39 protein-coding genes and 3 tRNA genes (1 of these 42 running past the window's edge) are annotated in these 44,533 nt (G+C 31.7%); 20 read left to right on the top strand and 22 right to left on the bottom strand.

Going from position 1 to position 44,533, the window contains the following annotated elements; genetic code table 11:
* The first annotated feature begins 180 nt into the window (after positions 1-180).
* From BM072_RS12885 to BM072_RS12875, 3 genes are all read left to right on the top strand, one after another.
* Entirely contained in the window at positions 181-462 is a 282-nt protein-coding gene (locus BM072_RS12885; RefSeq protein ID WP_092909160.1) for a GNAT family N-acetyltransferase, read from the top strand.
* A gap of 320 nt (positions 463-782) precedes the next feature.
* Positions 783-2,603, top strand: a complete 1,821-nt coding sequence (locus BM072_RS12880) for a tetratricopeptide repeat protein (RefSeq protein WP_092909156.1) — start codon at positions 783-785, stop codon at positions 2,601-2,603.
* A 47-nt stretch (positions 2,604-2,650) separates the two neighbouring features.
* Positions 2,651-4,429 carry a tetratricopeptide repeat protein gene (locus tag BM072_RS12875; RefSeq protein ID WP_092909153.1) on the top strand — a complete coding sequence of 593 codons (1,779 nt, stop codon included), beginning with the start codon at positions 2,651-2,653 and terminating at the stop codon, positions 4,427-4,429.
* Positions 4,430-4,467: 38 nt separating this feature from the next.
* Here BM072_RS12875 and BM072_RS12870 read toward each other — a convergent pair whose 3' ends face one another.
* Positions 4,468-5,409 carry an endonuclease/exonuclease/phosphatase family protein gene (locus BM072_RS12870; protein WP_092909150.1) on the bottom strand — a complete coding sequence of 314 codons (942 nt, stop codon included), beginning with the start codon at positions 5,407-5,409 and terminating at the stop codon, positions 4,468-4,470.
* A 62-nt stretch (positions 5,410-5,471) separates the two neighbouring features.
* Here BM072_RS12870 and BM072_RS12865 point away from each other — a divergent pair, with 62 nt between their 5' ends.
* Both BM072_RS12865 and purE read left to right on the top strand, forming a co-directional pair.
* On the top strand, positions 5,472-6,599 hold the full coding sequence (locus tag BM072_RS12865; RefSeq protein ID WP_092909149.1) for a 5-(carboxyamino)imidazole ribonucleotide synthase: 1,128 nt from the start codon (positions 5,472-5,474) through the stop codon (positions 6,597-6,599).
* A 7-nt stretch (positions 6,600-6,606) separates the two neighbouring features.
* On the top strand, positions 6,607-7,110 hold the full coding sequence (purE, locus tag BM072_RS12860) for a 5-(carboxyamino)imidazole ribonucleotide mutase (protein WP_092909146.1): 504 nt from the start codon (positions 6,607-6,609) through the stop codon (positions 7,108-7,110).
* Between the two features lie 89 nt (positions 7,111-7,199).
* Here purE and BM072_RS12855 read toward each other — a convergent pair whose 3' ends face one another.
* The 3 genes from BM072_RS12855 to bamG form a co-directional block, all read right to left on the bottom strand.
* Positions 7,200-9,362 (bottom strand): peptidylprolyl isomerase, encoded by a 2,163-nt coding sequence (locus BM072_RS12855; RefSeq protein WP_092909143.1) that lies wholly within the window; start codon positions 9,360-9,362, stop codon positions 7,200-7,202.
* 113 nt (positions 9,363-9,475) lie between these two features.
* The gene (gene lptC, locus BM072_RS12850) at positions 9,476-10,048 is read right to left on the bottom strand and encodes an LPS export ABC transporter periplasmic protein LptC (RefSeq protein WP_092909141.1); all 573 of its coding nucleotides are present in this window, start codon (positions 10,046-10,048) and stop codon (positions 9,476-9,478) included.
* Positions 10,049-10,080: 32 nt separating this feature from the next.
* Entirely contained in the window at positions 10,081-11,355 is a 1,275-nt protein-coding gene (gene bamG / locus BM072_RS12845) for a BamG family beta-barrel-assembly machinery protein (protein WP_245752179.1), read from the bottom strand.
* A 247-nt stretch (positions 11,356-11,602) separates the two neighbouring features.
* Here bamG and BM072_RS12840 point away from each other — a divergent pair.
* A tRNA-Phe gene (locus BM072_RS12840) sits at positions 11,603-11,675 on the top strand.
* A gap of 135 nt (positions 11,676-11,810) precedes the next feature.
* On the opposite strand, the gene BM072_RS12835 is transcribed toward BM072_RS12840, so the two are convergent.
* Positions 11,811-14,075, bottom strand: a complete 2,265-nt coding sequence (locus BM072_RS12835) for an aconitate hydratase (protein WP_092909134.1) — start codon at positions 14,073-14,075, stop codon at positions 11,811-11,813.
* A 201-nt stretch (positions 14,076-14,276) separates the two neighbouring features.
* On the opposite strand from BM072_RS12835, the gene BM072_RS12830 reads away from it, so the two are divergent.
* Positions 14,277-14,852: a Crp/Fnr family transcriptional regulator gene (locus tag BM072_RS12830; RefSeq protein WP_092909130.1), complete on the top strand. Its 576-nt coding sequence runs from the start codon at positions 14,277-14,279 to the stop codon at positions 14,850-14,852.
* A 62-nt stretch (positions 14,853-14,914) separates the two neighbouring features.
* Positions 14,915-15,352 (top strand): carboxymuconolactone decarboxylase family protein, encoded by a 438-nt coding sequence (locus tag BM072_RS12825; RefSeq protein WP_092909126.1) that lies wholly within the window; start codon positions 14,915-14,917, stop codon positions 15,350-15,352.
* A 93-nt stretch (positions 15,353-15,445) separates the two neighbouring features.
* On the opposite strand, the gene BM072_RS12820 is transcribed toward BM072_RS12825, so the two are convergent.
* A complete protein-coding gene (locus tag BM072_RS12820) occupies positions 15,446-18,208 on the bottom strand; it encodes a bifunctional aconitate hydratase 2/2-methylisocitrate dehydratase (protein WP_092909123.1) in 2,763 nt (920 codons plus the stop codon).
* Between the two features lie 593 nt (positions 18,209-18,801).
* Here BM072_RS12820 and argH point away from each other — a divergent pair.
* Both argH and BM072_RS12810 read left to right on the top strand, forming a co-directional pair.
* Entirely contained in the window at positions 18,802-20,103 is a 1,302-nt protein-coding gene (gene argH / locus BM072_RS12815; RefSeq protein WP_092909119.1) for an argininosuccinate lyase, read from the top strand.
* A gap of 236 nt (positions 20,104-20,339) precedes the next feature.
* Positions 20,340-20,549: a hypothetical protein gene (locus BM072_RS12810; protein WP_092909115.1), complete on the top strand. Its 210-nt coding sequence runs from the start codon at positions 20,340-20,342 to the stop codon at positions 20,547-20,549.
* 81 nt (positions 20,550-20,630) lie between these two features.
* Here the strand turns inward: BM072_RS12810 and BM072_RS12805 are convergent, their stop codons facing one another.
* Positions 20,631-22,493: a GNAT family N-acyltransferase gene (locus tag BM072_RS12805; RefSeq protein ID WP_092909112.1), complete on the bottom strand. Its 1,863-nt coding sequence runs from the start codon at positions 22,491-22,493 to the stop codon at positions 20,631-20,633.
* Positions 22,494-23,735 carry an aspartate kinase gene (locus BM072_RS12800; protein WP_092909108.1) on the bottom strand — a complete coding sequence of 414 codons (1,242 nt, stop codon included), beginning with the start codon at positions 23,733-23,735 and terminating at the stop codon, positions 22,494-22,496.
* A gap of 191 nt (positions 23,736-23,926) precedes the next feature.
* Here BM072_RS12800 and fbp point away from each other — a divergent pair, with 191 nt between their 5' ends.
* Positions 23,927-24,943, top strand: a complete 1,017-nt coding sequence (gene fbp, locus BM072_RS12795) for a class 1 fructose-bisphosphatase (protein ID WP_092909106.1) — start codon at positions 23,927-23,929, stop codon at positions 24,941-24,943.
* Positions 24,944-25,015: 72 nt separating this feature from the next.
* Here fbp and BM072_RS12790 read toward each other — a convergent pair whose 3' ends face one another.
* The 5 genes from BM072_RS12790 to BM072_RS12770 form a co-directional block, all read right to left on the bottom strand.
* The gene (locus BM072_RS12790; RefSeq protein ID WP_092909104.1) at positions 25,016-26,485 is read right to left on the bottom strand and encodes an SGNH/GDSL hydrolase family protein; all 1,470 of its coding nucleotides are present in this window, start codon (positions 26,483-26,485) and stop codon (positions 25,016-25,018) included.
* 8 nt (positions 26,486-26,493) lie between these two features.
* Positions 26,494-27,726, bottom strand: a complete 1,233-nt coding sequence (locus BM072_RS12785; RefSeq protein WP_092909102.1) for an OmpP1/FadL family transporter — start codon at positions 27,724-27,726, stop codon at positions 26,494-26,496.
* A 138-nt stretch (positions 27,727-27,864) separates the two neighbouring features.
* Complete coding sequence (locus BM072_RS12780) at positions 27,865-29,076, bottom strand: BaiN/RdsA family NAD(P)/FAD-dependent oxidoreductase (RefSeq protein ID WP_092909100.1); 1,212 nt, start codon at positions 29,074-29,076, stop codon at positions 27,865-27,867.
* Positions 29,077-29,169: 93 nt separating this feature from the next.
* On the bottom strand, positions 29,170-30,006 hold the full coding sequence (locus BM072_RS12775) for a universal stress protein (RefSeq protein ID WP_092909098.1): 837 nt from the start codon (positions 30,004-30,006) through the stop codon (positions 29,170-29,172).
* Positions 30,007-30,111: 105 nt separating this feature from the next.
* The gene (locus BM072_RS12770; RefSeq protein WP_092909096.1) at positions 30,112-30,939 is read right to left on the bottom strand and encodes a universal stress protein; all 828 of its coding nucleotides are present in this window, start codon (positions 30,937-30,939) and stop codon (positions 30,112-30,114) included.
* A 164-nt stretch (positions 30,940-31,103) separates the two neighbouring features.
* Here BM072_RS12770 and BM072_RS12765 point away from each other — a divergent pair, with 164 nt between their 5' ends.
* The gene (locus BM072_RS12765) at positions 31,104-31,613 is read left to right on the top strand and encodes an acyl-CoA thioesterase (RefSeq protein WP_092909094.1); all 510 of its coding nucleotides are present in this window, start codon (positions 31,104-31,106) and stop codon (positions 31,611-31,613) included.
* Positions 31,614-31,617: 4 nt separating this feature from the next.
* Complete coding sequence (gene thiL, locus BM072_RS12760; protein ID WP_092909092.1) at positions 31,618-32,685, top strand: thiamine-phosphate kinase; 1,068 nt, start codon at positions 31,618-31,620, stop codon at positions 32,683-32,685.
* Positions 32,686-32,908: 223 nt separating this feature from the next.
* On the opposite strand, the gene rpmA is transcribed toward thiL, so the two are convergent.
* Entirely contained in the window at positions 32,909-33,166 is a 258-nt protein-coding gene (gene rpmA, locus BM072_RS12755) for a 50S ribosomal protein L27 (protein WP_072932267.1), read from the bottom strand.
* A gap of 42 nt (positions 33,167-33,208) precedes the next feature.
* On the bottom strand, positions 33,209-33,514 hold the full coding sequence (gene rplU / locus BM072_RS12750) for a 50S ribosomal protein L21 (protein WP_092909090.1): 306 nt from the start codon (positions 33,512-33,514) through the stop codon (positions 33,209-33,211).
* 169 nt (positions 33,515-33,683) lie between these two features.
* Here rplU and BM072_RS12745 point away from each other — a divergent pair, with 169 nt between their 5' ends.
* The 5 genes from BM072_RS12745 (at position 33,684) to meaB (ending at position 38,119) form a co-directional block, all read left to right on the top strand.
* Positions 33,684-33,932 carry a FeoA family protein gene (locus tag BM072_RS12745; RefSeq protein ID WP_092909088.1) on the top strand — a complete coding sequence of 83 codons (249 nt, stop codon included), beginning with the start codon at positions 33,684-33,686 and terminating at the stop codon, positions 33,930-33,932.
* On the top strand, positions 33,932-36,031 hold the full coding sequence (gene feoB / locus BM072_RS12740) for a ferrous iron transport protein B (protein WP_092909085.1): 2,100 nt from the start codon (positions 33,932-33,934) through the stop codon (positions 36,029-36,031). The genes BM072_RS12745 and feoB overlap by 1 nt, the downstream gene beginning before the upstream one ends.
* Positions 36,032-36,036: 5 nt before the next feature.
* The gene (locus tag BM072_RS12735) at positions 36,037-36,207 is read left to right on the top strand and encodes a FeoB-associated Cys-rich membrane protein (RefSeq protein WP_092909083.1); all 171 of its coding nucleotides are present in this window, start codon (positions 36,037-36,039) and stop codon (positions 36,205-36,207) included.
* A gap of 127 nt (positions 36,208-36,334) precedes the next feature.
* The gene (locus BM072_RS12730; protein WP_092909081.1) at positions 36,335-36,976 is read left to right on the top strand and encodes a helix-turn-helix domain-containing protein; all 642 of its coding nucleotides are present in this window, start codon (positions 36,335-36,337) and stop codon (positions 36,974-36,976) included.
* A gap of 171 nt (positions 36,977-37,147) precedes the next feature.
* Positions 37,148-38,119, top strand: a complete 972-nt coding sequence (gene meaB, locus BM072_RS12725; RefSeq protein ID WP_092909079.1) for a methylmalonyl Co-A mutase-associated GTPase MeaB — start codon at positions 37,148-37,150, stop codon at positions 38,117-38,119.
* Between the two features lie 32 nt (positions 38,120-38,151).
* Here meaB and BM072_RS12720 read toward each other — a convergent pair.
* The 6 genes from BM072_RS12720 to mutY all read right to left on the bottom strand — a co-directional run bounded on the left by BM072_RS12720 (position 38,152) and on the right by mutY (position 41,941).
* Positions 38,152-38,225, bottom strand: a tRNA-Asn gene (locus tag BM072_RS12720).
* Positions 38,226-38,283: 58 nt separating this feature from the next.
* A tRNA-Asn gene (locus BM072_RS12715) sits at positions 38,284-38,357 on the bottom strand.
* A 67-nt stretch (positions 38,358-38,424) separates the two neighbouring features.
* The gene (rseP, locus tag BM072_RS12710; protein WP_092909077.1) at positions 38,425-39,738 is read right to left on the bottom strand and encodes an RIP metalloprotease RseP; all 1,314 of its coding nucleotides are present in this window, start codon (positions 39,736-39,738) and stop codon (positions 38,425-38,427) included.
* Positions 39,739-39,811: 73 nt separating this feature from the next.
* Positions 39,812-40,420, bottom strand: coding sequence for a gliding motility lipoprotein GldD (gldD, locus tag BM072_RS12705; RefSeq protein WP_125113459.1), 609 nt, complete (start codon positions 40,418-40,420; stop codon positions 39,812-39,814).
* A 15-nt stretch (positions 40,421-40,435) separates the two neighbouring features.
* Positions 40,436-40,885, bottom strand: a complete 450-nt coding sequence (locus BM072_RS12700) for a single-stranded DNA-binding protein (protein ID WP_092909075.1) — start codon at positions 40,883-40,885, stop codon at positions 40,436-40,438.
* Between the two features lie 36 nt (positions 40,886-40,921).
* Positions 40,922-41,941, bottom strand: a complete 1,020-nt coding sequence (gene mutY, locus BM072_RS12695) for an A/G-specific adenine glycosylase (RefSeq protein WP_245752178.1) — start codon at positions 41,939-41,941, stop codon at positions 40,922-40,924.
* A gap of 104 nt (positions 41,942-42,045) precedes the next feature.
* On the opposite strand from mutY, the gene BM072_RS12690 reads away from it, so the two are divergent.
* Both BM072_RS12690 and BM072_RS12685 read left to right on the top strand, forming a co-directional pair.
* Positions 42,046-42,342 (top strand): HU family DNA-binding protein, encoded by a 297-nt coding sequence (locus BM072_RS12690; protein WP_092909071.1) that lies wholly within the window; start codon positions 42,046-42,048, stop codon positions 42,340-42,342.
* Positions 42,343-42,552: 210 nt separating this feature from the next.
* A complete protein-coding gene (locus tag BM072_RS12685; protein WP_092909069.1) occupies positions 42,553-44,124 on the top strand; it encodes an Rne/Rng family ribonuclease in 1,572 nt (523 codons plus the stop codon).
* 125 nt (positions 44,125-44,249) lie between these two features.
* Here BM072_RS12685 and BM072_RS12680 read toward each other — a convergent pair whose 3' ends face one another.
* A protein-coding gene (locus tag BM072_RS12680) for a siderophore-interacting protein (RefSeq protein ID WP_092909067.1) crosses the window boundary here: on the bottom strand, positions 44,250-44,533 show its end. The gene runs 559 nt beyond the window's last position; only the last 284 of its 843 coding nucleotides appear in the window; its start codon lies beyond the right edge, outside the window; its stop codon occupies positions 44,250-44,252.

Below are 44,533 nucleotides of genomic sequence, written 5' to 3'. Positions count from 1 at the left end.
GAGTTTTTGTTTTGCAACTCAAAGATAATTTGAGATACAAAATTCAACCCTCTTTTTTTGAACTTTTTTTAAACGTTTAGGACGCTATTGATTAACAAATTTTTAAATAAAACTTAAACTGAAGTTGAGTAACTTAATCTCTCAATACTATAAAATCAAACAACTCTAAAATAAAAAACAATGGAAATTAGACAGACAGAAAGCGGAAAAGAGGGACGTTTTACTTTATATGAAAACGAAGAACCAGCTGGTTTTATAAAATATGAATGGAATAGTAATGGAAACCTTAATGCAACGGGAACTTTTGTAGACGAAAAGTATAGAGGTCAACATTTAGGAGAAAATTTATTTGAACAATTGATTAACTTTGCTAGACAAAATGATGTAAAGATTTTTCCGATTTGCCCTTTTGTAGTAAAAGAATTTGAAAAACATCCTGAATTAGGCGATTTCTTAGAATAATGCTGAAATTATTAGGCACAAAAAAACCTTCTAGTTGGTATGCTGAAGGTTTTTTTTAGGTTTGGTAATAGAAGATGATTGATTTAAAACAATCAATTGGTTTAGGTTTAGTCGGTAAACTTTTAAATAGGTTTAGATTATTATTGGTTTATTAATCTGTTACAAAGAAATGGTAGTTTTTGTTTTATACCAAAAAAAGCGCGTTTCATAGTGTCTACAGCAAAAAAATAACCGTCTACATATTGTCTACAACTATTTTTACATTAACTTTACACTCTAATAAACAACCAGTTACCGTATAATCTAAATCTTTGTTTTTAATGTTAAAAAAGCTTTTAAATAAAAATGTTTTCCTTTTTGTAATTGTTTTTATATCATTTACAGTAAAAATTTCTGCACAAACTGATTTAAAAACTGCATTATCCAATGTAGAAAAGAATACAATTGATGGAAAATATGATGAAGCACTAAAAGAATTGGATGCTTTGTACAAAAAAAACAAGAGCAATTCTCTTAATACAGTTATGATTTATGGCTCGTATGTAAATGTCTACAGTAATAAAAAAGATTTTGAGAAAGCATTCTATTATTCAAGTTTAGCAAAAGAAATTTCGGATAAAACACCAGATAAATTAGATGATGCCTATACTTTACACGCATTTGCAAAAATTTATCTTATTAATCAATTGTATGACAAAACGATTTCATATTCTAATAAAGCTTTAAATATCCTTAAAAAATTTCCTGACGAACATTTACTTAAATCAAGGCTTTATTCATTAATGAGTTTAACTCACTCCCGAACAAATGTTTACTCAGAAGAATATAAAAATTATGTGCTTGAAGCAGTATCACATGCACAACAGCAAAAAGAACCATTGCAACTTTTAGGTGCGTATACAGAAGCTACGCTAATGTATATCAGTGCTTATGAGAAAACTAAAAATGACGAGGATTTAAAAAATATATTCAAATATGCAGAGTTAACATTAAGCTACATTAATGAAAACAATGTAAAAACATTGCCTAAGAAAGCAATAGCAACTGCTTACAACAACATGGCTTCGTTGGTAAATACATATCCGTATAAAAATTATTCAAAACAAGAAAAGTTTAAAATTGCAGAAGATTATCTTAAAAAAGCAATTGAAGTAGCAAATGAAACAAATGATCATAGTTCTTTGTTAATTTGTTATGCCACTTTTGCAGAAATACAAGAAAATCAAAATAATAATGATTTAGCAGAAGAATATTATCTAAAATCATACGAATTAGCTAAAAATAAGGAAAATATCAACAAATTATATGCACTAAGTTATATTACAAGTGCAATTTCTAATCTCTATAAAAAACAAAATAAAACTGCTGAAGCACTAAAATTTAGCGAAGAAACTTTAAAATACACAAAACAATCTTATGAGCAATTATTGGATAATAAGAAGAAATTTTTAGAAGCATATTATAACACTGAGCAAAAAAATCAGCAAATAAAACAGCTCGAAGAAAAAAATAGTATTTATACAAAACAACGCTTACTTTATATTGGAATTATTGCATTGGCGCTGGCTGGTGTAGTTTTTCTTATTTATTTAATTCGTTACAGACAAAAATTAAATAAGCAAAAAACAGATTTATTAGAAGCTGAAAAAAATGAAACTCAATTAACTTTACAGCTCGAGCAAGAAGAAAAAGCGCGCCTAAAAGTAGAGCAAGAATTATTGGCTTTACAACAAGAGCAATTGCAAAAACAAGCTTTGGCAACATCATTACAACTAAATCATAAAACATCTTTTATTAACGAATTAAAGGAAAAAATAAAAGAAGATAAACACGTTAATATTGATCGAATTCTAAAAGATGAAAAATTAACAGATGATGATTTTAACGAGGTTCAAAATCTTGTACAAGATGTTCATCCTAACTTTTTTAAGCGACTAAACGAATCTTCTGTCAATAAATTATCTAACCAAGATTTAAAATACGCTGCTTATATTTATTTGAATATGGACAACCAACAAATTGCAAATATTTTGAAAGTTGAACCAAAAACTGTTCGAATGACAAAATACCGTATGAAGCAAAAAATGGGCTTAGACAAAGATGTTGATTTAGCCACTTTTATTCAGAATTTAGAATTATAATTTCATTTGAAGACTCTCACCTACCCAACAAATGAAATCCATTTACAATGAAAAAATTTAGTTGGAGTATTATCCTATTGTTGCTTTCAAAATTAGCTTTTGCACAAAGTGATTTTGATAAAAATCAACAATTGATATATTCCTATTTATACAGCAAAGATTTAGCAAAAGCCAAAGAAATAATTGATACCAAGTTTTTAAATAGCTATGATTCTTCTAAAAAAGTAATCGGAAATGTTTATTTAGCCGATTATTACTCATTTTTTAATGATGAATTTAAAAAAGCGGAAGCTTTAGAAACTGCAAAAGCGATTGCTTTAAAAACAAAAAATCCGATTGACAAAGCTTATGTAGATTTTGGATATGCGCGTTATTTTGATAAATTAAATAAAAAGGATTTGTTTATGAAATCCTTAAATCAAAGTATAAATGAGTTTAGCAAACATCCGAATGAGAATTTTGTTTTGACTCAATTGTATTTTTTAAGCTACAATTATAAGTCAAAAAACTCTTTAGAAACCGACAATCGTTCGGACGGAATTAAAGCAAACCAATATGCTTTAAAGTCAAAAAACAATCTTTTTATCAATTTTACGTACAATAATCTCGGTTATTATTACAAAAAGCAATACAATATAACCAATATTAAAAATTATATTGATTCGGCAAATGTGAGTTATAAAAACTCTTTAACATACGCCAATTTAATAAAAGATCCGTCTGTAAAAAAACGTTCTATCGTTGTATATTACCTTAATTACGGAAGTTTAGCGAGTATTATTCATCCCGAAGATGCGATTAATGAAAGTTTAAAATACTACAATAAAACGTTAGAATTAACCGAAAAAGATCCGAAATACAAAGAAGTAACTGCACTAACTTATAACAATATGGGTTCTGCGTACGAAAATCTTGGAAACAAAGTTTTAGCTGAAGAATATTATTCAAAATCTTATCAATTAGCAAAAGATAATGAAGATATTTTTCCAAGTATAAAACTTGTGATTATGAGCAATCTTGCACGTACGTATGAAAACATTGGTCAGTTAGATAAAGCGCTACAATACGAGCGCGAAGCAAAGGATTTGATTCAAAAAAGTAACCAAGAACAGTTTGATAACAACACCAAATCATTGGAAATTTTTTATAAAACGCAACAAAAAAATCAACAGATAAAACAGCTCGAGGAAACGAATGAAATTTATACCAAACAAAAAATACTTTATATAGGTCTTACTTTATTAGCTATTGCAGGTGTAATATTTTTGAGTTATATGCTTTATTATAAACAAAAAGCCAATAAACAGAAAACAGATTTATTGGAAGCTGAAAAAAGTGAAACTGAATTGACTTTACAATTAGAGAAAGAAGAAAAAGCTCGTTTAAAAGCTGAGCAAGAATTATTGGCTTTGCAACAAGAACAATTGCAAAAACAAGCTTTGGTAACTTCGTTACAACTAAATCATAAAACGACTTTTATCAATGATTTAAAGGAAAAATTGAAAGAAGATAAAACGATAAATATTGATCGAATTTTAAAAGATGAAAAATTAAAAGACGATGATTTTAACGAAGCGCAAAGTATTCTTCAAGATGTTCATCCAAATTTATTTAACCGATTAAATGATGTTTCAAAAAATAAATTATCTAATCAAGACATGAAATATGCTGCTTATATTTATTTAAAAATGGATAATATACAGATTGCTAATTTGATGAAAGTTGATCCAAAAACTGTTCGAATGACAAAATATCGCATGAAACAAAAAATTGGATTAGAAAAAGAAATTGATTTGAGAACATTTATTCAGAATCTCGAATTATAAAATAAAAGCCTTGAAAATGATTTCAAGGCTTTTTTATTTTAATGAAGTTGTAATTCTGCAACAATCGGAAAATGATCGGATTTTATATCTTCTCCACGATAAAAATTCGTCACTTTTATATCTTTCGAAACCCAACATTGGTCAATATTTGTTCTAAAAATTGGGATAAAAGCATTCCAAGAATTTTGCAATCCAAAACCAGAACGCGCATCTTTTAATTTATCTGATTGCACTAATTTAAAATTAGGCGAATAAACCGTTGTATTTAAATCCCCAATCAACACAATATTGTAATTTGGTAAGGCTTCAATATCTTTTTTAATCAATTCATATTGCTTATTTCGTCTTTCAAAACGAGCCTGATTTGGCAATGGCGGAACAGGATGCGACATCAAAACAGAAACTTTTTTACCATTTATATCAAAATCTGCCAAAATAGACGGATGCATATCATCAATGTAATTTTTGGTTTCAACTTTTACAAACGGATGTTTCGAATAAACGGCGATTCCAAAATTATTAGCGCGCGTTTCTTCTTTATAATAAGGATATTCTTTTCGTACAAATTCAACATTTTTTTGCCAAGCAGGCGTCAATTCTTGCAAAACAATCACATCTGCTTTTTCTTTTGACAAATATTCTTCAAGATATTGGTATTCATTATTATCCGAAAAAATATTAATTGAGATAATTTTAAAGTTTGGTTTTTCACCTTTCGCGTTTTCTCCAAAATAAAAATTACCCATTTCGTTGTAGACAACATAAGGAATTATCAACAATGGAAGCACAAATAAAATGTTTTTATTCTGCTGTTTACGAATCGAAAAATTATAAATTAAACAACAAAAAAATGCGATAATAATTGCATAAACAGAATATTGCACCAACATATCAAACACAAAATATTGGTAGAAACTTTTGCTAATTAGATAAATTCCGGCAAATACAAAAAATAAAATTTTACTCCATTTTGTTAACATCTCGTCAATATATTTTTATTCCTCGTAAAAGTAGAGATTATATTATTCATTAACTTCGCAATATGATAAAAATCGGAATTTTAGGAGGAGGACAATTGGGATACATGTTTTTGCAAAATGCATTACAATATCCTTGTGAAATTAGTATTTTAGATCCGGCTGCAGATGCACCTTGCGCGCCACATGCACATCATTTTGTACAAGGAGATTTTAAAGATTATGACACTGTTGTCGCTTTTGGAGAAAACCTTGATGCAATTGGAATAGAGATTGAGCACGTTAATGTAGAAGCATTGCGTTACTTAAAATCTATCGGAAAAAAAGTAGTTCCAGATCCAGAAGCTTTGGCAATTATACAAGATAAAGGCGTACAGAAGGCGTTTTATGTTAAAAATAATATACCGACAGCGCCTTATTTTGAATTAGATAATTGGGAAGATTTAAAGCATAAAAAAGCAACTTATCCATTGTTTCAAAAATCTAGAAAAGATGGTTATGATGGAAAAGGCGTACAGTTTTTAAAATCTGAAGCTGATCTTGACAAAATGCTTCAAGTTCCTTCTATTTTCGAAACACCTGCGGATTTAGATCGTGAAATTGCAGTTGTTACAGTTGCAGATCATTTGGGTAATATTGTTACTTATCCGACCGTAGAATTTGTCATTAATGAAGAATATAATTTGTTGGATTATTTATTAATTCCATCATCTTTAAATAAAACAATCACAGATAAAGCAGAGCAAATTGCACGCGATGTGGTAAAAGCTTTAAATTCTCCAGGCGTTTTTGCGGTAGAATTATTCTTGAACAAAGACCAAACACTTTGGGTTAACGAAACGGCTAGCCGCGTACACAATTCGGGACATTCTACAATAGAAGGTGCTTATTCATCTCAATTTGACCAAATGTTAAGAACATTGATGGAATTACCTTTGGGTTCTACACAATTATTTACAACATCTGCAATGGTTAATTTAATTGGTGCCGAAGGAGAAACTGGACCTGCTGTGATAGAAAATGTTGAAAAACTTTTAGCAATACCAGGAACTTATTTGCATTGGTACGCAAAAGCAATTACAAAACCAGGTCGTAAAATGGGACATATTACGTTGGTTGATGATAATCTTGAACAATTAAAACAAAACATAAAACAAGTTAACGAAACGATTAAGGTCGTTTCAAAAAAATAAAACAACTATGGTCGGAATTATAATGGGAAGTGATAGCGATTTACCTATCATGAAACAAGCTGCTGAAGTTTTAACAGAACTAAACATACCTTTCGAATTAACAATCGTTTCTGCGCATCGTACGCCTCAACGTATGTTTGATTATGCAAAGTCTGCTCACGAACGCGGAATCAATGTTATTATAGCTGGTGCAGGTGGTGCGGCGCATTTACCAGGAATGGTGGCGTCTATTACACCACTTCCTGTAGTTGGTGTTCCAATAAAGTCATCAAATTCTATTGATGGTTGGGATTCTATTTTATCTATTTTACAAATGCCAAATGGTATTCCCGTTGCAACTGTTGCAGTGAACGCTGCGAAGAATGCAGGAATTCTTGCTGCGCGTATTTTAGGTGCAACAAACCCAACAATACAACAACGTATGGTGAAATATCAAGAGGATTTACAAAAAGCTGTTGAAGCAAAGATAGAAATTGTGAAAGGTGATTATCCGAATGGATTTGATCAGTAAATAATTTCAAAATATTAAATAAACAAAAAATCCCAAATCTTTCGATTTGGGATTTTTTTATGAAGTGAGATTTAATCTCCTTTAGAATTTTATCTTGTTAAAGATCTATCACGGTTATCTACAACATCAGCAGCCTGAATTAATGACTGTAATAATGATTGTTGGAATTTACCTTGTAATTGACGATTTAAGTTATCTAAAATCATCGACCCTTTTTGATTCTTCTGAATTTGTTGATTAGATGGAATAATGTAGAAAACACCTGCATTACCAGCAATCGCTTTAGAAGATGTATTTGGTTTTACACCAAAAGCAGCTCCTACAACGCGAGGCTCTAAACCAACACCTGTTAAATTAGAGTTAGAAAAGTTAACTGTTGCGTTTCCTTTTTTTGCTCCGAATTTAGATACAAAAGCATTTAAACCACCGTTTGCAATTTGCTCATCAACCAATTTAGATACTTTTTCTTGTAATAAAACTGGTTCTACATATTTACGAACAACACTTGGTGCAGCAAGACCTTTCTCAAATTTTTCTACTAAATGAACAACGATGTAGTCACCCGTTGTAGACGTAAATAAGTTTGTTGCGCCTTTGTCTGTGTTTTTATCAAACGCCCATTTTAAGATATCAGAATCTTGATCGCTTGGAATATCTTGTCCGATACCTGCATAACGCTCAATACCTTCTGTTGTATTATTTAAATAACCACCTTTTTTAGCCGCATTTTTAAAATCGTTTAATGATTTTCCTTCAATTGCTTGAACATAAGTTCTTGCATTTGTAAATGCTTTTTCTGTTGTTGCTTTAGAAGGCTCAATACGTTTAACAATATTTGCAACTTGATAAGCTACTTTGTTTTTTGCATCATCAACTTTGATAATATGGTAACCAAATTGAGATTCTACTAAATCAATTGTTCCTACTGGTTTTGTAAAAATAAATCCGTTGTAAGTTTGATCTAATTGATTGTTTTTACCAACCCAACCAATGCTTCCTTTTTGTACGGCAGATGATTTATCGTCAGATTTTGCAGCAGCTACATCTCCAAAAGATGCAGGATTTGCTTTTACTTGTGCTAAAATTTCTTCTGCTAATTTTTTCGCATCAGCTTTTGTTCTTTTCACACCTTTACCAGCTGCGCTTCCTTCGAAAGCAACTAAGATATGACTAGATTTTACAGAATCTTTAACTTCTTTCGATTTAGAGATTTTGTATAATTGGTAAGTATCACCAACTTTAAATGGACCACCAATTTGACCTACAGTTGCACCTTTAAAATACGCATTGATTTCTGGTGTTAATTGAGATTGTGCCAATTCTTCTTTTGTAAAATAATTAGAGATAAATGGTTTATCCGAATTTTGAGTTACATAAGTTGAATCGTTTTTAGCAACTCCAAATCCTTGAATTGTATCTGTAATATTATTTACATCATCGTGGATAATTTGAGTTGATAAGTATTTATTGATGTTAGCTAAAGCTACAACATCGTCTGCTGTAGAAGCTCCGGCAGGAAAATAAGTATAACTTAATTTTACTAAACCTTCTGCTTTAAACAATTTTGGATATTTTGCTTCGTATGCAGAAATTTCTTCATCCGTTACTTTTACATTTAACTTTTTAGCTAAAGTTGTATAATCTAAAAATGCATATTGTATGTTCGCATTCGAGATATTATAAGCTTGTTGTATATCTGCTTCTTTGTTTGTAACCGCTGTACCAGCCATTACATAACCAAAGTATTTTTGAGATAACAACTGTAATTTTATTTGCTCTGCAGTTTGCAACCAACCTCTATATTGTTGTTGCGCTTCGGGGGTTGTAGCAGCATTTGCTTCTAATTGAGCAATTTGTTGCTGTGCTTCTGCACCAGAACCTAAACCAAAATTTTGTGCTACATAGCTCCAAAATTCGTCATCAGAAACTCTTAAACCTAATTTTTCTGCATGTTGTTTCAACACTCTTTGGCTAATTAAGCTGTTCCAAGTTTGTTGTGCTATTTGGTTTGGAGTTGCAGGTTTCCCTTGATTTTCGTACATGCTTTGTGTTGCATCGTATGCACTTTGATATTCTGCGATACCAATCGGTTCTCCGTTAACTGTACCAACTACAGACGGATCTCCAGTAAATAATTGTTTTATTTTTGAGTTTTCTCCGAATAAATCTCCTGCAACGAAAGCTAACATTGCAATACCGATTACCACGAAGATAAGCCAAGTTTTTTTACGAATTTCTCCTAAAACTGCCATTGTTTTATTTTAATGTTATTTCTATAATAGGTGGCGAAAATACGACAATACATTGAATAATAAAATAGAAGAAGCGACAAGAACGTGCTTTTTTGTTAATTTTTTTAACTGATTTAGAATTTTTGATTGTCTTCGACATACATATATCCTTGATTGTTGAATAATGTATAATTTTCTAAATCGTCGGTAGCTTGTAAGCCGTTTTTCGCTGTTAACGAATCGCCTTTGCTACTAATTAAGTAAACTTCTTTCGATGTATAAACCGTTTTTTTAATTTTATTCCAAAATAATTGTTCGCTTTTCAACGAATCACCTTTTTCATTTACAATTACGACGTTTCCTTTTCCTTCATATATTCCAGTTGCATCGCTCAATCTTGCCCAATCTGCTTTAAAAAAACCTGGTTTCTCGCTTCCTTTTTGATAGAAATCTAGATCCAAACCTTTTCTAAAAATGGTATATGGCGAATCGACCAAAGTATATTCTTCGATCAATGGCGAACGCAAATTAATAGATACTCTACCCGAATCTTTAAAAATAATGTTTGCATTAATTAAGCTTCGTGTAGGAAAATCTACTTTTTTGGAATGATTAGTTGTAGGAACATCTCTGTTACATGAAAAAAGCAAAACGAAAATGCCTATTATTCCACATAATATGCTCGGTTTGTATTTAAACATTTTCATTTGTCTTTTTTCTTATTAATTGACTGTTATAATTAGTCAATAACTCTTTTTCTGAACCAGATATCATTAATATCAAATCCAAGTTTAACTCCAAAGTAATTTTCTTTGATTAGGTTACTTGTTGCTTTTCCTTTTTGTCCATATTCAAATGAAACATTCATTGTTGATGCATCATTTTGTTTTCCTACAGGAAATCCAAATCCTAATGTTGCACCAAATGATGTAATATCTGTTCCATAAATAGAATATTGTGCTGATTGATAATACGCACCTGCACGGTAAGTTACGCGATTAAAATAGCTTTTGTAACTATTAAAATCTGGTACCCAATATCCACCAACACCTAAACGTACATTGTTTTTATAATCTACATTAGATGTCATCGATGTGTTTTCACCTTCGATTGGCTTCTTAAAGTCAGACCATGTATTGTATTTTGCTTCTATTGCTAACGACCATGTGTTGTCTTTAGAATATGATGCACCTAATGCAAACGTTTGTGGTATTTTTGTTTTACCATTATCAATACGTTGAATATTGATTGTATCAACCTTTGCCCCAACAAATGCATATGTTGTTGTTAAATCTGTAACATCTGTTCTTAAATTAGTTCCTAAAGTATAAGTAGCTCCCAAATTTAAATTATTTGATTTACCTACTTTCTTTGTATACATAGAACCTAAAGTAAATTGTGCGCCTCTATAATTAGATTTATCACTGTAATCTACAGCTAAACTTGCGCCGTCTAAAGCTAAAACTTCGTTACGTTTTAATTCTCCGAATAAATAATTTACACGAAGACCTAGAGAAAACCCTTTTCCAAGATTACGTCCATAAAAAGCATGTAAGCTATTAATTCCTCCGTCACCTTTCATGTTAACGGTTTGTTTTAAATCTCCTTTTGTCGAGTTACTTAAAATTTCGTAACCTAATCCCGAAAATGGTTGAAAACCTACTCCGAAACTTCCTTTTTCGCCAACAGGAAATGCCAACGAAATATTCGAAACATTAAAACTTGACGAATTGTCGCTGTCTGTTGCTGATTTAAAACTGTTGTTTCTCCCACTTCCACTTGCGTTAAAAGTTGTCATGCGCAAAGTTTGATTTGCTGCAGGATTAGAGAAATTAGCACTTTGACCAAACGGGTTGGTTGGCACTGTCGAAATACCGCCCATACCGGCTTGCTCTGTATTATTATCAAATAATTGTTCTCCTAATCCGTAAGCAGAATAAGGGGAAACCGTTACTGTTTGAGCTTTAATTGTTACCACGCTTAATAGTGATAAACTGCAAATAATCCACTTCATTATGAATGTATAATAGAATTCTAAGACGCAAATATGATGATTTGTTGCGAATTGGAAAAATTACAACGCAAAAATGCGCTGTTAATTATCTATTAAAATAAAAAAAAACTTAATTTTTACGATTATCTAAAATAATTTAAAATTTATTTATCGGTAAATGAACAAGATAGCTTTTAGGTGTAAAAAATCTTTCTTATTTTATTTGGTAGAATAGATTTTCGCTCTATATTTGCATCACAATTAAGGCGGTGCCTTAGCTCAGTTGGTAGAGCAAAGGACTGAAAATCCTTGTGTCCCTGGTTCGATTCCTGGAGGCACCACTGCTAAAACCTCAATCATTTATTTGATTGAGGTTTTTTTGTTTTAAAGAATTAATTTTAGATCAAACAAACAGCACAAAAAAAACCGATGCATTTCTACATCGGTTTTGAATTATAATTGAATTAAATTTTAGATTAAGCTTCTTGTGCTTTGATTAAATTTAATGCAGAACCAGCTTTAAACCATTCAATTTGTTGCGCATTATATGTATGGTTTGCGATAATAATATCTTTAGAACCATCTGCATGTACAAACTCTAACGTTAATGGTTTTCCTGGCGCAAATTCTGTTAAATCTAAGAAATTGATTGTATCATCTTCTTGTACTTTATCATAATCTGCTTTATCAGCAAAAGTTAATCCCAACATTCCTTGTTTCTTAAGGTTTGTTTCGTGAATACGCGCAAACGAACGTACCAAAACCGCTACAACACCTAAATGACGAGGTTGCATAGCCGCATGCTCACGAGAAGATCCTTCTCCATAATTTTCATCACCAACGATAATTGTTGGCACTCCTGCCGCTTTGTATGCACGAGCCGTATCTGGCACAGTACCGTATTGACCTGTTAATTGATTTTTAACCGAGTTTACTTCTTGGTTAAATGCATTTACAGCACCAATTAACGTGTTGTTAGAAATATTATCTAAATGACCACGGAAACGTAACCAAGGTCCAGCCATAGAAATATGGTCTGTTGTACATTTACCAAATGCTTTGATTAATAATTTAGCACCCGTAATATTTTCACCATTCCAAGGTTTAAAACCTTCTAATAATTGTAAACGTTCAGAATTTGGATTTACAACAACTTCTACTTTAGAACCATCTTCTACCGCAGCTTGATATCCATTATCTTCGTAAGCGTATCCTTTTTGTGGTAATTCTTCTCCTTTCGGCGCGTCTAACATCACTTCTACTCCATCTTTATTAACTAATTTATCAGTTAATGGATTAAAGTCTAAACGTCCTGAAATTGCAATTGCAGCAACCATTTCTGGCGATGTTACAAAAGCGTATGTATTTGGGTTACCATCTGCACGTTTTTTGAAATTACGATTGAATGAGTGAACGATTGTATTTTTTTCTTCTTTATCTGCTCCTTCACGATCCCATTGTCCAATACAAGGACCACAAGCATTTGTAAAGATTACAGCATTTAAATCTTCAAAAGTTTTTAATAATCCATCTCTATCGGCTGTGTAACGTACAACTTCTGATCCTGGATTAATTCCAAAAGATGATTTTACCTCTAAACCTTTCTCAATTGCTTGTTGTGCAATAGATGCGGCGCGAGTTAAATCTTCGTAAGATGAATTTGTACAAGAACCAATTAATCCCCATTCTACATCTAATGGCCAACCGTTAGCTGCTGCTGTTTCTTTCATTTTAGAAACTGGTGTCATTAAATCTGGCGTAAATGGTCCATTAAGACGAGGTTCTAAGTCAGATAAATTAATTTCGATTAATTGATCATAGAAATTTTCTGGATTTGCATAAACTTCGTCATCAGAACGTAAATATGCTTTTAATTTATTTGCTTCATCCGCAACATCATTACGGTCTGTTGCTCTTAAATATCTTTCTGATGCATCATCGTAAGCAAATATTGATGTTGTTGCTCCAATTTCTGCACCCATGTTACAAATTGTTCCTTTTCCTGTTGCAGATAAAGATTCTGCTCCTTCTCCAAAGTATTCTACAATTGCACCAGTACCACCTTTTACAGTTAAGCGACCTGCAACTTCTAAAATTATATCTTTAGATGCAGCCCAACCAGATAATTTACCTGTTAATTTAACACCAATTAATTTTGGCATTTTTAATTCCCAAGCCATACCTGCCATTACATCAACTGCATCGGCACCACCAACTCCAATTGCTACCATTCCTAAACCACCTGCATTTGGTGTATGAGAATCTGTACCAATCATCATTCCTCCAGGAAATGCGTAGTTTTCTAACACTACTTGGTGAATAATACCTGCTCCTGGTTTCCAGAAACCGATTCCATATTTATTAGAAACTGATTCTAAGAAATTAAATACTTCTGATGATTTACTGATTGCTTCTTGTAAATCTGTTTTAGCTCCGACTTTTGCTTGAATTAAGTGGTCACAGTGAACTGTAGATGGAACTGCAGTTTTTACTTTACCAGCTTGCATAAATTGCAACAATGCCATTTGAGCAGTTGCATCTTGCATCGCAACACGATCTGGTGCAAAATCTACATAAGATTCACCTCTTGTGTAAGCTATAGTTGGTTTTTCGGCAAACAAGTGCGCATATAAAATTTTTTCTGAGTAAGTTAAAGGACGACCAACAATCGTTCTAGCCGCATCAACACGTTCTTGCATTCTTGCGTAAACGCCTTTAATCATATCAATATCAAATGCCATATTATTAGTTTTTTATATTTAGTTTAAGTTATCAAAAAATACACAACAATTTAGTTATTATTTTTCTAAACAAGGGTTAATATTTGTTAAGGAATTTAATTTAAAACGATTCTAACTAAATGATTTATAAATTAATGATTCCTCTATTTTAAGGATATTTACATAGAAATTGGTACTTTTAATCGATAAGTTTATAAAAAAATGTCAACCGAAATAATCAATCATATAAAAAAATATATTTCAATTCATCCTGATGATGAAGCTATTATTTTGGGCTTTTTTAAAGAAAATAATTTTAATAAAAAAGAAAATCTTATTACGTTAAATAACACTTGTAACTCGCATTATTTCATTAGAAAAGGTTGTGTAAGAATGTTTTTTGTTAATGAAAAAGGTGTTGAACAAACCATTCAATTTGCGATAGAAAATTGGTGGATTACAGATTATTTGGCATTCGAAAATCGTACAAAAACTAGTTTTACAATTCAAGCAATTGAAAATACCGAAGTTTTAGAAATTGATTATAAAAATCAAGAAGAATTATTAAAGAAGTTTCCTGAATTAGAGCGTTATTTTCGATTAATTTTTCAAAGAGCTTATTCGGCATCTATATTAAGAACAAAATATCTTTTTGATTTTTCGAGAGAAGAATTTTATCATCATTTTAAAACTAATTTCCCCGAATTTGTTACTCGAATTCCGCAGCATATTTTGGCTTCATTCCTGAATATGACACCCGAATATTTGAGTGAAATCAAAAAAAGGGAGAAATCTTAAACTAGTTTAAGATTTTTGGGGAAACTCTTTTTTACATTTGTAAAAACATAATTACTAAACAGATGGAAAATAGAATCAACATTCAAACACTAGAACCAAATGCATACAAAGCAATGTTTGGTTTAGAAAGTTATATTACAAATTCTGGCTTATCTAAAACACATTTAGAGTTAATAAAAATTCGTGCATCGCAAATTAATGGATGCGCTTTTTGTATAAACATGCACACAACCGATGCTTTGAAACAAGGTGAAACGGCACAACGTATTTTTTTACTGAATGCTTGGCGCGAAACAGAACTTTTTACGCCCGAAGAAAAAGTTGTTTTAGCAATTACTGAAGAAGTTACTTTAATTAGTCAAAACGGTTTATCTGATAAAACCTACAGCGAAGCAACTGCAATGTTTGATGAAAATTATATTGCAAAAATAATTATGGCTGTAGTTACAATAAATGCATGGAATAGAATTGCGATAAGCACGCACATGAAAGTCGTTTAAAATAAAAAATGATTATCTAAATAATTGATAAAAAAGAGGCTAACCAAATTGGTTAGCCTCTTTTGCTATTATGTAAATTATAAAACTTTATAATTATTTTGTAGAAACAGGAGCAAACTTAGTTAAGTTAATTCCTTCTACAGCTGCTTTGTATTCTTCGATATTTGGCATTCTTCCTAAAATCGCAGAAAGTACAACTACTGGAGTTGATGCTAATAAAGACTCTCCTTTTTTACCATCACGATCTTCTACCACACGACCTTGGAAAAGACGTGTTGATGTAGCTAAAACTGTATCTCCTTTTTCTGCTTTTTCTTGATTACCCATACAAAGGTTACAACCCGGACGCTCTAAATACATAATGTTTTCATATTCTGTACGTGCATTTGCTTTTGGCAAGGCATCGCTAAATTCGAATCCAGAATATTTTTGTAACATTTCCCAATCACCTTCTGCTTTCAATTCATCGATGATGTTGTATGTTGGTGCAGCAACCACTAATGGCGCGTTAAATTCAACTTTACCTTCTTTTTTCTCGATGTTTTTCAACATTTGAGAAACGATTTTTAAATCGTCTTTATGAACCATACAAGATCCTACGAAACCTAAATCTACTTTTTTATCATTTCCGTAGAAAGATAATTCGCGGATTGTATCGTGTGTATAACGCTTAGAAACATCTGCATTATTTACATCTGGATCTGCAATCATTGGTTCGTCGATAATATCTAAATCAATTACAACTTCTGCAAAATATTTAGCATCAGCATCTGGCGTTAAAGCTGGTTTAGCACCCGATTTAATTTCTTCGATTCTGTTATTTGCTTTGTCGATTAATCCTTGAAGAACGTTGTTTTTATTCTCCATTCCTTTATCAATCATGATTTGGATACGACCTTTTGCAATTTCTAAAGATTCAATCAATGTTTCATCTTGAGAAATACAGATAGACGCTTTCGCTTTCATTTCTGCAGTCCAATCAGTAAATGTAAACGCTTGATCGGCTAATAAAGTACCAATATGAACTTCGATAATACGACCTTGGAAAACGTTTTCACCACCAAATTGTTGTAACATTTGAGATTGCGTTGCATGAACTACATCACGAAAATCCATGTGTTGTTTCATATCTCCTTTAAACGTTACTTTAACAGATTCTGGAATTGGCATAGAAGCCTCTCCCGTTGCTAAAGCCAATGCTACCGTACCTGAATCGGCACCAAAAGCAACACCTTTTGACATACGTGTGTGCGAATCTCCACCAATAATAATTGCCCATTCGTCAATTGTAATATCATTCAAAACTTTATGAATAACATCTGTCATTGCGTGGTATTCTCCTTTTGGATCACGAGCAGTAATTAAACCGAAATCGTTCATAAATTTCATCAATTTCGGGATATTTGCTTGCGCTTTTTTGTCCCAAACCGATGCTGTATGACAGCCTGATTGATAAGCACCATCTACACTTGGAGAAATAACTGTTGCAGCCATTGCCTCTAATTCTTGAGATGTCATCAAACCTGTTGTATCCTGAGATCCTACAATGTTAACTTTTACACGAACGTCAGAACCTGCGTGTAAAACTTTACCTGGAGTAGAACCTACTGCATTTCTATTGAAGATTTTTTCTACAGCTGTTAAACCTTGATTATCATTAGAAATTTCTTTTGATGCAGCAAATACAGTTGGAATGTTAATTCCTAAAGTTTGAGCAGCAAAAGTTTGAATTTTTTTACCAAAAACAATTGCATAAGAACCACCTGCTTTGATAAATTCCATTTTTTGAGGAGTCAAAGCTTTAGAAATATCTATAAGCTCTTGCTCGCCATTATATAATTTTTGAGTCTTTGTGTTGATCGTTAAAACTGTTCCTGTTGCAACAGAATAAACTTCTTCTAAAATAGGATCACCGTTTTCGTTACGAACCACATTTCCTTCAGCATCTGTTTTCTTTACCCAGTTTTTAAGGTCAATTCCGATACCTCCCGTTACATCAACCGTAGTTAAGAAAATTGGAGAAATACCGTTTGTACCACCAACAATTGGCGCAATATTTACGAAAGGAATGTAAGGAGATGCTTGTTTACCCGTCCATAATGCCACGTTGTTAACACCTGACATACGAGAAGAACCAACACCCATTGTACCTTTTTCTGCGATTAACATAACGCTAGCATCTGGATGTTGCGCTTGTAATGCTTGAATTTCGGCTTGAGCTTCTGGTGTAATCATACATTTACCATGTAATTCACGATCAGAACGAGAGTGCGCTTGGTTACCTGGAGATAATAAATCAGTAGAAATATCACCTTCTGCAGCAATATAAGTTACGATTTTAATTTCTTCTGCTACAGCTGGTAATTTTGTAAAAAACTCAGCTTGCGCATAACTTTCTAAAATATCTTTTGCAACCGCATTTCCGTTATCAAAAGCATCTTTTAAACGAGCTGTATCCGCATCGTATAAGAAAACTTGCGTTTTAAGAACTTTCGCCGCTTCGTTTGCAATTGCAGCATCGTTACCTAAAGCTAAATCTAAAAGAACCTCGATAGACGGTCCACCTTTCATGTGAGATAATAATTCGAAAGCATAAGTTGGTGTAATTTCAGCAACTACTTCTTCACCTAAAATAATCTCTTTTAAAAATTTTGCTTTTGCACCAGCAGCCGGAGTTGTTCCTGGTAATGTATTGTAAATAAAGAATTTTACAGAATCTGCTCTATCTTCATTATTTAAATCTTTAATTTGAGTGATGATTTCGCTTAGTAATTCAGCTCCATCAATTGGCTTTGGATTAAGCCCTTCATTTTTTCTTTCTTCAATTTCGTTGATGTAATCCTTATAAAGGCTCATAATTATTATCTTTTGAATTATTAACGATCGCTTATTTATAAGTAAAGTTTACTTATTTTTCGTCAACCTGTATGAATTTTTTAAATAACGTCATCTGTATGTTGCATCTTACACGGCTACACTATCTTGCATTCAAGCGAATGCTCCTATAATAGCTTCAAGTCAAACAGCATTATTACTTATTTTTGTTTACTAAAAGTATACTACAAAATTACGTTTATAGTAATTATTTTTCATCAAACCATGATATATTTTAGTTATATCCTAATAATTTAGAACAATTATAAAAAAGAATTAAATTTCACTTTAACAATCAATTAGCCTTAAAAAATAGAAGTTAAAAATTTAAAGTTGGTCAAAATATCAAGTTGACAATTTTTGGTACGATTTTTTACGAAGTTGAATTTTATCATGTTTTTAATAATGTATCAATAACTATTCTTATTGATCAATATAAATTCTCCAAATTTTTAAGAAAATCAATCAAAACTACTCAATTTGTATAAATATTAAATAAAATTAATATTTATACAATATTAATGTAATATTATACAAGTTTTTATACATTTGCATCCTTATTCATTATTTTAACTATGAAACTTTGGGACAAAGGTTTTACCATTAATGATAAAATCGAAAAATTTACCGTTGGTAAAGACAGAGAATTAGACGGATATATCGCTAAACATGATGCATTGGCTTCTAAAGCCCAAGCAAACATGCTGGCAAAAACTGGCCTAATTACAAATGAAGAAAACGATGCCTTGCAAATTGCTTTGGATGAAGTTTTAATTTTAATTGCTGAAAATAAATTTGAAGTAGACGATAATTACGAAGATATTCATTCGAAAATTGAAGCTTATTTGATCGAAAAAACTGGCGATGCTGGTAAAAAGATACATGTTGCTCGCTCTCGAAATGATCAAGTTTTAGTGGCTATTCAACTTTTTGAGAAAGAATATTTAAAACATACTACAGAAAAAATTATCGAACTGATTGATATTTTCTTACAAAAAGCAGAAGAATTTAAAAATCATTTATTACCCGGTTATACACACTTTCAGGCAGCAATGCCAAGTAGTTTTGGAATGTGGTTTTCTGCTTATGCAGAGAGTTTATTGACTGATTTATACTTTTTTGAAGCAGCCTATAAAATATCAGATCAAAATCCATTAGGTTCTGGTGCTGGTTTTGGTACAAGTTTTCCGATTGATCGTTTACAAACAACACAAGAATTAGGCTTTTCAGAAATTTTGGTTTCCTCTGTTGGTGCGCAAATGTTACGTGGAAAAACAGAAAAAGCTGTTGCAACGGCTTTGGCTATGATTTGCGGAACATTATCTAAAATGTCGTATGATTTGGTTTTATACAATTCGCAAGATTTAGCTTTTGTAAAATTACCGAACGAAATGACAACTGGTTCGTCAATTATGCCACACAAAAAAAATCCTGATGTTTTTGAGCTAACGCGTGCGCATTGCAATCGTATACAAGCGCTGCCAAATGATATTATGATGACAATTAATAATTTACCAAGTGGATATCACCGTGATTATCAAATATTAAAAGAAATTTTATTTGAACCGATGATGCAATTTGATAATATTATTGACATTTTGACTTTTGCTATTCCTCAACTTCAGATAAAAGATAATTATATCAATCAAGAGAAATACGACCCAATTTATACGGTAGAAAACATAAACGAAGCAATTAAAAGCGGAACACCTTTCCGTGATGCGTATCGTGAAGTTGGCTTATCAGTAGAAAACGGAACGTATATTCCGCATAAAGAATTTCAGACTTCGCACATCGGAAGTATTCATAATTTAAGATTAGATTTAATTTTAAATAAAATTGAAAAATTTAAATTAGAAGCACAAGTTTTAAAATAAACGATTCAGAAATGAATGTAAAACCCTCAAAAAATGACCTTTTTTGAGGGTTTTTTGTATCTAAATAATTTTAAAATTTCGGAAAATTTCAACGTTTATTTTAGTGAATTATAGCGTTTTGTAAAATAGAATTTGATTTACAAAATAATTACAATTATTTTTTATCAAATCACGTCAAAATCATTCTACCTTTGATATATCAAATAACAAACGTTTAATCGATTAAATTTAAAAAAATGAAAAAATTTTTCGCAGTAGTTGCAGTAGCAACTTTATCATTAGGAGCAGTATCTTGTGGAGAGAAAACTGAAGAAGCACCAGTTGAAGCACCAGCAGTTGATTCTGCAGTAGCAGTAGTTGATTCTGCAGCAGCAGTAGTTGATTCAGCAGCAGCAACAGTTGATTCTGCAGCAGCAGTAGTTGACTCAGCAGCAGTAGCTAAATAATTAGAGCGAAGCTAAAATATAAAAAGCGCTAAACTAAGTTTAGCGCTTTTTTTTTATCTCTATTTTTAAAAATGGAGCTTATTACAAAACTCCATCAAATTTTCCTGACTTTATTTTACGGTCTAATTCTGCTTGAATATCTTCTAAAACTGGACGAACAGTAGATTCTGGAATATCAGAAACTCTAATATACATCAATCCATCAATCGCATCATTAAATTTTGGATCAACATTAAACGCAATTACTTTCGCATTTTGTTTGATATATTTCTTAATCAAAACTGGTAAACGCAACATATTTGGTTCTAATTCGTCAATCAGTTTATCAAATTTATTTAAATCAGCTTCAGATTCATCAAAAATAAATTCTTTATCTTTTTCTTTCAGCTTTACTTTAAACTCATTTTTCGCACGTACATATTGTGCAACCGTAGAATCGTAATAATGTGATTTCATAAACTCAATCATCAATGATTTTGAGAAATCAGAAAACTTATTACTGATACTTACACCTCCAATTATAAATTTTTGGTTCGGATTACGCAATGTAATATGCACAATTCCACGCCAAAGTAAAAATAACGGCATAGGCTTTTGCTGATACGCACTTGTTACAAAAGCACGTCCCATTTCGATACATTTATTAAAGAAAGGATGAATTTCTGGATCAAAATTGAATAATTCGTGAACATAAAAACCACTAATTCCGTACTTTTCATAAACCTCAGAACCAATTGCCATACGATATGCACCAACAATTTTGTTTCCATCTTTATCCCATAAAAACAAATGATGATAATGATTATCAAAACGGTCTAAATCAATTTCATCATTAGTTCCTTCCCCAATTTCTCTAAAAGTAATCTCGCGTAAACGACCAATTTCTCTTAAAATATTTGGAATATTTTCTGCTCTCGTAAAAAAGCATTCATAGTTATTATTTGTAAATAATAATGAATCTTCGTCGCGATGTAAACCTTCAATATCCTTTAAAATTAGGTCTAAATTAGTTTCAGCTACAATCGGCTTAACCTTTTTATTTGAAGAAGATAGACTTGGTAAATTCGGAATTTTTAATTCTATATTCGACGGATTTTTAAGAACCTCCGTAAAACTTCTTTTTTTATTATAATAGGACGAAAGCATATACGTTTTCTTTCTCAAGAAATCAGTAAAATCTGCAATCGTTACATGTTCGTCTTGTTGTTTTTGCAAAATTGGTTTTCCGATACGAATCTGAATTGGACGCGTTCTTTTTCTAACCATTTCCGAAGGTAACATTGCTGTTTGAAAATCTGGATGCATTTTCGCAATTCTGTAAAAAACATTGCTATTTTTTGCTCTAAAAAACATTGGAACAACTGGAACCTTCGATTTTTTAATCAATTTCATAGCAGATTCTTGCCACTGACGATCGGTAATTTTACCTTCGTCATCACGATAAGAAACTTCACCTGCCGGAAATATTCCCAAACAACCACCATCGCGCAATAATTTCAACGCATCGCGCATTCCACCAATACTGCTGTAGGCATCTTTACGCGTTTCGAACGGATTTACGGGAATAATCATTGGGTCTAAAGGTTTAATTTTCTGTAAAAGAAAATTTCCCATGATTTTAAAATCTGGACGAATTTTTGACATCATGTGCATCAAAATAATTCCATCCAAAGCACCAAGTGGATGATTCGAAATAATAATAAACGGACCATCTTTTGGAATTCTTTTTAAATCTTCTTCGTGAATTTCATAATCCACGCCCAAATCATCAATCAAATAATCTAAAAACGGCGCACATTCTAAATGTTTACCACGATTATAGATTTTATTTAATTTATCTAACCTGGTGATTTTTTTCAATAACCAAGCTGCAGGCTTCCCTATTATTCCTAATTTTGAGAGACCTGTAGCCGAATATATATCTTGTGTAGTAACTAAACTCATTTAAGCTTTTACAACAATTTGTAATGTTTCGCGCACAGTTTGACGCAAAAGTTCTTTTTCTTTTGAAATAACTTTGTCTGATTGATCATCAAAATGACGAATTGTATATAAAAGTACATTATTTTCTTCGTGTACTTTATAGGCTTCATTCATATCCGAAACAAATTTTTCTAGGTTATCATATTTATCCTCTAAACATAAAGATAATGAAATTGCTGAATTTTGCATCAAATTTACTTTTATTTGATAATCATATAGTTTATTAAAAATTCCGCTCAATTTATCTTCTGTAATAAAAGAAAAATCTTTACTTGATAAACGAATCAAATGTTGTTCGCGTTTCAAGATAAAACAAGGTACACTTGGCTCTAAAGGTTGCCCTTTTGCTACTTCTGTTCCTGCTTCTGTTGGATTAATAAATGATTTTACAAAGAATGGAATTTCCTTTTGTTGCAAAGGTTGCAACGTTTTTGGATGGATTACAGATGCACCATAATAAGCCAATTCTATTGCTTCTTCGTACGAAATATGGTTTAACAATTCTGCATTCTCAAAATAACGTGGATCGGCATTTAAAACACCTGGCACATCTTTCCAAATTGTCATATTATCTGCATTTAAACAATATGCAAAAATAGCAGCAGAATAATCAGAACCTTCGCGACCCAATGTTGTCGTAAAAAAGTTAGGATCAGATCCTAAAAATCCTTGTGTAATGTAAAATCCATTTTTTGACAATCTCGAAATACTTTCTTCCGTCAATTTCCAATCAACTTTTCCTTCGCGGTAAGTATTGTCTGTTTTGATATAATCGCGCACATCTAACCATTCATTTTTTACTTGAATAGAGTTAAGATACATACTGATGATTTTTGTAGAAATTAATTCTCCACAACAAACTATTTGATCATAAACATAACTGTAATTTGGAGATTTATTACGTCTTAAAAACGAAATAATATCATCAAAAAATTGAGAAATCTCGTTCGAAACCTCATCAGCATTCTCAAACAATTCTTTCGCTAAATCCAAATGTTGCGATTTTACAGCATTTATTGTCTTCTCGAAATCTTCGTTTTCAAAATAACGTTTGACTACTTCTTCCAATGCATTTGTTGTCTTGCCCATAGCAGAAACAATCATACATGTATTCTCGTAACCTACTGATTGCAGTAAATCTGCAACATTTCTAACGCCGGCTGCATCTTTTACGGACGCACCACCGAATTTGAAAACTTTCATTTCTATCTAATTTTTTTTGTAAAATATTAACTTGCAAATATAACCAAAGTAAAAATTATATATTGACCGATTTGAATTAAATCAAAAAATAAATTTTAATTGTGATTTTCACGTATTTAGAACAATTTCAAACGTTTGAAATGATTGAAAATTGAGTTTTTATTCCGATATTTGACGAGCAAAACACAGTTATGGCAACAAATTCTCATCAAACTCTTGGAGAGTTTATTATCGAAAACCAAGCAGATTTTATCTATTCTACTGGAGAGCTTTCTCGACTACTGAGCTCAATCAAATTAGCAACAAAAGTGGTTAACTACAAAGTAAATAAAGCGGGATTAGTTAACATTTTAGGCGAATTTGGTAATGAAAATGTACAAGGCGAAAAACAACAAAAATTAGACGTCTTTGCAAATGAAACTTTTATCGAAACTCTATCGCAGCGCGAAGTAGTTTGTGGTATTGCTTCGGAAGAAAACGAAGATTTTATCGAAATTAAAGGTGCAGAACATTCTAAAAACAGTAAATATGTTGTATTAATTGATCCTTTGGATGGATCATCTAATATTGATGTTAATGTTTCTGTTGGTACAATTTTCTCTATCTATCATCGTGTTACAGAAACAGGAACTCCTGTTACTTTAGAAGATTTTCTACAACCCGGAAATAAGCAAATTGCTGCTGGATATGTAATTTACGGAACATCGACAATGTTGGTTTATACAACAGGAAATGGTGTAAATGGATTTACATTAAACCCAGGTATTGGTACATTTTACTTGTCTCATCCAAATATGTGTATTCCAGAAGATGGAAACATCTATTCGGTAAACGAAGGTAATTATGTTAAATTTCCACAAGGTGTAAAAAATTATCTTAAATATTGTCAAGCAGATGAAGAAGATCGTCCTTACACATCTCGTTACATTGGTTCTTTATGTTCTGATTTTCATAGAAATATGTTGAAAGGTGGAATTTATATTTATCCATCTGGAACAAATAACCCTCATGGTAAATTACGTTTATTGTACGAATGTAATCCAATGGCATTTATCGCTGAACAAGCTGGTGGTAAAGCTTCCGATGGTTTTCAACGTATTATGGATATCGAACCTACAGAATTACACCAACGTATTCCTTTCTTTTGTGGATCAAAAAACATGGTCAAAAAAGCAGAAGAATTTATGCGTAGTGAAGAATTGAAATAATAGTAAACTACATAAACTAAAAAAAGCCACTCAAATTGAGTGGCTTTTTTTAGTATTTATAAATCAAATCGATTAAGGAATTGCAATTCCTGGATAATCTCCTGGATATACTTTTCTTAATGTAGAATGATATTTTTGATTGATTGCATCTACAAACATGTTTGCAACAATTGCATAACCGTTACCAGTTAAGTGAACACCATCTAAAGAAAAAGCTCCACCAGAAACAAAAGTCGTTGTATATGTTTGACCATAAAACTTGATTCCTGAAGCTGAACTTAAACGTTGCATTTGCGCATGTGCATCAACAAAAGCTAAATTGTAAGCTGTTGCTAATTCCGCAATTGCAGCATTATATTTAGTAACAGCTGCTTCTGCTTTTGCTGTTTCTTTTGCTGTTAACACATATTTGTCTTCCAAAGCTATTTGGGTTCCGTAACCTTTAGGTAATAAACTTGCTGCAGTTAAAACTATCAAATCTTTAGACGTTGTTTGTCTATAACTCGGCAAACCTAAAGCAGCCAAATTAGTTAAATCTTTGTCTACGATTACAGCACCATTAATAGTTGCACCAGCCGTAAATTTAATTAAACGTTCTTGATACTCAGCATCAGAAAGTAAACCTGCAGCTTTTGCTTTCCCTAAACCTGCATTATAACTCCCGTAAGCTTGAGCTGACATTAATGCTGTAACTTGCGCATCAGCCAATCCTGTAATTGGAGTTGCTGGCACAGTTGTAAAATAAGGAATAGATGTAACAGAAGGAATATTTGCAATAACTCCTTTTGCTCCTTTAGCCGTCATCGCTTTTAAAATTCCATTTATTGATGCTTTTACTACGTTAGCGTTTGAGATATCACTACCACCATAAGTTGCAGCATCTACATTATTTGTTACGTTATGATCTACACCAACACCTCCACTAGTCGCGTAACCTAAAACATCATTATTCCCAATCCACAAAGAAAAGAATGTAGGATCTTGTGCTACTGCGTCTTTAACAACCGATGTTGTTCCACTTGATGCAAAACGAGAAAAATATGGATTAGCTTTTCCTAATCTAACATATGCTGCGTTACCATAACCATCTGCTGCCAAATGATAAGATTTTGCACCTGGAACTCCCATATTTTGATAAGGTCCTGCAGCAGCTATATTATCTAATGCACCACCTGCTGCAGTTGGAACTGGAGATAATGAACCATTTACAATTTGTAAAACTAATTTACCTGGATAACCTGGTATGTCTGTATCTGTAAAACCTCCTGTATCATTTGGCATATACGGAATTTTAAATTCTCCACCACCCGCAGCTTTCATCAATCCAGCTAACATATTTGGGTAAGAATTTTCTTGTCCTGAATGATACAAAGCGTTATCTCTATATCCTGATGTTAATGAGTTTCCTAAAGCGATGTATTTCGAAAAATCTGCATCACCTTTTGTTACTTGAAAATCTTCTACTGGATGCTCAAAATCATCATCACAACTAAACATTGCTGCTGCTAAAGCAACTAATAATATTTTATTTAAGTGTTTCATTTTTAGTCTTATTTAAGGTTATACGTTACACCTAAACCAAAGTTTATTGCGTGTAATTTTACATCTCCAACAAAATTATCTGCTATATTATTCACGTGTCTTTCTTCTCCTTGAACATAAGACCCAAATAAATCAACATAGAAACCAGAGTTTAATTTGATTCCTAAACCTGCAGAAAACGAATTTAAGTTTGTACTTGGTGTTTCTGATGACCAAAACGCACTTGGCACAGGCGATTTGTCGTGGTAATATCCTACACGTCCTTGAATATTGTCTGTGAAAGTATATTCTGCTCCAAAACGGAAAACCGTATTATCTTTCCATTCTTTTTTAGATGATGATGTGTAAAAAGTATTAGATGCATCGTTGTATAAATTGATGTCTAAACTTTTGTAACGTGTCCAGTTTGCCCAAACAATGTCTCCAAATAATTCTAATTTTGGTAAAACTTTGTATGATAATCCAAAAGTAAATTCTGATGGTAATGGTAAAACTGTGTTCCATTTATCTGTATTAAAAGGAACATTTGCAGATAATGCAGATGGTACATTAGTCCAAGTTACATCACCTTTATTTGCAGATACATCTACATTAGAACGGTAAGCAATACCAACTCCTAATTTATCATTTGGTTTAAACATTGCTCCAATATTGAAACCTAAACCATGTGCATCTTTATCCTCTAATTTTAATTTGATATCGTTACCCGCAACAGTTTGTATTTTCTCTAATTTAGCTGTTCCGTGTGTATAAATAAAACCAGCACCAATACTAAACCAATCGTTAAAACGGTAAGCAATTGTTGGCTGAATATTAAATGCTTTTAAATCAATATGCGTAATATTTGCTTTGTTTGGCCAATCTTCTGGCCAAGTAACAGAACTACCAAAAGGCGTTGTTACACTAATACCAATTGCAACGTCATCAGCAGGCTTATAACTTACTGCAACATACATTGGCGTTCCTAGTTTATTATCTGTTTCAGATTTTTGTAAAGTCAAAGGATCTTGCCATTTTACGGCAGTTTTTACACCAAATCCACCAACTGCAATACTCAATTTACTGTCAACAAAAGCTAAACCAGCAGGGTTATAAAAAGCCACACTCGCATCACGTGTTTGTGTAGACGAAGTCCCTCCCAATGCTGCTTGGCGAACTCCTTGTAAAGCAACACGGTAACCACCTGCAAAAGCAGAAGATGATAAGCCGATTAATGCTAGGGTTAGAAAAATTTTCTTCATATTTTTTGTTCGTTTAAATTAATACCTTTTAACAAAAATAACATAATTTTATAATAATGTTATGTTAACATAGTAATTTTTAAAAAAATCTTTAAAATCAATGTTTACCACTCAATTTTTAACTGTGTAAAACATACACTATTGATAAATTTCTTTTAGTTTTTCTGATATTACATACCCTTCTGACCAACAAGCCTGAAAATTAAATCCGCCCGTAATTGCATCAATATTTAGAACTTCACCAGCCATAAATAAATTGGGTATTTTTTTTGATTGCATCGAGTGAAAATCAATTTCTTTTAAATCAACTCCACCAGCCGTTACAAATTCATCTTTAAAAGTGCTTTTACCGTTTACTGCGTATCTACCTTGACATAATTCTGTCGAAATTGCTTCTACTTGTTTTTTAGACAAATCTGCATATACCTTATTTTCATCAATTTGACAATAATTAAGAATACTAATCCAAAAACGTTTCGGAAATTCGAACGGATTATTTTTATGGACATTTTTCTTGGCGTCAATTTGTTTTTTAGTATTCAAAAAAGTAAAAACTTCGTCTTTAGATTGATTCACGAAATTAATTTCGATATCAAACTTATAACCGCAATCATTCAATTTTAAAGCGCCCCAAGCAGATAAACGCAAAATAGCAGGACCACTAAAACCCCAATGCGTAATTAACATTGGACCATCGGCTTCTAATTTTTGATTGATAATTTTTACTTCAGTTTGTTCAAAAGAAATTCCCATCAAACCTTCAATTCGTGGATCTTTACAATTAAATGTAAACAAAGAAGGTACGGGTTGAATAATTTTTAATCCCAAAGTTTTTAAACTTTTCCAGAATTTTGGAGTACTACCAGTTGTAATAATTACAGTTTCGAAAAAATGCGTTCCAGATTTTGTCGTTAATTCATAACCACCTTCAACTTTCGCAATTTCTTGTACACCGTCAGAAAAATTTAATTGAACTTTATTTTGATCAACAGCTTTAGTCAAAGCTTCTATAATTGATAAAGATGAATCGCTTTCCGGAAAAACACGGTTATCATCTTCTATTTTTAATGCAACGCCACGATCATCAAACCAAGCCATTGTATCGCCTGGTTGAAAAGTATAAAAAACGCCTAATAATTCTTTTTTACCACGCGGATAAAATTCGACCAAATCCAACGGATCAAAACATGCATGGGTTACATTACATCTTCCTCCTCCAGAAACACGAACTTTTTGAAGTGGTAAAGTCGCTTGTTCAAACAATACAGTTTGTTGTCCGACAGTTTTTCCGAGGTTTGCAGCAACAAAATATCCGGCCGCACCACCTCCAACAATGGCTATTTTTTTCACGGTGCAAAGGTATAATTTTTATTTATAACACGTTTTTAAATGGTTTTCAGTAAAATACAAGTAGATAAAAAAGGAAATGTTTACAACATTTCCTTAAGCTTTGCGTTCGTGAAAAACGAACAACGGTGTAATATTTTTATTGGCAATTTTCTTTGTAAAACCTGGCGAAAAAATCTTGTCAAAAAATCCTTTATTACGACTTACAACAGTTAGTAAATCAATTTTTTTGTCTTTAATAAAATCTAAAACTGCATTTACAGCATCAGAATCGTGGTAGATTTCGAAAACAACTGGATCATTTGCAAACTGATTTTCCCAATCTTTAAGCACTTGATGATTAAATTTACCATCTTTGGAAACATGCATACAATGAATTTTTGCTTTGTGACGATTCGCAATTTCGATTAAATACTTAAGCGCATCTTTGTCTTTTTGATCAAAAACTGTTGTAAAGCCAATGTTTTTAAATCCTTGAAAAGACATACCTTGTGGCACACTAAGAATTGGAATTTTGAGCGATGTAATGACATTAATGGTATGCGAACCAAACAACATTTTCTCGAAACCTGTATTTCCATCTGTTCCCATCACAACAAAATCCACACTTTCTTCTTCTATCGTTTCACGTAAAATGTACAAGAAATTTCCTTCTTCGAGGATAAATTTCATTGGAATTTCACTTAATTGATTGTCTTCGGCTATTTTTCTTAATTGAGGAATATTGTCTTTAAAATTCTCAAAACTTCCCATTTCTACCGTCTCATAAACATTCTGAATTAAACCTGCGCTTAAACTTCCTGTTATCATTGGCAACTCGTAAACATGCATTATATAAACTTGTGCATCTATACTTTTGGCTAGATTTAAAGCGTAAAGAAAAGCGTTATTGGCAGTTTCTGAAAAGTCGGTTGGGAATAATATTTTTTTCATTTTTTCGTGTTTTGTACACTCAAGTTACAAATAATTTTATATCAGCAACAAAAAAAGCTCAATCTATTTTACACAGATTGAGCTTTTTAAAAGAATTAGAAAATTCTATTCGTGGAAAACAAATAATGGAACACTATTTTGCGTTAAAATTTGTTTTGTGAAGCTTGGTGAAAATAATTTTTCGAAAAAGCCTTTGTTTCGACTAACAACAGTTAAAATATCTATTTTTTCGTCTTTTATAAATTCTAAAACTGCATCTACAGATTCGTCTGCTGTATATATCGAAAAATCGACTGGTTCGTCTTTGTAATATTCTTTCCAATGATTTAGCGTTGGCACATCATAATTACCATCTTTCGAAACATGTAAACAATGTACTTTTGCTTTGTATCGGTAAGCGATTTCTGTTAAATAATCTAACGCTTTTCTGTCTTTATCTTGAAAAACTGTTGTGAATCCAATATTATTTATTCCTTTATATACGTAATCATGTGGCACACTAAGCACCGGAATTTTAAGATCTTTTATTGCATTAAGTGTATTCGATCCAAAAATAACTTTCTCGAAACCTGTATTTCCTGTAGTTCCCATTACTACAAAGTCTATTTTTTCGTCTTTTATAAATTGTGGTAAAACGTATGTAAGCATACCTTCTTTAACCACAAATTTTAAATCAACATTTGTAAAACCATTGTCATCGGCTAATTTTCTAAGCCCTGGAATAGTTTCTTTTAAATTCTCAAAATTATTCAATTCTATTGTGTCATATACATCTTGCAAAATTATTGCATCAACTCCTGCACTAATCATTGGATACTGAAAAGCGTGAAGTACATATAATTCTGCATTTTGATTTTCTGCTAAATTCAAGGCGTAAATAAAAGCATTGTTTGCCGTCTCTGAAAAGTCTGTTGGAAATAATATTTTTTTCATAATCTCTCTGTTTTATAGCTTACTAAAGATACAAATTTTACGGATTAGGTTTATTAATTTGATGTTAAATCTTATTGTTTTTCTTTATTTCTATTGATTAAAAATATAATGCTATAACCAATAAATTCTTATCCGTAACTTTGCTGTCTCAAAAAGAAAGAAAAATGAAGAACACCTATTTTCAGAAAACAATTGTACGTTGGTCTGATTTAGATGCAAATAGACATTTGGCTAATGCATCGTACATGAATTTCACGAGTTTTGCACGTATAGCTTTTTTAAGAGATTTTGACGTTTCGATGAATAAATTAGCCGAATACCAAATTGGTCCTGCTATTTTACACGAACAATTTTCTTTTTTTAAGGAAGCAATGGAAGGTGAAGAAATTTATATTTCTGTAGAAATTGGCGGAATGTCTGAAGATGGAATGATCTATCAATTTATTCATAATATTTATAATCAAGACGGAACACATCTTTGTCATTCGGAATTAACAGGCGTTTGGTTCTCTATGATAAAACGCAAAATGATGCCACCACCAGAAGAAATGTTAGCGAATATTAAAAAATCGATTGAAGGAAAAACGATTAAAACACTTTCTAAACTAGACATTATTAATTTACCGTTTCGTTCAGAAAATATCGATCCTTCAATTTTCAACTCAATAAAATAAATCAATGTTAGAAGATAAAAACGTATCAAAAACCAGTTTAGCCGAAATTGGCGAATTTGGTTTAATTAATCAAATAAAAGAAGGTTTTCCAATCAAATTAGAAAGCTCTATCAAAGGAATCGGTGACGATGCCGCTGTACTTGATTACAAAAAAGAAAAGATTGTTGTTTCTACAGATATGTTGGTAGAAGGCGTTAGTTTTAGCTGGGGTTATATGCCTCTTCGTCATTTGGGCTACAAAGCTGTTGTAACGGCAATTAGTGATATTTTAGCAATGAATGCAATTCCGAAACACTTATTGGTTTCTATGGCACTTTCTAATCGTTTTACGATAGAAGCTGTTGACGAAATTTACAACGGAATGAAATATGCCTGCGAAAAATACAATATTGACATTGTTGGTGGCGACACAACATCGTCTGTACATGGTTTAGTTTTAAACTTAACAGCAATTGGTTCTGCGCCAGAAAAAGATATTGCATACAGAAGTGGTGCACAAGAAAATGACTTAGTTGTACTTTCGGGCGATTTAGGTGCTTCTTTTTTAGGTTTACAAGTTTTAGAGCGCGAAGCGCAAGTAACTAAAGTTAATCCGAACAATCAACCAGATTTAGAGCAATATTCTTACTTAATAGAACGTCAACTAAAACCTGAAGCGCGTTTAGATATCATCAAAATTTTAAAAGATTTAAAAGTTATTCCAACTTCTATGATTGATATTTCGGATGGTTTATCATCAGAAATCATTCATTTATCAAAAGAAAGTGGTGTTGGATTTAATATTTACGAAGAAAAAATTCCGTTAGATTCATCTGTTATTAGAACCGCAGAAGAATTTAAAGTTAATCCAATCACTTGTGCTTTAAGCGGTGGCGAAGATTATGAATTATTATTTACCATCAAACAAACCGATTTTGATAAAATAAAAGGTAATCCGAACTTAACTGTAATTGGTCATGTAACAGGAAAAGGCGAAGAAAATTATTTGATTACACGCGGTAGCGAACAAATGGTTCCGATAACTGCGCAAGGTTGGGGAGTTGAGCAAGAAGAAAATAATTCTGAACATTAATCATAAATTTTCTTAGAATGTGATCCTGAAACAAGTTCAGGATGACTTTTTAAAATAATATAAATTAGATTAGGATAACTTTATAAATATAGATTTTGTCAAGCTGAACTTGTTTCAGCTTCACATTATTCTAATCATAAGAAATCAAATATCTAATAAAACAAAAAAGCTCATCCAATGGATGAGCTTTTATATTTTTAGCGTTTTCGGATTGAATTAGCAATTAAGCTAATGGTTCAATAGAAACGTAAGATCTATCGTTACGTTTTTTTGTGAAAACAACTTTTCCATCAACTAATGCGAATAATGTGTGATCTTTACCGATTCCTACATTATCACCAGGATGATGTTGTGTACCTCTTTGACGAACAATAATATTACCAGCGATTGCTGCTTGTCCACCAAAAATTTTAACACCTAAACGTTTCGAATGTGATTCACGACCATTTTTCGAACTTCCGACCCCTTTCTTATGTGCCATTTCGTTTTGTTTTTAAGAGTTAATAATAAATTAAAGCCAATCTTAACCGATTGAAACTACTTCAATTTTAGTGAATTGTTGACGGTGACCATTAGATTTTTGGTAACCTTTTCTTCTTTTCTTTTTGAAGACGATTACTTTGTCTCCTTTCACGTGATCAACGATTTTAGCTACGACAGTAACTCCGTCTATAACTGGGGCGCCCACAGTGATTGCTCCGTTGTCAGTTAATAAAACACGGTCGAATTTTACTTCGTCTCCTGCTTCACCTGCCAAACGGTTTACAAACAATTGTTGGTCTTTTTCAACTTTGTATTGAAGCCCTGCTATCTCTACAATTGCGTACATAAATTAATGTTTATAAATGAAAATTGAGTGCAAAGATAATCTTTTTTTTGATATCTGAAACTTGAATTGATTGAAATTTAAATAGAAAGATGAATAAAGTATGATATTTCTTCTATTTGGATTAATTAAAAATTAGATATCTTTGCAAAGATTAAATACCATACAAAGAATGAAAAATTTGACTGAAGAATATTCTTTAAAAGATTTAAAAATAGGCGAACTAGCAGAAGTAACTGGTTATAAAACCGAAGACATTCCTGCCAAGTTCTACGAAATGGGTTTTATTCCTGGCACTAAATTACAGGTCAAAAATAAAGCACCTTTTGGTGGTCCAATTTGTATCAGTATCATATCTAATAAATCTGTTTTAGCGCTGCGCAGAAGTGAAGCAGACAAAATCTTGATTAATAAAAAATAATGAATCAATATAAAATTGCCTTAGTTGGTAACCCTAATGTAGGTAAAACTTCTCTTTTTAATAAACTTACAAATCTTCGACAAAAAGTTGGTAATTATCCTGGCGTTACGGTAGAAAAACGCGAAGGAAATATTGAACGTAATGGAAATAAATTTTCGATTACCGATTTACCAGGTACGTATAGTATTTATCCGAGCTCTTTGGATGAAGAAATTGTTTTTAAAATTTTAGGAGATAAATCAAATCAACTTTATCCAGATTTAGCCGTTGTTATCGGCGAGCCATCAAACCTAAAACGTTCTATTTTACTTTATCAACAAGTAAGAGATTTAGAAGTTCCTGCGATTTTTGTCATCAATATGAAAGATGAAATCGAAAGTAAAGGTTTAACGATTGATTTAAAGAAATTAGAAGAATTATTAGAAACAAAAATATATTTAACAAACGCTAGAACAAGTGATGGTTTAAATGAATTGATTGACGCTTTAACAAAATCTGCACAAGTTTATCAATCAAAATTTATACTTCCGACAGAACATTCTGCGTCAGTTAATAAAATAAAAGAAACGTTTGAAATTACGAATGATTATACCGCTTGGCAATATCTTTCGCAAAAACAAATGCCTTTTTTAACAAATGAAGATCAAACAAAAGTTGATGCAATAAAAAAAGAATTTAATATTGTTCCGCGTCGTTTACAGGTAAAAGAAACGTTGGATAGAAATACTTTTTTAGAAAAAAAGTTAGAGTCTATCGTTTCATATAACTTCAAAAACAACGAAACATTTACAGATAAAGTTGACAAATTATTAATTCATCCAATTTTTGGATACATTATATTTTTAGCTGTTTTATTGCTAATTTTTCAAGCCGTTTACACGTGGTCAGGACCATTAATGACGATGGTTGAAGATTTATTTGCTTGGCTAGACGAAAAAGCAATTAGCATGATTCCTGCAGGTCCAATAAACGACATCATCGGTGGCGCAATTATTCCAGGTATCGAAGGAATTGCCGTGTTTGTACCACAAATCGCCATCCTTTTTCTATTCATATCAATTATGGAAGAAACTGGTTATATGAGCCGTGTTGTTTATTTAATGGATAGATGGTTAAAACCTTTCGGATTAAGCGGAAAAAGTGTTGTTCCATTAATTTCTGGTGTAGCATGTGCAGTTCCAGCCATTATGTCTGCACGAAATATTGAAAATGATAAAGAAAGATTGTTAACAATTCTTGTAACGCCTTTTATGACGTGTTCTGCGCGTCTGCCAATCTATATAGTTTTAATTGCTTTGGTTATTCCCGACGAAAAAATATTTGGTTTAAGCTACCAAGCTTTGGCACTTTTTATCATGTATATTTTAGGTGTTGTTGGTGCTTTGGGAAGTGCTATTTTATTGAATATCGTTATAAAAGCAAAACATAAAAGTTACTTAATTTTAGAAATGCCAACATATAAACTTCCAGATTGGAAAAATGTTGCGATTAATGTTTGGGAAAAAACATTGGGTTTCTTAATTGATGCAGGTAAAATAATTTTAGCAATCTCTATTATTCTTTGGGTTTTAGGAACTTTCGGACCAGGAGAACAATTTAAAAATGCTGAAGAAATTGTAACTGCTCATCATCCAAAAATGAGTGAAGAAGATTTAGCTAACGAAATTGCTTCTTATAAATTAGAGCATTCTTATTTAGGAAAATTAGGTACAGTTATTGAACCAATTGTAGAGCCTTTGGGTTACGATTGGAAAATGGGAATTGGATTAATTTCTTCTTTCGCAGCACGCGAAGTTTTTGTAGGTACAATGTCTACAGTTTATAGTTTAGGAGAAGTTGATGTAGAAGACGATGCACAAAAAAATAGTTTGTTACATCGTATGAAAACAGAGATTAACCAAAATACAGGAGAGCCTGCATATAACTTGGCAACGGGAGTTTCTTTGTTATTGTTTTATGCATTTGCAATGCAATGTATGAGTACAATTGCAATCGTAAAACGTGAAACAAATTCATGGAAATGGACTTTGTTGCAAACTGGTTTTATGACTGGAATTGCCTATTTAGTGGCATTTATTGCCTATCATTTATTAAAATAATAAGTATGGATAACATTTGGGTACAATATATATTTATCGCATTCCTTTTCGGATTTGCAATATGGTATGTTTTTAAGTTGATAAAAAATTCATTTAGTTCAGGTAAAGGCGGCGGATGCTCAAAAGGTTGCGGCTGTTCTACTGATACAAAAGAAATTCATAAAAAGGTTAACTAATTTAGTTAACCTTTTTTATTTCAAAATTTCGGAGTAAATTTACTAAAATCAAAAAACTTAGATTTGCATTTAAATAATTGATTTTTATTTAGTTATATTTTAATTAATCCGAAAATAATTTTTAAAAATGGACACTTGGCTAATTGTTTTAATCGTTATAAGTTGTGTAATTGTTTTAGGTATAATCTATTACTTCGTCACTAAAAAAAGTAATCAAACAGAACAGAATCATTCTGAAACTGTAAATAATACAAATAATAAGACTGAAGCAAGTACAGATAATTTATCAAATTCAGTAAAAACAGAAGAAGATAAAAAAGTACAAACTTTAACGCAAGAAGATTCTATAACAATTTCTAACCAAGAAATTATTCAAGCAGAACCTCAATTATCAATTAATATTTCATCTAAAACAGAGAAAATTCTTTTAAGAAAATTAGAATTATTCGAGAAAAATAAAGGGTTTATTAAGAAAGACATTAATTTATCTTCTTTAGCAAAACAGTTTGAAACGAATACAAAATACTTATCAGAAATTATAAAAACGCATCGTCAAAAACAGTTTAATAACTATTTAAACGAATTACGCGTAAACTACATTGTTGATCGTTTACAAAACGAACCAAAGTATATTAATACAAAAATTAGTTATTTAGCAAGCGATTGCGGATTTACTTCGCACAGTACATTTACTACAATTTTTACGCAAATAACAAACGAATCTCCATCAATTTTCATGAAAAGAATTAAAGAAGAAAGAACAAATTAATAATTCTTTAATTTAAAACAATTACTTATTGATTTTAATTTATTTAAATGATATTAAGCAAATAATATTACACAATACAAATACACGACCTATATAAAATAAAACTTTAATTTTTCTTCTGATTTTTTTATTCTTATCAAAGCAATTATCTTTAAAATAAGATTAAATCATATGCGAAAAATTGAACCAAATATTCTTGCCCAAAAAATAAAAGAAGGAGATCGTTATGCCCTTTCAAAAGCAATTACGCTGGCAGAAAGTAGTCGTTTAGATGATTTAAAATTAGCACACGAAATTATTAGTTTATTACCAACTTCAACAACTTCAAAAAGAATTGCAATCACTGGAATTCCTGGCGTTGGTAAAAGTACTTTTATTGAATCTTTAGGAAAATATATCATTAGCCAAGGTCAAAAAGTAGCCATTTTAGCCATCGATCCAAGTAGTTCGCTATCTAAAGGAAGTATTTTAGGTGATAAAACTCGAATGGAAGATTTATCTAGAGAAGACAATGCTTTTATCCGCCCAAGTGCGTCAAACGGTTCATTAGGCGGCGTAACATCAAGAACATACGAAGCAATATTATTATGCGAAGCGGCAGGTTTTGAAACAATATTGATAGAAACCGTAGGCGTTGGACAATCTGAAACATTGGTAAACGAAATCTCAGATTTGTTTTTATTCCTACAATTACCGGGTTCTGGAGATGATTTGCAAGGAATAAAACGTGGAATAATGGAAATGGCAGATTTAATCTTCGTCAATAAGTCTGACTCTTTTCAAGAAAAGCTTGTAAAAGATGCTAAATTAGACATTGTGCGTTCTTTACAATTTTTACCAACAAAGACTTCGCAATGGAAAAGAAAATCGATTATAGGCTCTGGTTTAATTGGAAAAGGAATTCCAGAATTATGGGAAATGATTGATGAATATTTCAGGTTTATAAACGAAAACGAATATTATCTAAAAAATAGAACCAATCAACAATTAAAACAAGCTGAGCGCTACACAATTGATTTGGTGAATCAACATTACTTAAAAGCGCTAAAATCAACACCAATTACGCATAATCAAAGTATTTCTGCTTTTGAAATGGCGAAAAATTGGTTAGAAAATAATCCTGTAGAAATTACTATAAAATAAAAAAAGACAATCAAAATTGATTGTCTTTTTTGCTCCTCCTCTTGGGCTCGAACCAAGGACCCTCTGATTAACAGTCAGATGCTCTAACCAACTGAGCTAAGGAGGAAAATTCCGATATTTTAAAATTTATTTTTAAGTCTATGTTTGACTTTTCACTAAAAAAGCTCCTCCTCTTGGGCTCGAACCAAGGACCCTCTGATTAACAGTCAGATGCTCTAACCAACTGAGCTAAGGAGGAATGTTGCTTAATTGTGGGTGCAAATATAAAAGTATTTTTTACACCCACAAAAAATATTTTAAAAATTTTATCCAAAAATCATATTAATGATATCATTTCCGAAGATAAATACCATTAAACCAAGTATTATGACAACACCTACCATTTGTGCTTTTTCTAAAACTTTATCACTTGGTTTTTTACCTGTAACCATTTCGTAGATTGCAAAAACAGCGTGTCCACCATCTAAACCTGGAATTGGTAATAAGTTAATAAATGCTAACCAAGCAGAAATCATTGCTGTAAATGACCAGAAAAATAACCAGTTCCATTCTGTTGGCATTTGTTTTACCATACCAATAGGTCCTGCAACTTGCTTACGTCCATCTTTTACTTTAAACAATGTTCCTATTCCGCGAACTTGTGTTACAATTGCATCGAATGGTTTTACAATTCCCATTGCAACACTCTCTCCAATTGTGTAATCTTTATGTTCTACTAATGTACTTAGATAACCTGATGTATCTCCTCTAAATCCTAATGTGCCATCTTTATCTATTGTTGCCATTAATTCTACTGGCTCACCATTTCTAATAACACTTAATGATGTACTTTTCCCTTTATATTCTTTAATTTTACTTTTAAAGCTTGAAAATAATGGTGTTGTAAAACCATCTACAGCAACTATTTTATCTCCTTTTAATAATCCTGCTTTTTGAGCCGAACTATTTTCTGTAACAGAGTCTACAACAAATGTTGTTTGTGGTTTAAAAAATCCACTTTTATAAGCTAATATTTGTGTACGGAAATTTTCATTAATTGGTAAAGAAACTTCTTTTCCATCACGTTTTACTTCTAAAGAAGTTCCTCCTAACAAGGCTTCTTTATTAATTTCTTGTAACGATTGATATTTAATACCATTAACACCAACAGGAATATCGCCATTTCTTAAACCCAAAGAAGTTTGAGCAGAATCAACCTCTATACCGTATTGCATTTTATTAACATTAACGTAATTTTCTCCTTGCGAAGCAAAAATCACTGTGTAAATAATCATCGCTAAAACAATATTGACAATAATACCACCTAACATGATGATTAATCGTTGCCAAGCTGGCTTAGTTCTAAATTCCCATGGTTTTGGTTCTTGTTTCATTTGATCAAGATCCATACTTTCATCAATCATTCCCGAAAGTTTTACATAACCACCAAGTGGCAACCATCCTATTCCGTAAACTGTATCACCAATCTGTTTTTTCCAGATGGCAAATTTTACGTCAAAGAAACAAAAGAAACGTTCTACACGAACGCCAAACCATCTTGCTGTAACATAATGTCCAAGTTCGTGCAGCATTACTAGAAGCATCAGACTTAGCATTAATGTAGCTATCTGTATTAACATATTATTCTAAATTTATTTATATTGTATTTTTATAATGACTACAAAATTAATTGTTTTTATTTATCAGCCACTTTTATTTTTTCCATTCCAATGTTTCAAGCAATTTTTTCACATCTTTTTTGATATAATCTACTGCTGGAGCAAGTGAATCTGGTTTTGGTTGAGTTTTGAAATAAACCGAACCCGTAATAAAATTTTTGACACTATCTGTTGCATGAAACTGCATATTAATGGCAGACTCTCCTCCTAATTCATATAATGTACCAAAAACACGTTTCTTAGGAAATGAAAATTCTTGAGGCGATATAAAACTTGCTTTAACCGTCTGATCTTGCACAAAACGCTCACTTTCCTTGATTTTGACAATCAAATCTTGTGGCGAATTAATCGGAAAATATGTCAGATAAATTGTTGCTTTCATCTTAGGATACGAAACAACATACCAATTTTGCTGCTTACCTTTTACTATTTTCCCGAAATTAGAATACTGAAAAGTATAAGGTGCATTTTCTGCAAACTGCACATACGTTTGGGTTGGATATTCTAATCTAATTTCGCCCAAAGGCTTTGCAACATCTTCATTTTTATTGCAAGACACAAAAAAAATAGCACTACTACATAATGCTATTATAGTTTTAAAATTCATTGTATGACGTAAAACGTTAAGTTTTGTAAAAATCATTTATTTTTTTAATTTCTAAAAAGGCAAATCGTCCTCTCCTTCAGCTAAAAATGGAGGATCGACAACTGTTGTGTTTTGAGATTGATTAGTTTTATTTTGATCACTTTGCGTATTTTGACGGTGTTCATTTTCAACTTTTGGCGTTAAAAACTCAATCGAATTTGCAACAATTTCTGTTGTATAACGAGTTTGTCCATTATCATCCCACTTTCTTGTTTTGATACGACCTTCTACAAAAACTTTGTCTCCTTTTTTAAGGTAACGATCACATAATTCCGCTAATTTATTTCGCGTCACAATGTTATGCCATTCAGTTTCTGTAATTCGCTCTCCCGTTCTCGAAATATATGATTCCGTTGTTGCGATAGGAAATCGTCCAATACAATTTTGTTCGTCAAAGTGATGCAATTTTAAATCATCTCCTAAATTTCCAATTAAAAGTACTTTATTCGTTGTTCCATTCATAGTTATAGGTTGTTTAGTGGCTTGTAAGATACAAAGTTAATCCAAATAATATTTATTTATAAATTTTTCTATTGGTTTAGGAAGCGGATAATGCTCAATGTCATTAAAAGAGATCATTTCGAACGCTAAATCCTTTGCTAAATTGTTTATTTCTACTAAAGATACATTTAATTTCCAATATTTTATAAATAAATTTTGATGCGATAAAATGTGTTTTTCTTCCGAAATAAAGCTCAAATTATCATCTAATTCGGTCTCTAAAACAAAGCCTTTATCCAACAAATCTGTGGTTGTTTCTACAAGTGGAAAAGTAAATAAATTGCGCCAAACATCGTTACCATTACGTTTGCATAAAGCAATTTTATCATCATTTTCAATAACTATAAAGTGCAAAAAACGGTTAGATATTTTTGTCTTTTTTAACTTAACTGGCAAGTCAAGTACTTTATTCAATCTCAAGGCTTCGCACGATTCATTTAATGGACAAATATCGCATTTTGGTAATTTTGGAGTACAAATTGTCGCGCCCAAATCCATCACCGCTTGATTAAAATCTCCTGGTCTTTTTTGATCGATAATTTCCATGCCTAAATCCCAAAAAATCTTCTTTGTTTTTGGCGAACTTATATCATCATCAATGTTAAAATAACGCGCAAAAACACGAAACATATTACCGTCTACCGCTGGTACAGCTTCTTTGTTAACTATTGATGCTATTGCAGCCGCTGTATAATCGCCAACTCCTTTTAACTTTTTTAGATCTGTAAAATTAGATGGAAAAACACCATTTAATTCTGTGGCAATATGTTGTGCCGTGAAATGTAAATTTCTGGCACGCGAATAATACCCTAGTCCTTGCCAGAGTTTTAGCACTTTTTGTTCATCAGCTTTTGCTAAATCGAAAATAGTATCGAATTCTTGTATGAAATTATTGTAAAATTTCATACCTTGGTCAACCCTTGTTTGTTGGAGTATTATTTCTGACAACCAAATTCGAAATGGGTCAATTGTATCACGCCAAGGTAAATCTCTTTTATTCTTGTCAAAATATGACAAAATCAGATAGTTGAAGTTCATAAAAACTGAAAAAATCTTTTTTTTGTTAAGATACAATCGTATATTTGCACCCGCTTTCAAATTTAAGAATAATAAGAGGAATTATGACAAAGGCAGAAATAGTAAATAACATTTCAAGTAAATTAGGACTTGAAAAGAGCGATACTCAAAGAGTGGTAGAATCGTTTATGGAGGAGGTGATTAAATCATTAGTAGAGGGAGAAAATGTATACTTAAGAGGATTTGGATCTTTTACTATTAAAACCAGAGCAGAAAAAACTGGTAGAAATATTACAAAAGGGACTTCTATCATTATTCCAGCTCATAACGTTCCAACATTTAAACCAGCTAAGACTTTCATCGAAGATGTTAAGACTAGCGAAGCAAACGTAATCAAATAACAATAAAATAATTGTATCATGCCAAGCGGAAAAAAACGTAAAAGACATAAGGTAGCGACGCACAAACGTAAAAAACGTCGTCGTCTTAACAGACACAAAAAGAAAAAATAATTAGTAGCATAGCTATTAAAAATTTAATCTTTTTACAAGATAGCACTTTTCAAAAATATTTGGAAAGTGCTTTTATCATTTTTAAAAATAAATTTTTTGATGAGTAAAGAATTAGTAATTTCAGCCTTAGCTGATCAAGTACGCATCGCAGTTTTAGATGAAGGACGCCTGATGGAATTTCATCAAGATACTGCAAATGATGGCTTTGCAGTTGGTGATATTTACTTGGGTAAAATCAAAAAATTAGCTCCTAGTTTAAATGCAACCTTTGTTGACATTGGTTATTCTAAAGATGCATTTTTACATTATCATGACTTAGGTCCACAAATACGTTCGTCAAATGCTTACAACAAAATTGTAGGAAATGGAATGTACAAGACCGAAAAATTGAAAAACTTCCGTATGGAAAAACCGATTGACAAAGATGGTCAGATTACTGATATTTTTGCGCCAGGTGACTCTGTATTAGTTCAAATTACAAAAGAACCAATCCATACGAAAGGACCAAGAATTACTTCTGAAATTTCTATTGCTGGTCGTTATTTAGTTTTAGTTCCGTTTTCGGAACGTGTTTCGATTTCACAAAAAATCAAAACAAAACCTGAACGCGATCGTTTAATCAAAATTTTAGAAAGTTTAACTCCCGAAGGTTTTGGTGTTATCATCAGAACTGTAGCAGAAGATAAAAATGCTGAAGAATTACAAGCAGATTTGGCTTATTTGTTAAACAAATGGACTCAAATCTTCAAAAATCTTCAGAAAAAAACGGCTCCAGCTAAAATTCTTAGCGAAATGGATCGTGCTTCTTCTATTTTAAGAGATAATTTTAATGATGATTTTATTAAAATTTCTGTTGATGATATTGAGTTAGCGGACGAAATGCGTGAATATTTGGAAGTTATTGCGCCAGATAAAATAAATCTGGTAAAAGAATACGACGATCCATTTGTTCCTATTTTTGAGAAGTTTAATGTCGAAAGACAAATTAAACAAGCTTTTGGTAAAACAGTTACAATTCCACAATCTAAGGGTGCATACCTTGTGATTGAACATACGGAAGCATTGCATGTGATTGATGTAAATTCTGGAAATATCTCTAGAAATTCTAAAAATCAAGAAGATTCTGCCTTTTTAGTGAATAAAATTGCGGCTTCGGAAATTGCACGTCAATTGCGCTTACGTGATATGGGAGGAATTGTTGTGGTCGATTTTATAGACATGACAGATGCAGAACATAAAAAAGAATTGTTTGAACATCTGCGAGCTGAAATGGCGAAAGACAAAGCAAAACATAAGATTTTGCCTCCAAGTAAATTTGGATTGATTCAGATTACAAGACAACGAGTTCGACCAGAAGTGAACTTTGTTACGACTGAAGAAAATCCCAACCAAGAATCGAATGAAGTTGAAGCACCAATCGTTACAATTGATAAAATTGAACAAGTGCTCTTGAATATCCTTGAAAGAAAAGATAAAGACTTAAAGAAAATGTCTTTACATGTCCATCCTTTTATCGCTTCGTATTTGAAGTATGGATTGCCAAGCATTCAGATGAAATGGTTTATTAAACATAAAAAGTGGATCAAAATTGTTCCAAGAGATGCCTATAAATTTTTACAATTTAATTTTTTAGACAAGGATCACAATACACTTTACAACGAATCAAATTAAAAAAAACCTGCTTTTATAAAGCAGGTTTTTTTTTGTTTTTCTATACTAACTTTATCTCATATAAATCACTAAAAAAAGCTTCACCAAAAGATGAAGCTTTCTAAAAATAGATTATTGAGAAATATTTAAAACACTTTGATATAAAGTTCTTGTTCAATTTTTTCGTGACAGTCTTCTAATGGATTTTTCTCTGCTTTACCAGCTTTCCAATGCGATGTACAGTAAAATTCGTCTTTTTTCCATTCTAAATCATCTTTAAAAAAAGATTTAATTTCTTTTACAGATTTAGATTCTCCCGCAACATAAGCAAAACGTTTTCCGTCTTTACGTTTTGGGTATTTTTGACTATTTACCAAGGTATGCAACGCGGTTCCTTGTCCGATATTTGGATTGATAATCCATTTAAATT

This window comes from Algoriella xinjiangensis, assembly GCF_900115015.1.
Classification (GTDB): Bacteria; Bacteroidota; Bacteroidia; order Flavobacteriales; family Weeksellaceae; genus Empedobacter; species Empedobacter xinjiangensis.
Note: the sequence above shows the minus strand (reverse complement) of the source record. Positions and strands in the feature narration are given on the sequence as shown.

Bases quoted from the DNA above. Each gene is read 5' to 3' on its own strand.
- BM072_RS12785 (WP_092909102.1), bottom strand. From the start codon at position 27,726: ATGAAGAAAATTTTTCTAACCCTAGCATTAATCGGCTTATCATCTTCT.
- BM072_RS12730 (WP_092909081.1), top strand. From the start codon at position 36,335: ATGGACACTTGGCTAATTGTTTTAATCGTTATAAGTTGTGTAATTGTT.
- lptC (WP_092909141.1), bottom strand. From the start codon at position 10,048: ATGAAAATGTTTAAATACAAACCGAGCATATTATGTGGAATAATAGGC.
- BM072_RS12735 (WP_092909083.1), top strand. From the start codon at position 36,037: ATGGATAACATTTGGGTACAATATATATTTATCGCATTCCTTTTCGGA.
- BM072_RS12700 (WP_092909075.1), bottom strand. From the start codon at position 40,885: ATGAATGGAACAACGAATAAAGTACTTTTAATTGGAAATTTAGGAGAT.
- BM072_RS12820 (WP_092909123.1), bottom strand. From the start codon at position 18,208: ATGAGCCTTTATAAGGATTACATCAACGAAATTGAAGAAAGAAAAAAT.
- BM072_RS12825 (WP_092909126.1), top strand. From the start codon at position 14,915: ATGGAAAATAGAATCAACATTCAAACACTAGAACCAAATGCATACAAA.
- rplU (WP_092909090.1), bottom strand. From the start codon at position 33,514: ATGTACGCAATTGTAGAGATAGCAGGGCTTCAATACAAAGTTGAAAAA.
- BM072_RS12880 (WP_092909156.1), top strand. From the start codon at position 783: ATGTTAAAAAAGCTTTTAAATAAAAATGTTTTCCTTTTTGTAATTGTT.
- BM072_RS12765 (WP_092909094.1), top strand. From the start codon at position 31,104: ATGAAGAACACCTATTTTCAGAAAACAATTGTACGTTGGTCTGATTTA.
- BM072_RS12690 (WP_092909071.1), top strand. From the start codon at position 42,046: ATGACAAAGGCAGAAATAGTAAATAACATTTCAAGTAAATTAGGACTT.
- BM072_RS12745 (WP_092909088.1), top strand. From the start codon at position 33,684: ATGAAAAATTTGACTGAAGAATATTCTTTAAAAGATTTAAAAATAGGC.
- BM072_RS12790 (WP_092909104.1), bottom strand. From the start codon at position 26,485: ATGAAACACTTAAATAAAATATTATTAGTTGCTTTAGCAGCAGCAATG.
- feoB (WP_092909085.1), top strand. From the start codon at position 33,932: ATGAATCAATATAAAATTGCCTTAGTTGGTAACCCTAATGTAGGTAAA.
- argH (WP_092909119.1), top strand. From the start codon at position 18,802: ATGAAACTTTGGGACAAAGGTTTTACCATTAATGATAAAATCGAAAAA.
- BM072_RS12800 (WP_092909108.1), bottom strand. From the start codon at position 23,735: ATGAAAGTTTTCAAATTCGGTGGTGCGTCCGTAAAAGATGCAGCCGGC.
- BM072_RS12685 (WP_092909069.1), top strand. From the start codon at position 42,553: ATGAGTAAAGAATTAGTAATTTCAGCCTTAGCTGATCAAGTACGCATC.
- BM072_RS12885 (WP_092909160.1), top strand. From the start codon at position 181: ATGGAAATTAGACAGACAGAAAGCGGAAAAGAGGGACGTTTTACTTTA.
- BM072_RS12830 (WP_092909130.1), top strand. From the start codon at position 14,277: ATGTCAACCGAAATAATCAATCATATAAAAAAATATATTTCAATTCAT.
- bamG (WP_245752179.1), bottom strand. From the start codon at position 11,355: ATGAAGTGGATTATTTGCAGTTTATCACTATTAAGCGTGGTAACAATT.
- BM072_RS12855 (WP_092909143.1), bottom strand. From the start codon at position 9,362: ATGGCAGTTTTAGGAGAAATTCGTAAAAAAACTTGGCTTATCTTCGTG.
- thiL (WP_092909092.1), top strand. From the start codon at position 31,618: ATGTTAGAAGATAAAAACGTATCAAAAACCAGTTTAGCCGAAATTGGC.
- BM072_RS12810 (WP_092909115.1), top strand. From the start codon at position 20,340: ATGAAAAAATTTTTCGCAGTAGTTGCAGTAGCAACTTTATCATTAGGA.
- rpmA (WP_072932267.1), bottom strand. From the start codon at position 33,166: ATGGCACATAAGAAAGGGGTCGGAAGTTCGAAAAATGGTCGTGAATCA.
- BM072_RS12775 (WP_092909098.1), bottom strand. From the start codon at position 30,006: ATGAAAAAAATATTATTCCCAACCGACTTTTCAGAAACTGCCAATAAC.
- rseP (WP_092909077.1), bottom strand. From the start codon at position 39,738: ATGTTAATACAGATAGCTACATTAATGCTAAGTCTGATGCTTCTAGTA.
- BM072_RS12835 (WP_092909134.1), bottom strand. From the start codon at position 14,075: ATGGCATTTGATATTGATATGATTAAAGGCGTTTACGCAAGAATGCAA.
- meaB (WP_092909079.1), top strand. From the start codon at position 37,148: ATGCGAAAAATTGAACCAAATATTCTTGCCCAAAAAATAAAAGAAGGA.
- gldD (WP_125113459.1), bottom strand. From the start codon at position 40,420: ATGATTTTTACAAAACTTAACGTTTTACGTCATACAATGAATTTTAAA.
- purE (WP_092909146.1), top strand. From the start codon at position 6,607: ATGGTCGGAATTATAATGGGAAGTGATAGCGATTTACCTATCATGAAA.
- BM072_RS12875 (WP_092909153.1), top strand. From the start codon at position 2,651: ATGAAAAAATTTAGTTGGAGTATTATCCTATTGTTGCTTTCAAAATTA.
- BM072_RS12770 (WP_092909096.1), bottom strand. From the start codon at position 30,939: ATGAAAAAAATATTATTTCCAACAGACTTTTCAGAGACGGCAAACAAT.
- fbp (WP_092909106.1), top strand. From the start codon at position 23,927: ATGGCAACAAATTCTCATCAAACTCTTGGAGAGTTTATTATCGAAAAC.
- BM072_RS12805 (WP_092909112.1), bottom strand. From the start codon at position 22,493: ATGAGTTTAGTTACTACACAAGATATATATTCGGCTACAGGTCTCTCA.
- BM072_RS12865 (WP_092909149.1), top strand. From the start codon at position 5,472: ATGATAAAAATCGGAATTTTAGGAGGAGGACAATTGGGATACATGTTT.
- BM072_RS12870 (WP_092909150.1), bottom strand. From the start codon at position 5,409: ATGTTAACAAAATGGAGTAAAATTTTATTTTTTGTATTTGCCGGAATT.